The organism is Halomonas terrestris (assembly GCF_049166755.1).
Lineage (GTDB): Bacteria > Pseudomonadota > Gammaproteobacteria > Pseudomonadales > Halomonadaceae > Halomonas.
The window spans coordinates 278740-335326 of the sequence record NZ_JBMHFZ010000001.1 but is presented as its reverse complement, the minus strand read 5'-3'; the positions used below and the strand labels follow the sequence as shown (position 1 = coordinate 335326).

At 69.3% G+C, this 56587-nt stretch carries 48 protein-coding genes (2 of these 48 running past the window's edge); 6 read left to right on the top strand and 42 right to left on the bottom strand.

The window, feature by feature from the left end:
* The 5 genes from ACOMD9_RS01585 to phnD all read right to left on the bottom strand — a co-directional run.
* Nucleotides 1–2463, bottom strand: the 5' portion of a protein-coding gene (locus ACOMD9_RS01585) for a bifunctional diguanylate cyclase/phosphodiesterase (protein WP_421411794.1). It extends 291 nt beyond the left edge of the window; only the first 2463 of its 2754 coding nucleotides appear in the window; the start codon lies at nucleotides 2461–2463; its stop codon lies off the left edge, out of view.
* Nucleotides 2464–2687: 224 nt separating this feature from the next.
* A complete protein-coding gene (phnE, locus tag ACOMD9_RS01580) occupies nucleotides 2688–3497 on the bottom strand; it encodes a phosphonate ABC transporter, permease protein PhnE (protein ID WP_421411793.1) in 810 nt (269 codons plus the stop codon).
* A complete protein-coding gene (phnE, locus tag ACOMD9_RS01575; protein WP_421411792.1) occupies nucleotides 3491–4309 on the bottom strand; it encodes a phosphonate ABC transporter, permease protein PhnE in 819 nt (272 codons plus the stop codon). The genes phnE (ACOMD9_RS01580) and phnE (ACOMD9_RS01575) overlap by 7 nt, the downstream gene beginning before the upstream one ends.
* The gene (gene phnC, locus ACOMD9_RS01570) at nucleotides 4296–5117 is read right to left on the bottom strand and encodes a phosphonate ABC transporter ATP-binding protein (RefSeq protein WP_421411791.1); all 822 of its coding nucleotides are present in this window, start codon (nucleotides 5115–5117) and stop codon (nucleotides 4296–4298) included. The genes phnE (ACOMD9_RS01575) and phnC overlap by 14 nt, the downstream gene beginning before the upstream one ends.
* A 60-nt stretch (nucleotides 5118–5177) precedes the next feature.
* Nucleotides 5178–6188: a phosphate/phosphite/phosphonate ABC transporter substrate-binding protein gene (gene phnD / locus ACOMD9_RS01565; RefSeq protein ID WP_421411790.1), complete on the bottom strand. Its 1011-nt coding sequence runs from the start codon at nucleotides 6186–6188 to the stop codon at nucleotides 5178–5180.
* Nucleotides 6189–6314: 126 nt separating this feature from the next.
* Here phnD and ACOMD9_RS01560 point away from each other — a divergent pair, with 126 nt between their 5' ends.
* From ACOMD9_RS01560 to ACOMD9_RS01550, 3 genes are all read left to right on the top strand, one after another.
* Nucleotides 6315–6908 (top strand): histidine phosphatase family protein, encoded by a 594-nt coding sequence (locus tag ACOMD9_RS01560; protein ID WP_421411789.1) that lies wholly within the window; start codon nucleotides 6315–6317, stop codon nucleotides 6906–6908.
* Between the two features lie 43 nt (nucleotides 6909–6951).
* The gene (locus ACOMD9_RS01555) at nucleotides 6952–8418 is read left to right on the top strand and encodes a sensor domain-containing diguanylate cyclase (RefSeq protein ID WP_421411788.1); all 1467 of its coding nucleotides are present in this window, start codon (nucleotides 6952–6954) and stop codon (nucleotides 8416–8418) included.
* A gap of 89 nt (nucleotides 8419–8507) precedes the next feature.
* Nucleotides 8508–8873 (top strand): DUF6164 family protein, encoded by a 366-nt coding sequence (locus tag ACOMD9_RS01550; protein ID WP_421411787.1) that lies wholly within the window; start codon nucleotides 8508–8510, stop codon nucleotides 8871–8873.
* Nucleotides 8874–8881: 8 nt separating this feature from the next.
* Here the strand turns inward: ACOMD9_RS01550 and ACOMD9_RS01545 are convergent, their stop codons facing one another.
* From ACOMD9_RS01545 to ACOMD9_RS01535, 3 genes are read right to left on the bottom strand one after another with little or no spacing between them, the layout of a single operon-like run.
* Entirely contained in the window at nucleotides 8882–9658 is a 777-nt protein-coding gene (locus tag ACOMD9_RS01545; RefSeq protein WP_421411786.1) for an EAL domain-containing protein, read from the bottom strand.
* A 14-nt stretch (nucleotides 9659–9672) separates the two neighbouring features.
* The gene (locus tag ACOMD9_RS01540; RefSeq protein WP_421411785.1) at nucleotides 9673–10368 is read right to left on the bottom strand and encodes an OmpA/MotB family protein; all 696 of its coding nucleotides are present in this window, start codon (nucleotides 10366–10368) and stop codon (nucleotides 9673–9675) included.
* A complete protein-coding gene (locus tag ACOMD9_RS01535; RefSeq protein ID WP_421411784.1) occupies nucleotides 10361–11176 on the bottom strand; it encodes a motility protein A in 816 nt (271 codons plus the stop codon). Before ACOMD9_RS01535 ends, ACOMD9_RS01540 begins: the two co-directional genes overlap by 8 nt.
* 192 nt (nucleotides 11177–11368) lie before the next feature.
* Between ACOMD9_RS01535 and ACOMD9_RS01530 the strand changes: the two genes are divergently transcribed.
* The gene (locus tag ACOMD9_RS01530; RefSeq protein ID WP_421411783.1) at nucleotides 11369–12562 is read left to right on the top strand and encodes an EAL and HDOD domain-containing protein; all 1194 of its coding nucleotides are present in this window, start codon (nucleotides 11369–11371) and stop codon (nucleotides 12560–12562) included.
* Nucleotides 12563–12582: 20 nt separating this feature from the next.
* Here the strand turns inward: ACOMD9_RS01530 and ACOMD9_RS01525 are convergent, their stop codons facing one another.
* From ACOMD9_RS01525 to ACOMD9_RS01400, 26 genes are all read right to left on the bottom strand, one after another.
* Entirely contained in the window at nucleotides 12583–13281 is a 699-nt protein-coding gene (locus tag ACOMD9_RS01525; protein WP_421411782.1) for an RNA polymerase sigma factor FliA, read from the bottom strand.
* A 41-nt stretch (nucleotides 13282–13322) separates the two neighbouring features.
* On the bottom strand, nucleotides 13323–13730 hold the full coding sequence (locus ACOMD9_RS01520; protein ID WP_421411781.1) for a flagellar protein FlhE: 408 nt from the start codon (nucleotides 13728–13730) through the stop codon (nucleotides 13323–13325).
* Nucleotides 13727–14260: a hypothetical protein gene (locus tag ACOMD9_RS01515; protein WP_421411780.1), complete on the bottom strand. Its 534-nt coding sequence runs from the start codon at nucleotides 14258–14260 to the stop codon at nucleotides 13727–13729. Before ACOMD9_RS01515 ends, ACOMD9_RS01520 begins: the two co-directional genes overlap by 4 nt.
* Nucleotides 14260–16434 carry a flagellar biosynthesis protein FlhF gene (flhF, locus tag ACOMD9_RS01510; RefSeq protein ID WP_421411779.1) on the bottom strand — a complete coding sequence of 725 codons (2175 nt, stop codon included), beginning with the start codon at nucleotides 16432–16434 and terminating at the stop codon, nucleotides 14260–14262. Before flhF ends, ACOMD9_RS01515 begins: the two co-directional genes overlap by 1 nt.
* 4 nt (nucleotides 16435–16438) lie before the next feature.
* Entirely contained in the window at nucleotides 16439–18520 is a 2082-nt protein-coding gene (flhA, locus tag ACOMD9_RS01505) for a flagellar biosynthesis protein FlhA (RefSeq protein ID WP_421411778.1), read from the bottom strand.
* The gene (gene flhB / locus ACOMD9_RS01500; protein ID WP_421411777.1) at nucleotides 18517–19674 is read right to left on the bottom strand and encodes a flagellar biosynthesis protein FlhB; all 1158 of its coding nucleotides are present in this window, start codon (nucleotides 19672–19674) and stop codon (nucleotides 18517–18519) included. Before flhB ends, flhA begins: the two co-directional genes overlap by 4 nt.
* Before the next feature lie 158 nt (nucleotides 19675–19832).
* Entirely contained in the window at nucleotides 19833–20522 is a 690-nt protein-coding gene (gene cheZ, locus ACOMD9_RS01495; RefSeq protein WP_421411776.1) for a protein phosphatase CheZ, read from the bottom strand.
* Nucleotides 20523–20562: 40 nt separating this feature from the next.
* Complete coding sequence (gene cheY / locus ACOMD9_RS01490) at nucleotides 20563–20952, bottom strand: chemotaxis response regulator CheY (protein ID WP_421411775.1); 390 nt, start codon at nucleotides 20950–20952, stop codon at nucleotides 20563–20565.
* A gap of 76 nt (nucleotides 20953–21028) precedes the next feature.
* Nucleotides 21029–22732 (bottom strand): methyl-accepting chemotaxis protein, encoded by a 1704-nt coding sequence (locus ACOMD9_RS01485; protein ID WP_421411774.1) that lies wholly within the window; start codon nucleotides 22730–22732, stop codon nucleotides 21029–21031.
* A gap of 60 nt (nucleotides 22733–22792) precedes the next feature.
* Complete coding sequence (locus ACOMD9_RS01480) at nucleotides 22793–23854, bottom strand: protein-glutamate methylesterase/protein-glutamine glutaminase (RefSeq protein WP_421411773.1); 1062 nt, start codon at nucleotides 23852–23854, stop codon at nucleotides 22793–22795.
* A gap of 98 nt (nucleotides 23855–23952) precedes the next feature.
* Nucleotides 23953–24762 carry a CheR family methyltransferase gene (locus tag ACOMD9_RS01475; RefSeq protein ID WP_421411936.1) on the bottom strand — a complete coding sequence of 270 codons (810 nt, stop codon included), beginning with the start codon at nucleotides 24760–24762 and terminating at the stop codon, nucleotides 23953–23955.
* Nucleotides 24763–24818: 56 nt separating this feature from the next.
* Entirely contained in the window at nucleotides 24819–26999 is a 2181-nt protein-coding gene (locus ACOMD9_RS01470) for a methyl-accepting chemotaxis protein (RefSeq protein ID WP_421411772.1), read from the bottom strand.
* 78 nt (nucleotides 27000–27077) lie between these two features.
* A complete protein-coding gene (locus tag ACOMD9_RS01465) occupies nucleotides 27078–28406 on the bottom strand; it encodes a methyl-accepting chemotaxis protein (protein WP_421411771.1) in 1329 nt (442 codons plus the stop codon).
* A gap of 124 nt (nucleotides 28407–28530) precedes the next feature.
* Complete coding sequence (locus ACOMD9_RS01460; protein ID WP_421411770.1) at nucleotides 28531–30156, bottom strand: methyl-accepting chemotaxis protein; 1626 nt, start codon at nucleotides 30154–30156, stop codon at nucleotides 28531–28533.
* Nucleotides 30157–30303: 147 nt separating this feature from the next.
* The gene (gene cheW, locus ACOMD9_RS01455; RefSeq protein ID WP_421411769.1) at nucleotides 30304–30801 is read right to left on the bottom strand and encodes a chemotaxis protein CheW; all 498 of its coding nucleotides are present in this window, start codon (nucleotides 30799–30801) and stop codon (nucleotides 30304–30306) included.
* Complete coding sequence (gene cheA / locus ACOMD9_RS01450) at nucleotides 30798–32876, bottom strand: chemotaxis protein CheA (RefSeq protein ID WP_421411768.1); 2079 nt, start codon at nucleotides 32874–32876, stop codon at nucleotides 30798–30800. The genes cheW and cheA overlap by 4 nt, the downstream gene beginning before the upstream one ends.
* Before the next feature lie 32 nt (nucleotides 32877–32908).
* A complete protein-coding gene (motB, locus tag ACOMD9_RS01445; RefSeq protein ID WP_421411767.1) occupies nucleotides 32909–33868 on the bottom strand; it encodes a flagellar motor protein MotB in 960 nt (319 codons plus the stop codon).
* The gene (gene motA, locus ACOMD9_RS01440; RefSeq protein WP_421411766.1) at nucleotides 33865–34737 is read right to left on the bottom strand and encodes a flagellar motor stator protein MotA; all 873 of its coding nucleotides are present in this window, start codon (nucleotides 34735–34737) and stop codon (nucleotides 33865–33867) included. The genes motB and motA overlap by 4 nt, the downstream gene beginning before the upstream one ends.
* A 217-nt stretch (nucleotides 34738–34954) precedes the next feature.
* Complete coding sequence (gene flhC, locus ACOMD9_RS01435; protein ID WP_421411765.1) at nucleotides 34955–35524, bottom strand: flagellar transcriptional regulator FlhC; 570 nt, start codon at nucleotides 35522–35524, stop codon at nucleotides 34955–34957.
* A 3-nt stretch (nucleotides 35525–35527) separates the two neighbouring features.
* Nucleotides 35528–35851: a flagellar transcriptional regulator FlhD gene (gene flhD / locus ACOMD9_RS01430; RefSeq protein ID WP_421411764.1), complete on the bottom strand. Its 324-nt coding sequence runs from the start codon at nucleotides 35849–35851 to the stop codon at nucleotides 35528–35530.
* Nucleotides 35852–36175: 324 nt separating this feature from the next.
* On the bottom strand, nucleotides 36176–36463 hold the full coding sequence (locus tag ACOMD9_RS01425; protein ID WP_421411763.1) for an EscU/YscU/HrcU family type III secretion system export apparatus switch protein: 288 nt from the start codon (nucleotides 36461–36463) through the stop codon (nucleotides 36176–36178).
* A complete protein-coding gene (gene fliK, locus ACOMD9_RS01420) occupies nucleotides 36460–37710 on the bottom strand; it encodes a flagellar hook-length control protein FliK (RefSeq protein ID WP_421411762.1) in 1251 nt (416 codons plus the stop codon). Before fliK ends, ACOMD9_RS01425 begins: the two co-directional genes overlap by 4 nt.
* A complete protein-coding gene (locus ACOMD9_RS01415; protein ID WP_421411761.1) occupies nucleotides 37707–38120 on the bottom strand; it encodes a flagellar protein FliT in 414 nt (137 codons plus the stop codon). The genes fliK and ACOMD9_RS01415 overlap by 4 nt, the downstream gene beginning before the upstream one ends.
* On the bottom strand, nucleotides 38117–38548 hold the full coding sequence (gene fliS / locus ACOMD9_RS01410) for a flagellar export chaperone FliS (protein ID WP_421411760.1): 432 nt from the start codon (nucleotides 38546–38548) through the stop codon (nucleotides 38117–38119). The genes ACOMD9_RS01415 and fliS overlap by 4 nt, the downstream gene beginning before the upstream one ends.
* A 67-nt stretch (nucleotides 38549–38615) precedes the next feature.
* On the bottom strand, nucleotides 38616–39983 hold the full coding sequence (gene fliD / locus ACOMD9_RS01405; RefSeq protein ID WP_421411759.1) for a flagellar filament capping protein FliD: 1368 nt from the start codon (nucleotides 39981–39983) through the stop codon (nucleotides 38616–38618).
* Nucleotides 39984–40113: 130 nt separating this feature from the next.
* Nucleotides 40114–41796 carry an HD domain-containing phosphohydrolase gene (locus ACOMD9_RS01400; protein WP_421411758.1) on the bottom strand — a complete coding sequence of 561 codons (1683 nt, stop codon included), beginning with the start codon at nucleotides 41794–41796 and terminating at the stop codon, nucleotides 40114–40116.
* Nucleotides 41797–41979: 183 nt separating this feature from the next.
* On the opposite strand from ACOMD9_RS01400, the gene ACOMD9_RS01395 reads away from it, so the two are divergent.
* Nucleotides 41980–43722, top strand: a complete 1743-nt coding sequence (locus tag ACOMD9_RS01395; protein WP_421411757.1) for a methyl-accepting chemotaxis protein — start codon at nucleotides 41980–41982, stop codon at nucleotides 43720–43722.
* A 38-nt stretch (nucleotides 43723–43760) separates the two neighbouring features.
* On the opposite strand, the gene ACOMD9_RS01390 is transcribed toward ACOMD9_RS01395, so the two are convergent.
* The 3 genes from ACOMD9_RS01390 to ACOMD9_RS01380 all read right to left on the bottom strand — a co-directional run bounded on the left by ACOMD9_RS01390 (nucleotide 43761) and on the right by ACOMD9_RS01380 (nucleotide 49086).
* Nucleotides 43761–47750, bottom strand: coding sequence for an EAL domain-containing protein (locus ACOMD9_RS01390; protein WP_421411756.1), 3990 nt, complete (start codon nucleotides 47748–47750; stop codon nucleotides 43761–43763).
* A gap of 149 nt (nucleotides 47751–47899) precedes the next feature.
* The gene (locus ACOMD9_RS01385; protein ID WP_421411755.1) at nucleotides 47900–48121 is read right to left on the bottom strand and encodes a DUF2835 domain-containing protein; all 222 of its coding nucleotides are present in this window, start codon (nucleotides 48119–48121) and stop codon (nucleotides 47900–47902) included.
* Nucleotides 48121–49086 carry a Bug family tripartite tricarboxylate transporter substrate binding protein gene (locus ACOMD9_RS01380; protein ID WP_421411754.1) on the bottom strand — a complete coding sequence of 322 codons (966 nt, stop codon included), beginning with the start codon at nucleotides 49084–49086 and terminating at the stop codon, nucleotides 48121–48123. Before ACOMD9_RS01380 ends, ACOMD9_RS01385 begins: the two co-directional genes overlap by 1 nt.
* A gap of 343 nt (nucleotides 49087–49429) precedes the next feature.
* Here ACOMD9_RS01380 and ACOMD9_RS01375 point away from each other — a divergent pair, with 343 nt between their 5' ends.
* On the top strand, nucleotides 49430–49930 hold the full coding sequence (locus ACOMD9_RS01375; protein WP_421411753.1) for a hypothetical protein: 501 nt from the start codon (nucleotides 49430–49432) through the stop codon (nucleotides 49928–49930).
* Here ACOMD9_RS01375 and ACOMD9_RS01370 read toward each other — a convergent pair.
* From ACOMD9_RS01370 to ACOMD9_RS01350, 5 genes are all read right to left on the bottom strand, one after another.
* Complete coding sequence (locus ACOMD9_RS01370) at nucleotides 49908–50162, bottom strand: hypothetical protein (RefSeq protein WP_421411752.1); 255 nt, start codon at nucleotides 50160–50162, stop codon at nucleotides 49908–49910. The genes ACOMD9_RS01375 and ACOMD9_RS01370 overlap by 23 nt on opposite strands.
* Nucleotides 50155–50520: a hypothetical protein gene (locus ACOMD9_RS01365; protein ID WP_421411751.1), complete on the bottom strand. Its 366-nt coding sequence runs from the start codon at nucleotides 50518–50520 to the stop codon at nucleotides 50155–50157. The genes ACOMD9_RS01370 and ACOMD9_RS01365 overlap by 8 nt, the downstream gene beginning before the upstream one ends.
* A 96-nt stretch (nucleotides 50521–50616) precedes the next feature.
* On the bottom strand, nucleotides 50617–52224 hold the full coding sequence (locus tag ACOMD9_RS01360; RefSeq protein ID WP_421411750.1) for a flagellin N-terminal helical domain-containing protein: 1608 nt from the start codon (nucleotides 52222–52224) through the stop codon (nucleotides 50617–50619).
* Nucleotides 52225–52395: 171 nt separating this feature from the next.
* Nucleotides 52396–54909: an EAL domain-containing protein gene (locus ACOMD9_RS01355; RefSeq protein ID WP_421411749.1), complete on the bottom strand. Its 2514-nt coding sequence runs from the start codon at nucleotides 54907–54909 to the stop codon at nucleotides 52396–52398.
* A 179-nt stretch (nucleotides 54910–55088) separates the two neighbouring features.
* Nucleotides 55089–56587, bottom strand: the 3' portion of a protein-coding gene (locus ACOMD9_RS01350; protein WP_421411748.1) for a putative bifunctional diguanylate cyclase/phosphodiesterase. 241 nt of this gene lie beyond the right edge of the window; only the last 1499 of its 1740 coding nucleotides appear in the window; its start codon lies beyond the right edge, outside the window — the gene reads right to left on this strand; its stop codon occupies nucleotides 55089–55091.

The following is a 56587-nucleotide window of genomic DNA, read 5'->3' as shown; positions in this document are numbered from 1 at the left end:
GTCCAGGGCGAAACCGATGCCCAGCGCCTTGAGTCGCTGCATCTTGTCCCGGGCATCCTCGCTGTCCTGGAGGAAGAGGGTCTCGGTCAGCTCCAGCTTGAGCCGTTCGGGGCGCGCCCCCGTGGTCGCCAGGATCTGCTCGAGCCGTTCGACGAAATCTACCGCCCGGAACTGGTCGAGGCTGACGTTCACCGCGATGGACAGGTGCCCGGTGCCCGGCGTCGTCGCCCAGTCGGCGAGCTGCCGGCAGGCGGTTTCCAGTACCCAGTGCCCGATGGGCACGATCAGGCCGTTCTCCTCGGCGACGGGAATGAACACCCCGGGGGAGATAAGCCCCCGCTCGGGGTGCTCCCAGCGCAGTAGCGCCTCGACGCCGGTGACGCCCCCATCGCCGTCGACCTGGACCTGGTAGAAGAGCCGCAGCTGGTCCTCGGCCAGGGCCTGGCGCAGATCGGCCTCGAGGCTCGCCCGATCCATCACCCGGGCCTGCATGGCCGGGTCGAAGAAGCAGAGGCCGTGGCGCCCTGCCGCCTTGGCCTGGTACATGGCCAGGTCGGCCTGCTGCAGGATGTCATTCACCGTGACGTGGTCGTCGGCGAACAGGGTGATACCGATGCTGCCGCTCACCTGGCAGCGCATCTCCCCCAGCATGCAGGCCTCCGCCAGGCTCGCCAGCAGCTTCTCGCCCACTCGCTCGGCCACCATGGCGGCGTCGTCGGCCTCCCGGCCCAGGTCGTGCAGCATCACCACGAACTCGTCGCCGCCCAGGCGGGCGATGGTGTCGGTCTCGCGGGTGATGCCGGTGAGACGCTCGGCGATGATCAGCAGCAGCTCGTCGCCACGGTGATGCCCCAGGCTGTCGTTGATGGTCTTGAAGTTGTCCAGGTCGATGAACATCAGCGCCCCGTACTGGCCGCTGCGCCGGCTCTCCTTCAGCGCCGACTCGAGCCGGTCGACCAGCAGCCGCCGGTTGGGGAGCCGGGTCAGGGGATCGTAGAAGGCCAGCTGGTGGATCTCCTCCTCGGCGGCCTTGCGCTCGGTGATGTCGCTGAGGGTGGCCACGTAGTTGGTGACATCTCCCTCGTCGTCCTGCACCGCACTGATGGTCAACCACTGGGGATAGATCTCGCCGCTGCGGCGACGGTTCCAGATCTCCCCCTGCCAGCTGCCCTTCTCGGCGATGGTGCACCACATGCGGCGGTAGAATGTCTCGTCATGACGCCCGGAACTGAGGACGCGGGGGTTCTCGCCGATGATCTCCTCGGGGGGGTATCCGGTGATTCGGCAGAAGGTCTCGTTGGTCTGCAGGATGCGCCCCCGGGCATCGGTGATGAACATGCCCAGGTGAGTCTCGAAGGCCATGGCGGCGATGCGCAGCTGGGCCTCCTGGGCCTGGCTGTGAACCATGTCGCGCTGCAGCTCGTCATTGGCCTGCTGCAGGGCGAGGCGGCTGTGGCGCAGGGCCTGCTCGGTGCGCGACAGCCGCAGGTAGTGCCGCAGCCCCAGCAACCCCATGACCGCCAGGACCACCCAGCCGAGCAGCAGCAGCTTGAGCTTCAGCCACCAGCCGGCCAGCACCCGGGAGCGCGCCTCGCCGACCACCACCAGGAAGGGCAGGCCCTCGAGCCGCTGTGCGGCGAAGATCCGCTCCACCCCGTCGAGGGGCGAGGCCATGGCCAGGCGGGTGGCGTGCTCGCCGCTGTCGATGAAGGCCTCGAGGTCGGGCCAGGCAACCCGGGCGCCGAGCGGCGCCCCGCCCTCTCTCAGGACGGGATGGCGCGCCAGCAGCGTCATCCGCTCGTCGAGGATGGCCAGGCTCTCGCCCGAGGCCAGATGCAGCCTGTCCAGGGACGCGCTGAAGAAGGTCGGGTCGAGCCGGGCCAGCGCCAGCCCGGAGAATCGCCCCTCGGCGGACTCCAGGCGCAGGCCATGCAGGAGACGGTTGCCGCCGGCCATGTCCGACCAGAACAGCGGCGAGACGAGGGTCTCGCGCTGCGGCTCCCGCAGGAAGGCCTGGAAGAGCGGCAGCCCCGTCACCCGGTGGCCCCGGGCATGCTCGTCACCGCTCGCGTAGACCAGCCGCCCGCCGGCATCCACCACCCCCAGCTGGTCGATGAAGGCCAGGGTGTCGCGGCGGTGGGCGAGAAAGGCCTCCAGCGCCGCGGTGCCATCCGGCTGCTGCAGGAGCTGGGCCTGGATCGGCGAATCGAGCAGCTGGGCGATGCCGCGCAGGGTGTGTTCCGAGGCGTCGAAGGCGCCTGCGATCCACTCGCCGACCAGGTCGGCGGTGGCCTGGGCCCGCGCCTCGGCGGTCGCAAGCTCCCGCTGCCGCTGGTCCACCAGCGTCCAGAGGATGACCGCCATCACCATCATCAGCCCGAAAAGATAGAAGGCGATGGCCTGACAGCGGGACCAGCGCCGCCTGGCACCCGGTGCCGATACCCCCGTATCCTGCTCGCTCATTGACTGTTCTGCTCCCGCCACGTGATCGCCGCATGCCGACGACCACGTCATATCGGCCCCGTGGCCAGTGACTTGAGCCTCCATGCTTGATCCGGCCGCTCCCTGGCGGTCGCCTAGTATGCCAGCATCTGCCTCGATTCCGGACATCCGGCTACGCGCAGAAGGGCCGGCCAGCGTCCTGGCGCGGGAGCTCCAGGGGGGATGGGGGGCCAGGTCCGTTCGGCCTAGATCACCTTGCGCCTCAGCAGGCCGGTGATCGCCTCACCGATCAGCACCAGCACGATGATGGCGATGAGGATGGTGGCCACGGTGGGCCAGGCGAAGGTGTCGATCGCTCCCTGCAGGATCACGCCGATGCCCCCGGCACCCACCAGCCCCAGCACCGTGGACTCGCGGATGTTGATGTCCCAGCGCAGGATGACGATGGCGAAGAAGGCCGGCATCACCTGGGGCACGACGGCATAGGCGATCACCTTGAGCTTGGAGGCACCGGTGGCCTCCATGGCCTCCACCGGACGCCGGTCGATCTCCTCGATCGCCTCGCCCATCAGCTTGCCGATGAAGCCGATGGAGCGGAACATGATCGCCAGTATCCCCGCCAGCACCCCGGGGCCGAAGATCGCCACGAACAGCAACGCCCAGATGATGGTGTTCACCGAACGGCTGGAGACCAGGATGAAACGGCCCAGCCACAGGCAGGCGCGGTTGGGGGTGGTGTTCTGGGCGGCGATGTAGGAGACCGGCAGGGCGATGAAGATCGTCAGCATGGTCGCGAGGGTGGCGATATGTACCGTCTCGACCAGGGCATTGACGATACTGCCCAGGCCGCGGGGATCCGGGGGCCACATGCGCGCCCCCAGGCTGGAGATCTGGTTGGGCGCGTCCCACACCCAGGGCCAGAAGATGTCGATGTCGCGTACCGCCCAGTAGACCACCATCAGGGTGACCAGCAGGACGGCGTAGCGGATCAGTCGCTCCCTGGGGTCATGGCGCCGCCAGACGCGATCCGCCAGGGCGCCGGCACGATCTACCATATCTTCTTCCTCACCCAGCCGCTGATGCCCTCGCTGACCAGGATCACCGCGATGATGATCAGCAGGATGGCGAACGCGAAGTCGTAGTCATAGCGCCCGAAGGCGTTCATCAGGGTCCCCCCGATGCCCCCGGCGCCGACGATCCCCACCACGGCGGAGGCACGCAGGTTGCTGTCGAGCTGGTACATCGACAACCCCACCTGGCGCGGCAGGATCTGCGGGAAGACGGCGTAGAACAGCGTCGCCAGGTAGCCGGCGCCGGTGGCCCGCATGGCCTCCACCTGGCCCCAGTCGATCTCCTCGATCTCCTCGGCGAGCAGCTTGCCGACGAAGCCGATGGAGTAGAGGGTCAGGGTCAGGATGCCCGCCAGGGGGCCGAAGCCCACCGCGGCGACGAAGAGGATGGCGACGATCACCGGATGGAAGCTGCGCGAGACGATGATCACCGAGCGGCCGAACAGGTAGACAGGCCTGGGCACGACGTTCTTCGCCGCCATCACCGCGAAGGGGATCGACAGCGCGACACCGAGCAGGGTCGCCAGGATGGCGATCTGGAAGCTCTCCTTGAAGCCGGTGAGGAGCAGGTCGGCACGCTCGAAGCTCGGCGGGAAACCGCCGCCGAAGATGCGCCCCGCCCGCGGCAGGCCTTCGGCGATGCGCTCCCAGTTGAACGGCAGGGTGGCGAAGGCCCACGCCAGGTAGAGCACCACCGCCAGCCACAGGCCGTAGCGCAGCCAGGGGCTGGCGATGAAGGGCGGCTTGCGCCAGGTCCGGGACACCGGGGCGCGGCCGTCGGCATCAGAGCGGGTCATGGGTCACACCTCGCTCTCCCTGCGGCTTCGGCGCGGCACCGGGCGCCTCGGTGAGCTCCTCCTCCGGCGCCTCGATGCCCCCATAGATGGCATCCAGGGCGTCCTTGGTGAAGTCGCCGGGCGTCCCGTCGAAGATCATCTTGCCGTGACGCAGGCCGACGATACGCTCGGTGTAGGTCTTGGCCTGGGCCACATTGTGGATATTGATCAGGACCGGCAGCGACAGCTCGCTGGCCAGGCTCTGCAGCAGCATCATGATCTGCTCGGAGGTACGGGGATCCAGCGAGGCGGTGGGCTCGTCGGCGAGCAGGATCTCCGGCTCCTGCATCAGCGCCCGCACCACCCCGACCCGCTGACGCTCGCCGCCGGAGAGGGCGTCGGCCCGCTTGTTGGCGTAGTGGGCGATGCCCACCCGCTCCATCAGGGTGAAGGCGCGCTCGATGTCCTCCCGCGGATAACGCCGGGAGATCGCCTGGTAGAGGTTGACGTAGCCGAGCCGGCCGGCCAGCACGTTCTCCATCACCGTCAGACGGTCGATCAGGTTGAAGCCCTGGAAGACCATGCCGATCTTGCGCCTCGCCCGGCGCAGCGCCGCCCCCCTGAGCTTGACCAGTTCGTTGCCGTTGAGCCGGATCGAGCCCGAGGTGGGCTCCACCAGGCGGTTGATGCAGCGCAACATGGTGCTCTTGCCGGCACCCGAGGCCCCCACGATGGAGACCACGCTGCTGCCCTCCACCACCAGGTCCAGTTCCTTCAGGACCGGCTCGTCATGGCCGTAGCGCTTGACCAGCTTCGAGATTTCCAGCATTCAGCCCACCTCACCGGTATGGTCCGTCACCACGCCCCGGCCGAGGGCCGGGGCCATGGCTCACTCCTGCTCCAGGTCCTCGCGGGTGTAGCTCACGTCGTTGGCGGCCTGGATGGTGCGGATGACCTGCCAGTGCTCCTGGTAGTTGATCGGGATGAACTTCTCGACCCCCTCGAACTCGTCGCCCAGTTCGGTGCCGACGAAGTCGAAGCTGAAGAAGGCCTCCTTGATCTTCTCGACCAGGTCGGGATGCAGGTTGTGGGCGTAGTTGTAGGAGGTCGTCGGGAAGCGGTCGGACTCGTAGATGATCTTGACGTCGTCCTCGTCGTAGAGACCGCGGGCGGCCATGCGCTCGACCACTTCGGAGGCCACCGGCGCGGCGTCGTAGTCCCGCGCCACCACCCCGAGCATCGACTGGTCGTGGCTGCCGGAGTAGACCACCTCGTAGTCCTCGTCGGGGACGATGCCCTCCTCGGGGAACAGGGCGCGGGGCGCCTGGTTGCCCGAGTTGGAGGTCGGCGAGGTGTGCGCCACCCGCTTGCCCTTGAGGTCCTCCATGCTGTCGATACCGGAATCGACATGGGTGTAGAGCTGCAGGGTGTAGCCGAACTGGCCATCGTCGGACCCCATCAGGGCGAAGGGAACGGCCCCGGCCAGGTTCACCGCAAAGGGGGTCGGGCCGGTGGAGAAGCCGGCGATGTGCAGGCGGCCGCTGCGCATCGCCTCGACCTGGGCCGAATTCGACTGCACGGCGAAGAAGCGTACGTCACGCTCGGTCACCTCCTCGAGGTGCTCGATGAACGGCTGCCAGATGTCGGAGTAGATGGCCGGGTCTTCCACCGGTGTATAGGCGAAGATCAGGGTGTCGGGGTCCACCCACTGCGACTCGTCTGCCGGCAGGTCGGCGACCATGTCGCCATCCTCGTCGCAATAGATCGTGTCGAGATCGCCCCGCGGGCAGTCGGCGAAGGCCGGGGAGGAGAAGGCCAGCACGGCCAATGAAGCGGTGGCCAGGGTCATGGCCAGGGACTTGCCGGAGTCGGGTTTACCGATCGCTGGTAGCATATTCATGGCGCGTCTCGCTCTGACTTGTATTTATTATGGAAATTGAGAACTATTGATCGAAAACGAACAAAAACCAATCCATGTGATCGTTTCCGAACATCACAATCTCAATCTAGGAGTGTTGACGATAGCATGTCAAACGATTTCCTCAACGTCCCGGGGCCCCGGCGCAACCGCTACCTGCTGATGCGCCACGCCCACAGCCAGGCCAACGAGCGGGGACTGATCATCAGCGACCCGCGCCATGGCCTGGGTGACTATGGCCTCTCCGCCGAGGGGGAGGCACAGCTCGCGCGGCTGGTCGCCGAGTGGTCCTGGCCCGCCCCCACCCGCATCCACCACTCGGACTTCCTGCGCACCACCCAGACCGCCGCCCGCGTGGCCGAGCATTTCGGGCTCTCGCCGATCCCGGAGCCTCGCCTGCGCGAGCGTCACTTCGGTGCCTGCGAGGGGCGCTCCTCCGACCTCTACCCGAGTGTCTGGACGCTGGACGAGCGGGACCCGGCCCACCGGGCCCGGGGTGTCGAGCCGGTGGTCGCGGTGGCCGCGCGGATGCAGGCGGTGATGGAGGAACTGGACGGGGCGTTCACCGGCGAGACGATCCTGCTGGTGAGCCACGGCGATCCCCTGCAGATCCTGCTCACCGCCCTCGAGGGGCGACCGTTGAGTCAGCATCGGAAGCGCAGCGCCCTGATGCCCGCAAGCGTCACCCCTGTCGGCGACTAGGCTGGTAGACTCGAGTCATTCCCGTTCGATGGACACGACGCCCATGACATCCCCGACGCCTCTCCGGGCCGAACGACTGCTCGCGGCGCTGGCTGCCGGCAGCCGGGCCCTGATGAGTGCCGAGCACTGGTCCGAGGGGGTCGACCGACTGCTGGCCGAGATCGGCTGTGCCACCGGCGCCAGCCGGGTCTGGGTCTTCCAGTTGCTCGAGCTGCAGCCCGAGGCCGTGATCCAGGACTATGTCTTCGAATGGGCCGACGACGAGCGACACCGCCAGCTCACCCAGCGCCGCTTCCGTTTCTTCGCCTCCTCGCTGAAGGACCCCGTCTATCGCCGACTGGTGGAGGAGCGCCAGCGCGGCGGGCACCATGACATCCGCCCCCACCTGATGGCCCCCGGCCCGCTGCGCGAGCACCTGGAGAGCCAGTCGATCCGCTCGATGGCCACGGTGCCGATCCATGTGCATGGCCAATGGTGGGGCACCCTCGGCATCGACGACTGCGAGCGCGCCATCTCCTGGGAGGGCCCGGGCCTCGACCTGCTGGCGGCGGCCAGCGAGCTGATCGCCGCCGCCATCTACCGCCACCAGCTGACCAGCCGCTCCCGGCAGATCGAACTGTTCCACAAGGTGGCGGACTGCGGTGTCTGGGAGGTCACCCTGCGCAACGGCAGCGTCTGGTGCTCCCAGGCCCTGCGCGTCGCCCTGGGCTATCCGGCCACCTACCCGAGGGTTCCCCTGCGACGCCTGCTGGCGCGCATCGCCCCGGAGGATCGACAGCGGCTCTGGTCGACCCTGCGCGACTGCCTGGACCGGGGGGCCCGACAGTGGCGCCTCGATGTCCGCCTGCGGGCCACCGGCGACCGCCTGCAGTGGCACGAGATCGTCGCCGAGATCAACCACGACGACCAGGGGCGTGCCCGGGGCATCGCCGGCCTGGTGATCGACATCAGCCGACGCAAGCAGCACGAGGAGCGCGCCCTGGCCGCCTCGGAGATCGACGAGCTCACCGGCACCCTCAACCGACGCGGCATGGCGCGCCATCTCGGCCAGTCGCTGGAGGGCGAGGCCGCCGGCACCACCCTGCCGCATCACCTGCTGCTGATCGACATCGATCACTTCAAGCAGATCAACGACCGCTACGGCCACCCGGCCGGTGACGCCCTGCTGAAGCTGCTGGCCAGGCGCCTGCGCCACGAGCTCCGGCCGGATGACGGCCTGGCGCGCCTCGGCGGCGAGGAGTTCGCCATCCTGGTGCGCGGCCTCGGCGACCGTCAGGCCATCGACCTGGCGGACCGGGTTCGCCGGCGCATCGCCGAGTCCCCCTTCCGGATTCGACCCCACGAGGGTGCCGAGCCGATCAGCGTGAGCGTGTCGATCAGCGTCGGCCTCGCCGAGGTGCCGGGCGAGGGCGGTGACCCGGCCCAGCGCCAGGCCCTCGCCGACCAGGCGCTCTACGCCGCCAAGCACGCCGGGCGCAACCGCACCCGGGTCCATCGCGAGCCCGCCTGAGCCGACGGGGGTGTCCGTGGCATACTGGCCGTGTCGGGCTCGTCGAGGGGCCTGGCGATTGCCGGAGAGGAAACGACGGGGAGAGCGCGGTGCCGGTACTGCTGTTTCGGCTGAACAACGTGCCCGACGAGGAGGCCGAGGAGGTGCGCCGGCTGCTCGACGAGCACGGCTTCGACACCTACGAGACCCGCGTCGGCTTCTGGGGACTGGGAGTCGCGGCGATCTGGCTGCGCGACGATGCCCAGCACGCGGCGGCCCGCGAGGTGATCGACCGCTACCAGCAGGCACTCGGCGAACGGGTTCGGCAGGAGCGACACGAGCTCGACGCCCTGGGCCAGGCCCCCACCCTGTGGCGCCGCCTGATGCGCCATCCCTTCCGGGTGCTGCTGCTCACCGCCGCGGCGCTGGCGATCCTGGCCATTTCCGTGCTGCCCTTCCTGGGCCTGATCGACTGACCCGGCCCTCAGAGCGCGTTCCCGAGCTCCTCCAGGGCGGCCTCGAGGCCGGTCGCCAGGCCTCCCGTCACCGGCCGGGCGTAGTAGAACCCCTGCTGGCGGGTGATCCCCTGGCGGCCCAGCCACAGGGCCTCTTCGCGGCACTCGACGCCTTCGGCGATGAGCTGGATGCCGAGTTCGTCGGCGAGCAGGCAGACGGCCCGCAGCAGGGCCTGGCGGCGTGGGTCCTGGTGGCAGCCCATGACCAGCTCGCGGTCGATCTTGAGCCGGTCGGGATGCAGGTCGGTGAGCAGGTCCAGGTTGGCGTAGCCGTTGCCGAAGTCGTCCAGCGCCGTGGCGAACCCCATGGACCGGTAGCCGTCGATGATGCGCTTGAGGTGGTTCCGGTCGCTGACCCGCTCGCTCTCGGTGATCTCGAAGACGATGCGTTCCGTGGGCCAACCCACGCGCCGTGACACCTCGAGGGTCGCCTGGATGCACGCCTCGGGCTCGTAGACCGCATTGGGCAGGAAGTTGATCGAGAGCGCCTCGCGCATGCCGAGCCGGCTGGCCATCTCGATGGCGCGGACCCGGCAGGCCTGGTCGAAGCGATAGAGCAGGTCGTCGGTGACCTGGGAGAGGACGCTCCAGGCCGACTCCCCCCCGGGGCCGCGCACCAGCGCCTCGTGGCTGGTGACCCGCGCCTCGGCCAGGTCGACGATGGGCTGGAAGGCCATGGAGAAATCGAAGGGCAGCTCGCCCTCGCAGCGGCCGCAATGTCCCGCGACCCGCGCGCACTGGCTCATGGTGACTCCTTGTCTCAGGTCTCGCGGGTGAGCAGCAGCTCGACCCGTCGGTTGGCGGCACGGCCCTCGGCATGCTCGTTGCTCTCGAGAGGCCGGGTATCGGCATAGCCGATGGCCCGCAGCCGGTCCTTCGCCACCCCCTGTTCGGCAAGATAGCGCAACACGGCGATGGCCCGCCCGGTGGAGAGCTCCCAGTTCGACGGGAAGCGTGCCGTGGCGATGGGGACGGCATCGGTGTGGCCCTCCACCGAGACCTGGCCATCGAACTCGACCAGGGTGGCGACCAGGCCGCGCAGGACCTCCCGACCGCCGGCGGTGAGCTCCGCCCGACCGCTGGAGAACAGCAGGTTGTCGTCGATGCGCAGGGTGATGCCCTGGTTGCCCTCGGCGACGCTGACACCCTCGATCTCGAGCCCCCGGAAACGCGGCTGCAGGCCATCGTGACGCGGCTGCACGCCGGCAGCCGCGGGGCCGAGCCCGCCGGCCACCGCGATGGCGGCCGACTGGGCGCCAGGCGACACCTGGCGCGTCGCCTCCCCGCCATGTTCGCTGCCCGTGACGGCCAGGCCATTGCCGGCCAGTGACAGCAGCAGCACGAACAGGGTGATCAGCAGGGTGAGAACATCCAGATAGCTCATCAGCCAGCCCTCGCCATCGCCGTCGCCCTGGGGCCCCGGCAGCAGGGATTCCCGGGTGTGGCGATCAAGCATGCTGGCCGGCCTCCCCGGTCCCGGGCCGGTCCTTGCCGGACTCGCGGATCTCGTCGTGGTAGTTGGCCACGAAGGAGTTGAGCGTCTCCTCGATGAAGGAGGGCAGGCGCCGCTTGGTGATCAGCGAAATGCCCTCGAGGACCATGTTCATGGCGATCAGCCGCTCCTCGGTGCGCCGCTCGAGCTTCACCGCGATGGGCTTGAACACCAGGTTGGCCAGCAGGATACCGTAGAAGGTGGTCAGCAACGCCACCGCCATGCGCGGGCCGATCACGTGCAGGTCGCCCGCCTCCATCACCTCGAGCATGTTCACCAGCCCCACCAGGGTACCGATCATGCCGAAGGCCGGGGCATAGGTGGCCATGGTGCGGAATATCTGGGATTCGGCATGCTCCCGGGCCTTGAGCCGGGCGATGCGCCAGCGCAACAGGTCGAAGATCTCCTGCTCCTTGGTGTTGGCAATCACCAGCTGGATGCCGGTGCGCAGGAAGGGGTTGCGGGTATGCTCCAGGGCCTCCTCCACCGCCCGCACGTCGCCCTTGAACCACAGCCGCGACATGTCCACCAGCTCCTTGATGTCATCGCGGGTATAGGTGTTCTCGCGGCGAAACACCAGCCCGACCAGCCGCACCACCCGCACCACCTCCTTGAGGGGATAGCTGATGAAGGTGGCGGCCATGGTGCCGGCCAGCACGATGGCCAGGCCGGGGAGATTGATGAAGCTCTGGGGCGACTCGGCGGTGAAGAGCAGGACACTGGCCAGCAGCACGCAACTGGCGAAGATACCGATGAGCGTCGACGGGTTCATGCACGGCTCCTTGCCGGAAAGGGAGGGCTTTGTCGGAACATCGGCCGCAACGGGCCGAGCTTTAACGCGGACGCGGACAAGCGGGCGACCGGGGTGATACTCTTCGTTACATCGCAAGCCGGCCACCGGGCCCGTCCCGTCATGACCACCAGAACAGAACCCGGCCGGTACCACGTCGCAGGGAGTCACACCATGCCAGGACAGCGGGAACACGACGCCTTCGCCATCGCGCTGCAACCCATCCATGACGCCGATCACCGCCATGTCGCCGACCGCCTGCTCTACCGCCACCACGGCGAGGGCGTCGACGACCCGGTCGCCGCCACCGCCCGGGCCCTGGCCACCGCCATCTACGAGCTCGACGAGGGCAGGCGACTGGGCACCCGGGAGCTGATCATCGACCTGCCCACGGAGTGGCTGGAGCGCAGCGACCTGCTGCCCTCACCGGCACGCCAGATGATCATCGGCCTGGCCCGCGACCTGCCCCTCACGCCCGAGCTGATGACCACCCTCGAACAGCTGCGCGAGCGGGGCTACCGGCTGCTGGTGCCCGCGCCCGAGCTCAGGGGAAGCGGCAGCCGGCTCGCCCCGCTGGCCGACCTGGTCCGGTTGCGCCACCCCGACGAGCTCGACGCCGACCAGCTGCGCGCCCTTCGCCAGGGGAGGACGCGACTGCTGGCGGAGGACATCCGCGACCCCGACCGGCTCGAGCGCTTCCGCGCCCTCGACTGCCACTACTTCGACGGCCGCTACCTGGCCGAGCCGACCTTCTACGACGCCCGGCCCCGCGGCCGCCACGGCAACCGCGCCGCCCAGCTGCGGCTGATCAACGAGCTCTACCGCGAGGATGCCGACCTGCAGCGCCTGTTCGAGCTGCTGATCCAGATGCCCCACCTCCACGTGGCGATCCTGCGCCGGGCCAACTCCAGCCTGTTCGGCCAGCGCGACCAGCAGGCCGACCTCAAGCGGGCCATGCAGGTCATCGGCCTCAACGAACTGCGTCGGCTGGTGATGACGCTGTCGCTGGCCAGTGACATGCCGTCGTCGCGGCTCAAGGTGCGCATGGCGCTGGTCCGCGCCTTCATGTGCCGCAACCTGGCCGCACCCTTCAGCAACATCGATCCCGAGGACGCCTTCACCACCGGGCTCTTCTCGATGATGGGCCCGCTGCTCGACGAGGCCCAGGCCACCCTGCTCGCCGAACTGCCGCTGAACGCTCCCGTGGCGCGGGCCCTGAACAGCCGGGAAGGCCACCTGGGTGCCCTGCTGACCCTCTGCGAGGAGCACGAGCGCCAGGTCGCCGATGACGACCTCGCCCCGGATCGGCTCCAGCAGTGCTACCTGGATGCCCTGGACGCGACCGATGCGCTGATGAGCCGACTGTAAGGGACCGGCCCCGCAAGCCCTCAGTCGTCGCGCAGCCGGGCCCGCAGCCGGCTCACCGCCTGGCCATGGAGCTGGCAGACCCGTGACTCGGTCACCCCCAGCACGGCCCCGATCTCCTTGAGGTTGAGCTCCTCCTGGTAGTAGAGCGCCATCAGCAGCTTCTCGCGCTCGGGCAGCGCCTCGATCGCCGCCACCAGGCGACCGCGCTGCTCGCCGTCGACCAGCGCGGCGAAGGGGGACGCCGCGGGGTCGAGGTCGCCCGGTTCCGTCCCCTCGGCCACCAGCTCGTCGAAGGGCAGCAGCTGGCCGCTGTTGGTATCGCTGAGCAGCTGGCGGTAGTCGGCCAGGTCCATTTCCAGCTCGAGAGCGATCTCGTGCTCCTCGGCGGCACGCCCCAGGCGCTGCTCCAGTCGCCGCACCGCCTCGTCCACCGCCCGGGCGTTACGCCGCACGCTGCGCGGCAGCCAGTCGCGGCTGCGCAGCTCGTCGATCATGGCACCGCGGATGCGCTGGCTGGCGAAGGTGGCGAAGCTCGCCCCCTGGCCGGCATCGAAGCGCCCCATGGCCTCCAGCAGGCCCATGGTGCCGGCCTGGATCAGGTCGTCCAGCTCGATGCTCGCCGGCAGCCTGACCTGCAGCGCCAGCGCCTGGCGCCGCACCTGCGGCAGGTACTGCGTCAGCAGCTCGTGCTGGTCGATCTTGCCTTTTGCTGTATACATCCCGTTCGACTGCCCCCGTCAGGCCCTTCCTTCCGCGATAGCTAGCGATAGTTGACGATCACCTGCAGTCCCTGCACCGCCACCGCGCGCCGCTGGCCCGGCTCGAGGGCAAAGCGGAAGTGCAGCGGCGTGTCCGCCGGCAGCCCGGCCAGGGCGCGGCTGCTGCCCCGCCCCGCCCCCAGGGGGATGCAGCCCCCGGGGTGACAGAGCCGGGCCCGCACCGAGGTGCCCGGCGGCAGCCGGAACTGCCAGGCCACGGTATCGACCCGCCCGTCCGGGACCGGCCCGGGCGAGGTCAGCGACGACGACACCACCTCGCGCTCGGCCAGGGCCACCCTCACGCCGGGCACCGAGGCCACCCAGCTGCCGGCGGCCAGTGCCGCCGCCGGCAGCAGGGCCAGCACCACGGCGGCGGCCATGGCGCGGCATCGCCTGCCGACGGCGCTCATGCCAGCACCACCAGCTCGATGCCCAGGTAGGCCGCGGCGGCCTGCCGCAGGTTGTCGAGCAGGCCATGGCGAGAGATGCCGGGCGGGTGCACGGCCAGCAGGCGCCGCGGCCCGGGGGCCTCCCCGAGCCGGATCAGCACGCGCCAGGCACGGCGGAAGGCCTCGGCATCGCTGTCCACCCACAGCGCCCAGCGCGACTGCTGCGACACCAGCAGCGGGAGGTGGGGACTGGACGCCTCGACCGGCACCACCCTCCAGGCGGCGGGGTCGCCCACCCAGCGCCGTCCCAGGCCGGCCCAGTAGCCCAGGGTGTCATTGACCCGGCCGGCCTGGCGCGCCGGCAGCCCCACCACCATCAGGGTGACCGCCGCTGCCGGTGACCGGCCGCCCGTGGCCGGCAGCGGCCCCGGCGAGGGGTTGGCCCGGGCCAGCTCGCGCAGCGTCTCGACCACATGCCGGGGGCAGGCGTCCCCGCCCGCCTGCGTCGTGGAGGCCCACTGGCGCAGGCCGGCGGCCTGATCGATACCCATCAGCCCAGCCCCTCCAGTCCCGCCGCGCCCAGCTGGCGGATGGCGTCACGCGCCACGCCGAGGTGGAGCAGCGCCTCCAGCAGCGTCTCGGCACTGCGTCGCCGCCTGCCTCCGAGCAGGCCCAGCAGCGCGGCACGCAGGTCCATGGCCCACTCCGCCTCGCTGCGCTCCAGCTGACCGGCCACCGCGGCCAGGCCCGCGGCGATGGTGAGCCGCAGCTCCGGTACCATGGCCGGATGGGCCGCGGCGAGCCGTTCGAACGCCCGGCGGGTCAGCCGTGGCAGGGCCTCGGCATCGAGCTGGCCGAGCAGCAGGGTCACCGCCTCGTCGCCCAGCCGTTCGGGGGCCAGCCAGCAGCGGCGCCCGAGGCGACGACCACTCTCGGCCTCCTCCAGCTCGGCAAACCAGGCCCGCAGCGGCAGGGGCGTCGCCTCGTCGGTGAGCGAGAGGCGCGACAGCCCGACCCGCACCTCGCGTCCCTTCAGGCGGCGGGTCGGCTCGGCGAGGGGCGCGGCCAGGTCGGCCAGGCGCCCGAGGGCACGGCGCTCGCCCTCATGGGTGACCCGCTGGGGCGCCCTGGCCTGGGCCACCCAGGCCAGGTCACGGGTCGCCAGCCACGCCCGGGCCTCGCCGTCGGGCAGGGCCGGCAGCAGGTGGAGCCTGGCCCCATGGACCCGCCCCGCCCAGTCGAGCCGTGTCGCCAGGCCGGCCGGCTGCCGATGCTGCAACAGCGGCAGGGCCGACCAGCCCCCCGCGGCGTCGAGCAGCAGGTCCGGGGGCGACCAGTCGCCGCCCCGCACCCGGCTGCGCGGGGTCCAGAGCAGCCCGGCGCCATCGCCACGCCGTTGCTCGTGCAGGGCATCGAGCCGCTCGCCCTGCACACTCGGCGGCAGCTCCGCGAGCGCCCAGGCCGATTCCAGGGCCGCGAAGCCCGTGATGCGTTCACGCAGGCCGGCGAGCACGGACGCCACCCGCCGTCCCTGGCCGAGCAGCCCGAGGCCATGGCCCGGCGCGACCCGCGGCTCGGGGGGCGGGGCGGCGCTGCGGGTCGCCAGGGCCTGGCGCACCAGCCCCCCGGCGTCGGCGACGGCGAGATCCTCGGGCACCCGCTGGCCGTGGGCCACGAACAGCAGTCGCAGGCCATGGCGCATCAGGGCGTCGAGCAGCGGCCCGGTGCGCCCCGCCTCGTCCTGCTTGCTGATCACGCAGTCGTCCAGCGCCACCCCGGCGGCACGGGCCGCCTGGCGGTAGTTGGTGATCACTTCCTCCAGGGTCTCCGGCTGGCTGGCGGCGTTGAGCAGCAGCACCAGGCGCACCGCCGCCGGCCCGCCCCGCAGCCGCGCCACCTGGTCGATGATGCGCTGGTCGCGCTGGCTCATGCCCACGGTATCGATGATCACGAAGCGCTTGTCGTCGAGCTGCGCCAGCAGCTCGTCCAGTGGCTGTTCGGCATCCAGGGGATACATGGGAATGTCGAGCAGGCCGGCATAGATGCGCAGCTGCTCATGGGCACCGATACGGAAGCCGTCGGTGGTGACCAGCGCCACCTCCCCGGGGCCGTGGCGCATCACGTAGCGGGCCGCCAGCTTGGCGGTGGTGGTGGTCTTGCCCACCCCGGTGGGGCCCACCAGGGCCAGGATACCGCCCTGCTCGAGCAGCGCGGCCTCGTCGTCGATCACCGCCAGGCGCGCCCCCAGCTGGCGGCACAGCCAGGCCTCCAGGCGTTCCTCGTCGGCGTCCCGCAGCTCCTCCGGCAGCCCGCCGAGCAGTTCCTCGGCGATGGCCGGGCCGAAACCGGCCTCACGCAGCCAGCGAGACAGCCGCACGCGACTGTCCGACTCCGGGGCCTGCTCGGTCCGGGTGCGCGACAGCAGGGCGCGCATGTCCTGCATCTCCCTGAGCAGCTGGGCACTCATGGCCTGGAAGGCGTCGGCGTCGGAGGCGGAGGCATCCCCGGCGGGCTCGGCCGGCGCACGGGGCAGCGTGGCCGCCGCCGGCGCGGCGGGGGTCGGGTCGCCGGCCATGGCCTCGGCCGCCTGGTCGGCCAGGGCGAGGATCTCCACCCCCTGGTCGGTGCGACGGTTGGCCAGGATCAGGGCGTCCTCGCCCAGGGCGGCGCGTACCTGGCGCATCGCCTCGCGGCTGTTGGTGCCGGTGAATCGCATCACGCTCATCTAGTCACTGTCCTCCCACCAGTTGGGTGACCCGCAGTGTCCGGTCATCGGGTATCTCGGCCTGGGACAGCACCACCAGGTGGCGCAGGCGCCGGCGCAGGAAGCGCGCCAGCACCGGGCGCAGCATGTGCTGCACCACCAGTACCGGCGGCTCGCCGCTGGCCTCCTGGCGTTCCAGGGCGCGTTCGGCCTGGGTCATCAGGGTCTCGGCCAGGCCCGGCTCCAGGGCCCCGCTGCCGTTCATGGCCTGCATCAGCACCTGCTCGAGCTGGGCCTCCAGGCCGAGCACCCTGAGTTCGCCCTCCCCCGGGAACCACTGCTGGACGATGCTGCGGCCCAGGGCGATGCGCACCAGGGCGGTCAGCTCGCCGGGATCCTGCTGCTGGCCGGCGTGCTCGGCCAGGGTGTCGAGGATGGAGCGCAGGTCGCGGATCGAGACCTCCTCGTCGAGCAGGTTCTGCAGGATGCGCTGGAACACCGTCAGCGAGATCGCCTTGGGCACCACCTCCTCGACCAGGGGCTTGCTCTCGTCGCCGAGCTTGTCGAGCAGCTTCTGCACCTCGGCACGCCCCAGCATCTCGGCGGCATGATGGTGCAGCAGGTGGTTGAGGTGGGTGGCCACCACGGTGCTGGCATCGACCACCGTGTAGCCGTAGACCTGGGCATGCTCGCGCTGGTCGCTGTCGATCCACACCGCCGACAGGCCGAAGGCCGGGTCCCGGGTCGGGGTGCCCTGGAGCTGGCCGGAGACCTGGCCCGGATCGATGGCCAGCCACTTGCCCGGGAAGGCCTCGGCGCGGCCGACCTCGGCGCCCTTGAGGGTGATCAGGTAGGTGTTGGGCCCCAGTTCCAGGTTGTCGCGGATATGCACCACCGGCGGCAGGAAGCCCACCTCCTGGGCGAACTTCTTGCGCACGCTCTTGATGCGGCCGAGCAGCTCGCCCTCCTGGCGCTGGTCCACCAGCGGGATCAGGCGATGTCCCACCTCCAGGCCCAGGGTGTCGACCAGCTGGACGTCGTCCCAGCTCGCCTCGGGGGCCTCCGGCACCGGGAGCGGTTCGGCACCCAGCTCCTCCTGTACCTGGCGCTGCTCCTTCTGGCGGATCAGCCACCAGGCCAGCCCCCCGAGCAGCACGGTGAAGAACAGGAACACGAAGTTGGGCATGCCGGGCACCAGGCCCAGCAGGCCCATGACCGCCGCCGCCAGGATCATCACCTGGGGATTGACGAACAGCTGGCTGATCATCTGCTGGCCGACGTCCTGGTCGGTGTTGACCCGGGAGACGGTGACACCGGCGGCGGTGGAGATCACCAGCGCGGGGATCTGCGCCACCAGGCCGTCGCCGATGGTCATCAGGGTGTAGGTCCGTGCGGCGCTGCCGAAATCCATGCCGTGCTGCAGCATGCCGATCAGCAGGCCGCCGATGATGTTGACCACCATGATCACCAGGCCGGCCATGGCGTCGCCGCGCACGAACTTGCTGGCGCCATCCATGGAACCGTAGAAGTCGGCCTCCTGGGCCACCTCGGCGCGGCGCTGCCGGGCGTCGTCCTCGCCGATCAGGCCGGCGTTGAGGTCGGCATCGATGGCCATCTGCTTGCCGGGCATGGCGTCGAGCATGAAGCGCGCCCCCACCTCGGCGATGCGCCCCGCCCCCTTGGTGATGACCATGAAGTTGATGACGATCAGGATCAGGAACACCACCAGGCCCACGGCGAAGTTGCCGCCCACCAGGAACTGGCCGAAGGCCTCGATCACCTTGCCGGCGGCGTCGCCGCCCTGGTGGCCCTCCATCAGGATGACCCGGGTGGAGGCGACGTTGAGCGACAGGCGCAGCAGGGTGGTGAACAGCAGCACCGCCGGGAAGGCCGCGAAGTCCAGCGGCTTCTGGGTGAACATGCTGACCAGCAGCACCATCACCGCCAGCGCGATGTTGAAGGTGAAGAACATGTCCAGCGCGATGGGCGGCAGCGGCAGGATCAGCATCGACATGACCAGCAGGATCAGCAGCGGCCCGGCCAGCAGCTTCATCCGCACGTCGCCCATCCAGTCGCGGCGCCCCAGGTAGTCGCTCCAGGCCTTCATGAACCGGCCTCGCTGTGGCGGCCCGGAACCTCCAGGGATTCCGGCACCGGCAGGTCATCGGGTGTCGGTGGCACCTCGCCCCCCTCCTGTGACACCCGCCGCAGCCGGAAGGCCCAGGCCAGGACCTCCGCCACGGCGGTGTAGAGTGTTTCGGGGATCTCGGCGTCGAGATCCACGTGGTGATAGAGCGCCCGGGCCAGCGGCGGCGCCTCGAGCCGCGGCACCTCGTGCTCCTCGCCCAGTTCGCGGATGCGCAGGGCCACGGCGTCGGCCCCCTTGGCCACCACCCGCGGCGCGGCCATGCCCGACTCCTCGTACTTCAGTGCCACGGCGTAGTGGGTGGGGTTGGTGATGATCACGTCCGCCTTGGGCACCTCGCTCATCATGCGTCCCCGCGCCATGGCCTGCTGCTGCTGGCGGATCCGCGCCTTGACGTGGGGATCGCCCTCCGACTCCTTGTGCTCGCGCTTGACCTCCTCCTTGCTCATGCGCAGCTTCTTGGCATGGCTCCACAGCTGGTAGGGCACGTCGATCAGGATCACCACCAGCAGGGTCAGCACGATCAGTCCGCAGGCCAGGGCCGCCAGCTCCAGGGCACTGGCCAGGGCCTGCTGGATCGGCTGGTCCATCAGGCTCAGATAGGTGCCGCGGTTGCTCCACAGGAAGGTCACCGCCACGCTGCCCACCAGCAGCGACTTGGCGATCGCCTTGGCCAGCTCCACCAGCGCCTGGACCCCGAAGATGCGCTTGAGCCCCTTCAGCGGGTTGAGCTTGGAGAGCTGCGGCTTGAGCGACTTGGCCGAGATCAGCCAGCCGCCGAGCAGGGCCGGCGCCACCAGCGCCACCAGCGCCAGCAACAGGAAGAGCGGCAGCATCGCCAGCAGGGTCCGCTCGCCCAGGTTCAGGGCGTGGCTGAGCATCGGCGTGGTTTCCAGCGCATGGCGCCGCTCGAACAGGAAGGCCTGCTCCATCACCAGGCCCAGCTGGTCGTAGAGCATCGCGCCCATGGCCCAGAGCCCGCCCACGCCTCCGAGCAGCAGCATGAAGGTGGTCAACTCGCGGGAACGGGCGACCTGCCCCTCCTCGCGGGCCTTCTCCAGGCGGCGTGGCGTGGCCTCTTCGGTCTTTTCCTGATCGCTGCTCTCGTCGGCCATGGCCTGTCATCGGGACACTCGTGTGGACCCTGGCCATTGTGGGGACGGGGGGGAAGGGGCGATACGTCAAAAAGCGCCGATAATCGTGTCCTGTTCACGACTATCGACGACAGGGAAGGCGTCCCCGGGGGCCTGGCAACCTCCGCGAGAGGTGTCGGTCAGAACCCCAGCTGGTCGAGCAGGTCGTCGACCTGGTCCTGGCTGCTCACCACGTCGGCGCCCTCGGGCTTGATCTGGGGGCCGTTGAGCAGGCTCTCCTCGCGCTTGCGGGCTTCCGACTGGCGCTGGTCATCGGCACGGCGCTGCATGTCGTTGCGCGCCTCGCCCTCCGGCACGCTGTCGATCAGCACCTGGACCAGCTGGCTCTCGATCTCGCGGATGACATCCATCATCTTCTTGATCACCTGGCCGGTCAGGTCCTGGAAGTCCTGGGCCATCATGATCTCGAGAAGCTCCCTGCTGGTGGCCTGGGTCTTCTCCGGTACCTCGGCGAGATAGGTGCGGGTCTCGGTGACCAGCTCGCGCGCCTCGTCCAGCGCCTTGGGCTCGGCGAACCACTCGGCCCAGCGCCGGTCCAGGGCCTCGGCCCGGCTGCCGAGGTCATCCTGCAGCGGCTGGGCGCGGTCGATGGCATTGAGCGCCCGCTCCGCCGCCTGCTCGGTCATGGTCGCCACATAGCTCAGCCGGTCGCGGGCATCGGGGATGGCCTCGGCGGCCCGCTCGATCTCCTTGTCGAGCCCCAGCTCGCGCATGCTCTCGCGCAGCATCCGCGTCAGGTGCCCGATACGCTGCACCAGGTCGTCGCTGGCCGCCGCCTTGGCGAGATCGGGCTGCTCGTTCGTGCTCATTGTTCGGTCTCCGTCGCTCTGAAAGGTGTGCCGCAAGGGGTCACATGCCCAGTTTCTCGAAGATCTTGTTGAGCTTCTCTTCCAGGGTGGCGGCGGTGAAGGGCTTGACCACATAGCCGCTGGCACCGGCCTGGGCGGCGGCGATGATGTTCTCCTTCTTGGCCTCGGCGGTCACCATCAGCACCGGCAGGTGCTTGAGGGCGTCGTCGGCGCGGATCTGCTTGAGCATCTCCAGGCCATCGAGGTTGGGCATGTTCCAGTCGGAGACCACGAACTCGAAGCCACCGGCCTTGAGCTTGTTGAGGGCGTCCTGGCCATCCTCGGCCTCCTCCACGTTGGTGAAGCCGAGCTCCTTGAGCAGGCTGCGCACGATGCGCCGCATGGTCGGGAAGTCATCCACCACCAGGATGCTCATGTTCTTGTCTGCCATCGGGATTCCTCTATCGATTCATGGCATTCGGGAAAGCCGGCGACCGGGTCGCCGGCCGGTATCACAGGGCGTCGTCTCAGAACTCTTCCCACTCGTCCTCGGTGACCGCCTCGCGGCGCGGCGGGCGACGGCCGGCGGCCGGTGGCGCGGGCGTCGAGGCGGCGGAGGAGGGCAGGGCCACCGGCCGCGACTCCGCCGTCGACGGCGCGGGGGCATGCGTTCCGCCGGCCAGCCGGAACACCGCCACGGCCTGCTCCAGGCGACCCGCCTGCTCCTCGAGGGAGGCCGCGGCGGCCGACGCCTGCTGCACCAGGGCGGCATTCTGCTGGGTCACCTGGTCCATCTGCCCCACGGCCTGGCTGACCTGTTCGATGCCGTCGCTCTGCTCCTGGGAGGCGGCCGAGATCTCGTCCATGATGTCGGTGACCCGGCGCACCGCGGCGACCACCTCCGCCATGGTCTCGCCGGCCTGCTCCACCAGGGTCGAGCCCTCCTGCACCTGGGCGACCGAGCCCTCGATCAGCCCCTTGATCTCCTTGGCGGCGGAAGCCGAACGGCTGGCGAGGTTGCGCACCTCGCCGGCCACCACGGCGAAGCCGCGGCCCTGTTCACCGGCCCGGGCCGCCTCCACCGAGGCATTGAGCGCCAGGATGTTGGTCTGGAAGGCGATGGAGTCGATCACCCCGGTGATGTCGGCGATCTTCTGCGAGCTGCCGGAGATGCCGTGCATGGTCCTGACCACGCGATCCACCACCTCGCCGCCGCGCTCGGCGGTCGAGGAAGCGTCCAGCGCCAGGCCGCTGGCCTGGCGGGCGTTGTCGGCGTTCTGCTTCACCGTGGCGGTGATCTGTTCCATGCTCGCCGCGGTCTCCTCGAGCGAGGCGGCCTGCTGCTCGGTGCGCGACGAGAGGTCGGCGTTGCCGCTGGCGATCTCGCGGCTGCCGACATGGATGGAGCCGCTGCCGTCGCGCACCTCGCCGACGATCCGCGTCAGGCTCTGCTGCATGTCGCGCATGGCGGCGAACAGCTTGCCGATCTCGTTGCGGCCCAGCACCTTGACCTCCCGCGAGAGATCCGCCCTGGCGATGGCCTCGAGGGTCTCCACCGCCGTATCCAGCGGGCGGATGACGATGATGCGCAGCCCGGTGTAGATCAGCACCACCAGCAGGCCGATCAGCGCCAGCACCCCCAGCCCGATCCATTCGAAGCGCTGGGCCTGGTCGCGGAAGTCGTCGACCAGGGCCTCGGCGCTGGAGAAACCGAACCTGACGAATGCCGTCATGCTGTCCGCCATCGACGCGGCGGGCGCCTCGAGAGACTCGCGCAGCCGGTTGAAGCCGGGGGTATCGAGCTGGTCGAGTGTCGCGTGCTGCTGGCGCACCAGCCCGAGGACCGCCTGGAAGTCATCGCCGAGGGGGCCGGCCAGGGCCTCGGCCCGTTCGGACTTGGGTGCCCGGGCGAAGCTGTCGAAGCGCCGCTCGGCACGCCCCATCAGATCCTCGGCCGTCGCGATCCGCTCGTTGGCCTCGCCCATGCGGCCGATCATGATCAGGTTGGAGGCGATCTCGAGATTGACCCGGGCCTGGTTGAGCAGGGCGTCGGCACGGTTGATCTCGTTGAGCTGCTCGGCACTGACCTGGTTCAGGGTGCGCAGGGTCCGGTCGGCATTGCGCTCCGCCATCACCCCCATGGTGGCGATCACCGCGATGAACACCACGAAGGAGGCCAGGACGGCGACCATCGCGGCATGGATGCTGATACTGCGCAGTACTCGTGTCATGCCGGCCTTTCCTCGTCATCGATATCCAGTGACCGCCCCGGGGGGGGCCGTCGAACGCTCCTACACGCGCTGGGCCCGCCCGGAGGCCGCCACCAGCGCCATCAGCCGCGGCGCGATCTCGTCGAGCGACACCACCTCGCTGGCCCCGCCCAGGGCGATGGCCTCCCGCGGCATGCCGAACACCACGCAGCTGGCCTCGTCCTGGGCGATGGTCGGCGCCCCGGCCTGGCGCATCTCGACCAGCCCCGCCGCGCCGTCCTTGCCCATGCCGGTGAGCAGCACGCCGATGGCGTTGCGCCCGGCCTGGCTGGCGGCGGAGTGGAAGAGCACGTCCACCGACGGCCGGTGCCGGTTGACCGGCGGCCCGTCGTCCAGCCGCGCCACGTAGTTGGCGCCACTGCGCGCCAGCTTGAGGTGGGCATCGCCCGGGGCGATATAGGCGTGGCCCGGCAGCACCCGCTCGCCATCCTCGGCCTCCTTGACGCTGATCCGGCACAGCCGGTCGAGCCGCTCGGCGAAGGAGCGGGTGAAGCCCCCGGGCATGTGCTGGGTGATCAGGATCGCCGGGCTGTTGGCCGGCAGCGGCTCCAGCACCCGGCGGATGGCCTCGGTACCGCCGGTGGAGGCCCCGATGATGAGCAGCTTCTCGCTGGAGACCAGCGGCGCCTCGAGCCGCGCCGGCGGCGGGGCATCGCGCCGGGTCGCCTGGCGCGGCCGCGAGCGGGAGGCGGCACGGATCTTCTCGGCGATCTCCTCGGCGTACTCCAGCATGCCGCTGCGGATGCCCAGCGAGGGCTTGGCGACGAAGTCCAGGGCCCCCAGCTCCAGCGCCCTGAGGGTCACCTCGGAGCCGGCCTGGGTCAGCGAGGAGACCATCAGCACGGGCATGGGGCGCAGCCGCATGAGGCGCTCGAGGAAGTCGAGCCCGTCCATGCGCGGCATCTCCACGTCCAGGGTCAGCACGTCGGGATTGTGCCGCTTGATCAGGTCCCGGGCGGCGATGGGATCCGGCGCCACGGCCACCACTTCCATGTCGGGCTGGCTGTTGATGATCTCGCTGAGCAGGTCCCGGATCAGCGCCGAGTCGTCGACGCACAGCACCCTTATCCTGGCTGCACTCAAGGCAGGCCTCCTCTCCCTTCGGCGTGATGGCGCTGGATGGCACCCTCGGTTCTTGTTCCTTCTATCGGCAGCCGGCCGCAGGACTTTAGCCTCCCGCTTCACGCCAGGGTGTAGACCGTCTGCCCCCTCAGCCGGAACGCCTGGCTGATGTAGGAGAAGTTCTCCGAGTGGCCGGCGAACAGCAGCCCATCGGGCTTGAGCAGCGGCGCGAAGCGCTCCAGTATCCGCGCCTGGGTCTCCTTGTCGAAATAGATCATCACGTTGCGGCAGAAGATGGCGTCGAAGGGCCCTTGCAGGGACCAGCGGGGGGCCAGCAGGTTGAGCGCCTCGAGTTCCACCATGGCGCGGATGTCGGGTCGCACCCGCGCCAGTCCCGCCTGGCGCCCCGTGCCCTTCTGGAAGAAGCGCTTGACCCGCGCCTCCTCGAGCTTGTGCACCTGCTCCAGCGGATAGATGCCGGCCCGGGCCCTCTCCAGAGCCTCGGTGTCGATATCGGTGCCGATCACCCGGGCCTGCTGGGCGCTCGGCCCCAGGCACTCGGCGAGGGTCATGGCGATGGAGTAGGGCTCCTCGCCGGTGGAGGCCGCCGCGCTCCAGACCCGGACCGGCCCCGCCCGGCCACGCAGATGCTCCGCCAGCAGCGGGAAGTGGTGCGCCTCGCGGAAGAAGGCCGTGAGGTTGGTGGTCAGGGCATTGGTGAAGGCCTCCCACTCCTTCGCCTCGGGCTGGCGCTCGAGTCGCGCCAGGTAGTCACCGAAGCGGGTCAGGCCGTGGTGGCGCAGGCGCTTGGCGAGACGGCTGTAGACCATCTCGCGCTTGTGCTCGGCGAGCACGATGCCGGCCCGCCGGTAGATCAGCTCGCGAATCCGTGCGAAGTCGGCATCGGTCAGCTCCAGGTCCCGCTCCATGCCCCCGGAGCCGGACCAGCCACCGGCGGTGAAGGCCGGTGATTCCCTGGGCTCGATCAAAACTCCTCCCACTCCTCGACGTCGGCGGCCTGACGGCGCACCGGCTGGCGGGCGTCACCCTCGCCGGAGGACGGCAGGGCCCGCGGCGCCTTGTCCGTCGAGGCATCGCTCGACAGGGCGCGGCGCTCCTGCAGGCTCGGCGCCTGTTCCATGCCGGCGCCCCGCAGGCGGAAGGCCGACACGGCGATCGACAGCAGCTCGGCCTGACGCTCCAGCTCGGCGGCGGCACGGGCACTGGACTGGACCCGAGCGGCGTTCTGCTGGGTGACCTGGTCCATCTCGGCGATGGCCTGGTTGATCTGGCCGATGCCGCCGCTCTGCTCCTCCGAGGCGGCGGTGATCTCGCCCATGATGTCGTTGACCCGGGTGGTCGCCGACACCACCTCCTCGATGGCGCCCTCGGCCTTCTTCACCACCTGGGCGCCGGAGCCGATCTCCCGGGAGGAGCCATCGATGAGCGTGCGGATCTCCTTGGCGGCATCGGCGCTGCGCCCGGCCAGGTTGCGCACCTCGCCGGCCACCACGGCGAAGCCGCGCCCCTGCTCGCCGGCCCGGGCGGCCTCCACCGAGGCATTGAGCGCCAGGATGTTGGTCTGGAAGGCGATGGAGTCGATGACGTCGATGATCTCGGTCATCTTGCGCGAGCTCTCGGTGATGCGCCCCATGGTGGCCACCACCTCGTGCATCAGCTCGCCGGTCTCGCGGACCCGGCTGGCATTCTCGGTGGCCAGGCCGCTGGCCTGGCGGGCGTTGTCGGTGTTCTGCTGCACGGTGGTGGTCATCTCCTCCATGCTCGAGGCGGTCTGCTGCAGCGACGCCGCCTGCTGTTCGGTGCGCGAGGAGAGGTCGTCGTTGCCGACGGCAATGTCGCGGGCCGCCGGCGTCACCACGCGGATCCCGCCATGGACGTCGCCGACGATGCTGCCCAGGCTCTTGCGCATGATGTCCAGGGCACCCAGCAGCCTGCCGACCTCGTCGCGACGACGGGCCGGCACCCGGGCCGCCAGGTTGCCGGCGGCGATCTGCAGGGTGAAGGCCATGGCATCGTGCAGCGGCCGGGTCACCGCCCGCAGCGTCATGACGCCCATCAGGGCCAGCAGCAGCAGGCCCGCGGCCAGCACCGCGAGCTGGGCCACCAGCATCTGCTGCTGGCCGGCCTCGGCCTCGGCCGCCATCACCTCGGCCGCCTGGCGCTTGCGCTCGATCAGGGCATTCACCGAGGCGGTGAGCTCGTTGGATGTCTCCAGCAGCGGCGCCAGGTCATTGTTCAGCGCCATCAGCGCATCGAAGGGTTCGCCGGCGAGCGCCGCCCCCATCGGCAGCAGCCCCTCCTGCATGTAGGCCTCCAGGGCCTCGCCGAAGGCGCGGGACTCCGGCTCGTGATTGACCTCGCGGTCCATGAACTCGGCCCAGGTCGTCTCCAGGCGCGTCACGGCGAGCGCCAGGCCCTCGGCGCGCTCCTCGCGCACGTCCATCACCTCCATGCGCTCCTGGCCCGAGAGGCTCTGGGGCGCCTCGGTCACCAGCTGACCGATCTGCTGGAGGCGCACCACGTCCTCGAGGCCGTCGCGATTGAGCTCCGCCAGGCGCTCGCCGGAGGCCTGGAGGGCGAAGAGCCCCATGCCGCCGCTGGCCATCAGCAGCAGCGCCGCCACGCCGACCATCATGGCGATGCGTGCCCGCATGGTGGAAAGGTTGATGCGCGCCAGGGCCCCGCGCAGCCCGCGCCGACGCAGGCGGCCACGGTCGAGGCGCAGGTGCTTGCCCTGGCCGGCCCGGATGCGGGCATAGGCCTCCTCGGCCCGGTCGATCGCCTCGCGGGCGGCCTTGACCCGCACCGAGGCGTAGCCCACCACCTCGCCCTCCTCGACGATGGGGGTGACGCTGGCGTCGACCCAGTAGTGGTCGCCGTCCTTGCGCCGGTTCTTGACCAGCCCGCGCCAGCTCTCCCCGGCGGCCAGGGTCTCCCAGAGGTTGGCGAAGGCCGCCGGCGGCATGTCCGGATGGCGCACCAGGTTGTGGGGCGCCCCGATCAGCTCATCGTGGCTGAAGCCGCTGACCTCGACGAAGGCCGGGTTGGCGTAGGTGATCCGCCCCTTGAGGTCGGTACGGGAGATCAGGAAGTGATCGTCCTGGAGCTGGTACTCCTGCCGGGTGACCGGTTGATTGTCGCGCATCGTCATTTCCCCTGCTGGCGACTCTCGGCGCCGCTCTTGTCGATGGGTTGTGGTTGGGGTGGCGAGCCAGGCCGCCGCCTACTGGAAGGATTCCCACTCTTCGTCGTGGCCGGGCTGCCGGGCGGGCGTCCCGCTGCCATCGGCCCGTTTCGGCGCCGGCATCAGGGCCGGCATCCAGCGGGCCAGGTCGCTGTCGTCAACGGCCGCGCCGTCCGGCAGGCGGAAGCCGGCCACGGCGCTCCTCAGGCGTTCCGCCTCGGCCTCCACCTGGTTGGCCGTGGCGGCGGCCTGCTGCACCAGCTCGGCGTTCTGCTGGGTCACCTGGTCCATCTGCGCCACCGCCAGGTTGACCTGGTCGATACCGTGGCTCTGCTCCTGGGAGGCGGAGGCGATCTCGTCCATGATGTCGCTCACCTTCTGCACGGCGGCGACGATCTCGTCCATGGTATGGCCGGCCTTGTCGGCCCGTGCGGTGCCGGCGTCGACCCGGGCCACCGAGGCCTCGATCAGGCCGCGAATCTCGCGAGCGGCATCGGCGCTGCGCCCGGCCAGGTTGCGCACCTCGCCGGCCACCACGGCGAAGCCGCGCCCCTGCTCGCCGGCCCGGGCGGCCTCCACCGAGGCGTTCAGCGCCAGGATGTTGGTCTGGAAGGCGATCGAGTCGATCACCTTGATGATCTCGGTGATCTGGTGCGAACTCCGGCTGATCTCGTGCATGGTGGTGACCACCTCGCCCACCACCTCACCGCCGTCGCCCGCGGTGCGAGAGGCCTCCACGGCGAGCTGGCTGGCATGGCGGGCGTTGTCGGCGTTCTGCTTCACCGTGGAAGAGAGCTCCTCCATGCTCGAGGCGGTCTCCTCCAGGGAGGCGGCCTGCTGTTCGGTGCGCGAGGAGAGGTCGTTGTTGCCATGGGCGATCTGCTGCGAGCCGCGATAGATGCCGTCGCTGCTCCCGCGCACCGTGCCCACGGTGCGCGACAGGCTCTGCTGCATCTTCTCCACCGAGGCGTAGAGCCGGCCGATCTCGTTGTCGCCGAGATGCTCGATGGGTACCGACAGGTCGCCGCCGGCCATGGTGTCGAAGTGTGTCACCACCCGCGAGAGCGGCCGGATCACGTTGACGGTGACGCCCCAGACCACCACCGCCGTGGTCAGCACCGCCAACAGCAGCACGGCGACGATGGCCAGGCGCATGGTGCCTGCCGCCTCGGCGAAGGCCTGCTGGCCGAGGGCGCCGGCCTCGCCGGCATGGGCGGCCATCTCGTCCACCGCCTGGCGCCCCTGCTCCAGCACGTAGAGCCCCAGCCCGCTCAGCACCAGGATCAGGACGAAGAAGGTTCCCAGCACCAGGAACCAGCTCAGCCGCACCGTCATGTTGTCGAGGACTCGCTTCACCAATTGCTTCACGCTGTCACCCTGTATCGTTGTGGTCAGGTGTCTGCCGCGGCCGAACCCCGGCCGCCCTTCGAATGCCGGGTGAGGCCGGCTTCTGCCGTCCGGCTCTCACCCCTGGCGCCAGGGGGTGACGCCTTCAGGCCTCGGCCAGTGCCGCCGGCGCCCGCCTGTCCGGCTCGGGTGCCGCCAGGGCAGGCCGGGGCGGGGCGTCGGTCCGGCCGGCATCGACGCGGAAGCGTGCGACGTGCTCGCGCAGCCGCCGCCCCTGGTCGGCCAGGCGCTGGGAGGCGACAGTGTGCTCCTCCACCAGGCCGGCGTTCTGCTGGGTCATGCGATCCATCTGGGACACCGCCTCGTTGACCTGCTCGATGCCATGGCTCTGCTCCCGGGAGGCGGCGGAGATCTCGTCGATCAGGGTGCTGAGCTGGGTGATCTCCTCGGCGATGCCGGCGATGATGCCGCCGGTCTCCTTCACCTGCCGGGTCCCCTCGGCGACCTGCCCGTCCGAGGTCTCGATCAGTCCCTTGATCTCCTGGGCCGCTTCGGCGCTGCGGCTGGCCAGCTTGCGCACCTCCTCCGCGACCACGGCGAAGCCGCGCCCGTGCTCGCCGGCCCGGGCGGCCTCCACCGAGGCATTGAGCGCCAGGATGTTGGTCTGGAAGGCGATGGCATCGATGGTCTCGACGATGGTGGTCATCTGGCCGGCGCTCTCGTTGATCGCCGACATGGAGTCGATCACGCTGGTCATCGCCTGGCGGCCGCGCTCGGCGCTCTGCGCCGTGCTGCCGGCCAGGTCACGGGCCTGTTCGCCGTGCTCGGCGTTCTGCCTCACGGTGGCGGTCAGCTGCTCCATGCTCGAGGCGGTCTCGGCCAGCGACGCGGCCTGCTGCTCGGTACGGGTGGCCAGCTCGTCGTTGCCCGCGCCGAGCTCCTCCACGGCACGGTTGAGCTCGTCGGCGCTGACGTGGATCTCGCCGATGGTCGAGGCCAGCGAGGCACGCATCCGGTCGAGATCGTAGAGCAGGCTCTCCCGGTCGCTGGCGGACAGGCGAACGTCCCGGGTGAGATCGCCGTCGGCGATGTGGCTCACCACCTCGGCGGCATAGCGCGGGTCGCCGCCGAGGCGACGGGAGATGTCGCGGATCGCCAGCCCCATCAGCCCCGTCAGCGGCAGCCCCACCGCCAGCAACGAGAGCAGGTTGCTGGCCAGGGAGGCGAGGAAGGCGGCATCGATGTCGTCGATGTAGACCCCGGTACCCACGACCCAGCCCCAGGGCGCGTAGTAGGCGTGGAAGGAGGACTTCTCGGCCAGGCTGTCCTGCTCCTCGTGGGCCCAGAGGTAGTCGACGAAGCCGTCGTCGTGGTGCACGGACTCGACGAACTCGCGGAACAGGTAGCGCCCCTCCTCGTTCTGGAAGTCGCCCACGGAGGTGCCCACGGGCAGGCGCGGGTGGGCCAGCAGCTCGTAGGCCTCATTGAAGATGTAGATGTAGCCGCGGCCCTCGTCATAGGTCATGTCGCGGACCACGGCCGCCGCCAGGCGCCTGGCCTCGGCCTCGTCGAGCTCGCCATTCGCGACGCGCTCGGCCTGGCCGGCGATGGCGTTCATCGCCATGTCGATGGTGTCGCCTAGCGCGGTCCTGCGCTCCTCGAGCATGGTCTGGCGGTTCTCCCAGGCGCCCCAGCCCACCAGCAGCAGCATGGCCAGCCAGATGATGCCCAGCAGTCCCCAGAGCTTCTTCGTCGTCGACAGTCCCCGCATGGCGTCCTCGGTCGTACTCGTTTGGCGTTGTGGCGGCCCCGGCGCGGCCTGGCGCTCGCCTCGACGGCAGCGACGCGGCCTCGCGCCGGGTTCCTGTTACCGTTATCGGCCTCTCCCGCCGGCGCTTTAGGCCGGGGGAGGCGCCGTTCACTCGCTGACGTGCTCGACCAGCGCCATCTCGTCGCTGGTCAGCAGCTTGTCGATGTCCACCAGCACCAGCATGCGGTCATCGAGGCTGCCCAGTCCGCTCAGGAAGTCGGAGGAGAGCGTGACCCCGAACTCGGGGGCCGGCTTGATCTGCTCCGGGGTCAGGGTCATGACGTCGGAGACGCCATCCACCACGATGCCGACGATGCGCTCGGCCACGTTGACCACGATGACCACGGTCTGGCCGCCGTACTCCACCCGGTCGAGGTGGAACTTGATGCGCAGGTCGACGATCGGCACGATCACGCCGCGCAGGTTGGTCACGCCCTTGATGAAGTCGGGGGCATTGGCGATGCGGGTGACGTTCTCGTAGCCACGGATCTCCTGCACCTTGAGGATATCGACGGCGTACTCCTCGTCGCCCAGGGAGAACACCAGGAACTCCCGGTTCTGGGCTTCGGCGGCCGCCAGGGCGGCCTCTGCGTTGTGGCTGGTCATGGCGTCTCTACCTCCTTGCGGGAAAGCGGGGATTCGTCGGCGAGCGCGTGTTGCGGACGGCGCGCCTCCTTCTTGGCACGGCTCAGTCGATGCAGGCCGGCGATGTCGAGGATCAGGGCCACGCTGCCGTCGCCGAGGATGGTCGCCGCCGACACGCCGGGCACCTTGCGGTAGTTGGTCTCCAGGTTCTTCACCACCACCTGCTGCTGGCCGACCAGGTCGTCCACCAGCAGGGCATAGCGGCGCCCCTCGCCCTGCACGATCACGGCGATGGTCTCGGTGAGCTCGGTCCGGGCGCCCGCCACGTCGAACGCCTCGTGCACCGCCACCACCGGCAGGTACTCGTCGCGCACCTTGAGCACCACGTCGTCGCCGGCCATGGCGTAGAGGTCCTCCCTGGCCGGCTGCAGCGACTCCAGCACCGTCGAGAGCGGCAGGATGAACATCTCCTCGCCGACCTTGATCGACATGCCATCGAGGATCGCCAGGGTCAGCGGCAGGACGATGCGGATCGTCGTCCCCTCGCCGGGGGTCGACATGATCTGCACCTGCCCGCCCATGCCCTGGATGTTGCGCTTGACCACGTCCATGCCGACACCACGCCCGGAGACGTCGGTCACCTCCTTGGCGGTGGAGAAGCCGGGGGCGAAGATCAGCTGCCACACCTCGTCATCGCTCATGGCGTCGGAGACGTTCAGGCCGTTCTCGCGGGCCTTGGCCAGCAGCCTGTCGCGGTCGAGGCCGGCCCCGTCGTCGATGACCTCGATGAGGATGTTGCCGCCCTGGTGCCGGGCCGAGAGCGTGAGCCGGCCGGTGCGCGGCTTGCCCGCGGCCTCGCGCTGCTCCGGCGGCTCGATGCCATGGTCGAGGCTGTTGCGCACCAGGTGGGTGAGGGGGTCGATGATGCGTTCGGTGAGGCTCTTGTCGAGCTCGGTGGACTCGCCCTCGGTGACCAGCTCGATCTCCTTGCCCAGCTTGCTCGAGGTCTCGCGCACCACGCGCGGAAAGCGGCTGAAGACGAAGTCCATGGGGATCATGCGGATCGACATCACCGCTTCCTGCAGGTCCCGGGCGTTGCGCTGCAGCAGGTTCATGCCGTTGACCAGCGAGCCGTTGGTCACGCCGTCCAGCTCGCTGGCGGTCTGGTCGAGCATCGACTGGGTGATGATCAGCTCGCCCACCAGGTTGATGATCTGGTCGACCTTGTCCACCGAGACGCGGATCGAGGTCGACTCTGTCGCCCCCTTGGCCGCGGGCTTGGGCTTCGGCTTGGCCGGGGGCGCCTTCTTCGGGGCCGGCTCGGCGGCGGCCGGCGGCTCGGCAGGGGCAGCGGCCGCTGCCGGGGGCGCCTCGCCGGTGACGGCCGCCGCCCGCACCTCGATCTGCTCCGGTTCGATGATGAAGCACATCACCGCCTCGATATCGTCGGCGCCGGCGGTGGTCTCGAGCTCCACCTCGTAGCGCGCCGCGTCGCCGGACTGCGTGATCACCTCCCCCAGCTGGCCGAGCTCCTCCACCAGCAGCTGGCGGTTCTCGTCACCCACCCCCAGCAGGGCCACGATCAGGCGGCCGCCATCGGCGGCGCCGCCTGACGCGGGTGACGATTCCTCCGGGTCCGCAGCGGGGGGCGTCACCGCCGCCTCGACGGGTGCCGGTGCCGGGGCGCCTCCGCCCTCGAGATCCTGGCCGATCTCCTCCAGCGCCAGCTGCTGCAGGATCCTGCAGATGCGCTCGAAGGCCTCCTGGTCCGGCTCGCTGCCGTTGCGATAGGCATCCAGCTGGTCGTGAAGCATGTCCTTGGTTTCCAGAAAGGTATCGACGATGTCACGGCGCAGGGGGAGTTCCCCGCGCCGGGTATGGTCGAGCAGGTTCTCGAACAGGTGGGTCGTCTTCTGCAGCACGTCGAAGCCGAAGGTCCCGGCGCCGCCCTTGATCGAATGTGCGGCACGGAAGATCGCGTTGAGCTGTTCGGCGTCCGGGTCCTCGACATCCAGCTCGAGGAGATAGCGCTCCATGTCGGCGAGCAGCTCCTCGGCTTCCTCGAAGAAGGTGTCGTAGAAATCGGTGATATCCATCCGCGTTTTCCACCCTGGGTTGTTGTCGGGCCTCAGCGGCCCTGTTCGCCATCGAGGGCCCGGCGCAGGCTCTCGGTGAACCGTTCCACCGGCGCCGTGTCGATGGGACTGGTATCTCGCCGCCCCAGCGGTGACGGCATGCCGGGGCCATCCAGCAGGCTCGGCGAACGGATCCGCTCGCTCACCTGCGGGAAGAGCACCAGCAGTTCGATGCGTCGATTGATCGGGTCGGCCGGGGCGGTGTCCGGCATCGTGACCCGGTCACCGAGCCCCGAGACCCGCAGCAGCTTGTCCGGCTCCAGCCCCCCGGCCACCAGCTCGCGGCGCGAGGCGTTGGCCCGATCGGTGGAGAGCTCCCAGTTGCTGTAGCCGCGGTAGCCACCGAGAAAGGCCAGGCTGTCGGTGTGGCCGCTGAGGCTCAGGTCATTGGGCAGCTCGTTGAGCAGCGGGGCGATGGTGCGCAGCAGGTCACGCATGTAGGGCGCCACCCGGTCGCTGCCGAGATCGAACATCGGCCGCTGCTCGGTATCCAGCAGCTGGATCCGCAGCCCCTCCTGGGTCAGGTCGAAGCGCAGCTGCGAGCTCAGCTGGCGCAGTTCGGGGTCGGCCTCGATCACCGACTCGATGCGCCGCTGCAGGTCCATGAAGAAGCGCCGCTGCTCGTCGCTGGGGCGGGTCTGGGTGCGCATGTCGATGCGCGCCCGCTCGCCATCGGTGTGCGCCGGGTCCGGCCCTCCCCCGGGAATCGGGCGGGTGCTGCCGGTGACCCGCTCGCCGCCGGTGATGGCGCCCACCAGGGGCGTGCTGAAGTACTCGGCCACGCCCTCGCGCTGTTCCGGCGTCGCCGCGGCGAGGATCCACATCACCAGGAACAGCGCCATCAGCGCTGTCATGAAGTCGGCCAGGGCGATCTTCCAGCTGCCGCCGTGGTGCTGATGGACCACCTTCTTGCGGCGGATGATGATCGGCCGCCTCTCCCCCGCCGTACTCATGCGCTACCCGCACCCGACCTGGCATTGCGCACGTACTCCTCCAGTTCGCTGAAGCCGGGGCGCTCGGCGGTGTGCAGGGCCTTGCGACCGAACTCCACCGCCAGCTGCGGGGCATAGCCGTGCAGGCTCGCCAGCAGGGTGACGCGGATGCACTGGAGCATCTTCTCCGCCTCCTTGATCTGGCGCTCGACGCGGCTGGCCACCGGATTGATGAACCCGTAGCCCAGCAGGATCCCCAGGAAGGTGCCGACCAGGGCGTGGGCGATCATCACCCCCATCTCGTCGGGCCCGGCATCGGCGGTACTCAGTGCCCGCACCACCCCCATCACCGCCGCCACGATGCCGAAGGCCGGCATGGCGTCGCCGACCTTGGCGATGGCATCGGCGGGGATATGCGCCTCCTGCTCGAAGGCCTCGATCTCGTGGAGCATCAGTTCGTCGATCTCCATGGGATCCATGCTGCCGCTCACCATCAGGCGCAGGTAGTCGGTGAGGAAGTTCATGATCATGGGGTCGGCGAGCACCTGGGGGTGCTCGTTGAACAGCGCGCTCTCCCGGGGATTGTCGATGTCCCGCTCGATGCCCAGCATCCCCTCGCGACGCACCTTCGACAGCAGCTTGAACTGCAGCGCCATGAGTTCCATGTAGAGCGCCTTGTCGTACTTGTTGGAGCGCCGCAGCCGGGGAAAGATACGAAAGGTGGCCTTGATCGCCTTGCCGTTGTTGGCGGCGATGAAGGCCCCGATGCCGGCCCCGCCGATCATCAGGAACTCGGTGGGCTGGTAGAGGGGGCCCAGGCTGCCGCCGGCCAGCACGAAGCCACCGAACACGCAGAGGATGACGACGATATATCCAAGGGGTATCAGCACTACCGGTGTCCTTTGCTCTCAACGATTCTCGGCCCGACTGGCGTCACGCCATCGTCCTCCCGCGGCGCGATGCAGGCGCGACATCACCGGGAGCGTCTTTACCGTTATCGGCAGGGCAAGGGGGGACTTGAGGCAGGCGAGGGGAAAAAATCGACGGCGCGCGGAGGGAGCCGATGGCCGGCACCCCGGGAGGGGCGCCGGGCGACATCGCGGCGCGTCAGGCCTGGCGGCGAGCGGCCTGGCCCTGGCCGCCGCCGGCTGCTGCCTTCTGGCGCTTGCGGGTCTTGCCGGCCCGGGAAGGAGGCTGGCAGATGCCGCACACGTAGTCGTGGTCGGGGCTGTGGGCGTGGGCGACGAAGTGGCCCCCGCAGCGGGTGCACCCGGAGAGCTGGAGCAGGTCGCTCTCGAAGAAGCGCACCAGGGTCCAGGCCCGGGTCAGGCCCAGCACCGCCTCGACACCGTCGATCTGGACCTGCTCACGGTAGAGCCGGAAGGCCCGCACGAAGGCCTCCATGCGATCGCAGCCGTGATCCTCCCGCAGCCGCAGGTAGATGTTGTAGAACAGCGACGAGTGGATGTTGGGCAGCCAGGTGATGAACCAGTCGGTGGAGAACGGCAGCATCCCCTTGGGCGGCGACATGCCACGCACTTCCTTGTAGAGCTTGATCAGCCGGGCACGGCTGATGTCGGTCTCGGTCTCCAGCACCTGCAGCCGCGCGCCGAGCTCGATCAGCTCGATGGCCAGCTGCACCTGCTGCATCTCGGTGACCAGGCTTTTCTGTGACATGGTTCAGGCCCCCACTGCCAGCTCGCCCGAGCGGGAGGCCATCAGCAGGGAGGCGTGGAAACGGGACAGGCCCTGCTCGCGCTGGTTGTGGGTGACCTGGCGCAGCTGCTCGGCACTCTCGTGGCCGAAGTGGCAGAGCAGCTGGTTGGTCCGCGCCAGCTGGGCGAGCTGGCGGGCGCTGAGCGAGAGCAGCAGGTCGGCCATCTCGTCGTCGATCTTGAGACGGAACATCGCCGAGGTGCGGTCGTCGTGCAGCATGCGCTGCGCGAGAAGGAGATAGGCGAGGTTGATTTCCTCGATCTCGTCCAGAAGATGGGTATTGTTCATTGTTCCCTGCACCAAGGTAGGCCTCTGCGTGCGCAGGCGACGCACGAGGGCACTCTTCTTCTTTCCCGCTCCGGCCATGCTCTGGCGTCATGATCATCGGTGCGGACGTCAGTTCCGCTCACCGATTGTGAACATTTATTGCCGCCGTGCAATCCGTTGAAACTCCACCGACGAGGGGCGAAAAGATTGACCGAGATCAAGTAAGAAAAAAAGATGAGAAAAATCATACCGGTGGCGCAGGAGCATCGTTCCTGTGTCTAAAATGACACAAAGTATGCTTTGGTTTTTTTCAAAACCATATCATTTTTTTACAAAAAATAACGGTTAGTTGGCCTCCCCTCCCGCGCCGTCGGCGATCTCGCGCACCCATACCAGCAGCTCGGCGATGACCCGATAGAGATTCGGCGGAATCCGCTCGTCGAGGTCGAGCCGCATCAGCAGCGCCACCAGCTCCGGTGCGTCATGCACATGGATTCCCTGTCGCCCGGCCTCGGCCATGATGCGCTCGGCGAGTTCGCCATAGCCCTTGGCCACCACCCGCGGGGCATCGTCGCCGTCGCGGTAGGCCAGCGCCACGGCGCGCCGGCGCTGATCCCGGGACCTGTCGCTCATGCCTCCTCCCCCGGGCCCGGCAACCCGACCCGTACCCGCACATCCGTCAGGCCGCAGACCTCGAGACGGGGCGTCAGCCTGCCGACACCCCGCTCCAGCTCACGCCGCACGCCGGCCTCGCGGGCACTGAGGTCGAGATCCAGCCGCTCGCCCCGCAACCAGAGATCGACCCCCACCTCCCCCAGGCCGGCCACCTGCAGGGTGATCCCGGAGCGCCAGCCCTGCGACTCCCGCTCCTCCCGGCCCTCCTCCTCGCCGGCCGCCTCCTGCCCCTCACGCTCGCCGGGGGGCAGCTGCATCACCAGCACCATGAAGATACCCGTCCAGACATCGCCCTCCCAGCGCAGCACCGGCATGGCCAGCATCTCCAGCTGGTGGCGCACGATACCCTGCAGGCTCTCGTGCAGCGGCTCCCGCGCCACCCGGACCTGGCGATCCGCGGCCTCGGCCGGCAGCGACTGGCCGGCACCGGGCGCGGCGGGCTCGCGCGACTCGGGGCTCGCGGTGGCCGACCGGGACAGGGCCGTTCCTGCGGGCGACGCGGCAGGGGCAGGGGCAGCGACCCCACCGCCCGCCGCCGGGGGCGTGGAGGCCGGCGGGGCGGCCCCGCGCTCGGCAGCGGGAGGTGCCGCCTCGCCTCCCCGCACCCGCCCCGCGCCCTGGAGGGGGACATTGGCCTGCCAGGGTGCCAGCACCTCCCGGGCAGCGGCCGGTGACACCGGGGTGAAGTGCCGGGTGCGCCACATCTGCGGCTCGCGCTGCAGCTGCTCGCGGGGCAGCTCGCCACGAAACCAGCGTGCCAGGTGCGATTCGTAGAAGAGCCCGCTGTCCCGCACGCTGCCCTGCAGGCGCTCCGCCAGCCGGGCCGGCGAGGCGGGCTCATCGATGGCGATCAGCGGCAGGGGCGGGCGGACCACCGAGGGCGGCGCGGGGAAGCGAACCAGCAGGTCGGCAATGGAGCGTGCCGACGGGCTGAAGTGGATACGGGTCGAGGAGGGCGGGGACTCGCCGCCCGGGCGGGCGGCGGGCGGCGTCTCCGCGCCCTGCCGTGCGCTGCGGACGGTTTCCGTCAGCGGGGAAGCTGGCGCGCGGGCATCGAGCCGGGAGTCGCTGTGCAGGGCCCGGGGCGCCTCGGAGGGCGACACCGGCTTGACCGGTTCGTTGAGCTCCCGCGGCGGCGGGGTATCGACCCGCTTGCCCAGTACCTGGTGCAGCAGGGTATCGATCAGCAGGTTGATCCCGCTCACGACGGCTTCTTGGTGAAGCGCGGCTCGGCATCGATCGTCCGTGAAGCGCCCTGCTGCGGACCATAGGCCCGGGACAGGGCCATCTGCTGCCGGCCGCTGCCGATCAGCCGGCCGAGCTCGTCGCGCCGCTCGACGAGGCGCCGGCGGATCTCCAGGTCCTGCTCGAGGATCCGCTCCAGCAGTTCGGCCTTGCGCTCACCGCGGGGGTCGTCGAGCGGCAGCTCGGTTTCCCGGTGACGGAGGCGCTCGACCTCGACCAGGTAGCGGCTCTCCTGGTCGATGAGCGCCTCCCAGTCGGCGGACCGGGCCGAGTCGAGCATCTCCGAGGAGCGTTCGAGCAGCGCCTCGTAGGCGGCGATCACGGTTTCCTGGGCCGCCGGCCCCCTCGCCGGCGCGTGGTGGTGTCTCATCCTCGCTCCCCGGCGGCCTGACCACCGATCTCGCGCCAGGCGGAAGCCACGTCGTCGAGCAGTCGCTCGGCCTGGGTCAGGCTCTGTTCGTCGTCGTGCAGGTTGGCCGCCAGCAGCAGGCGGGCCACGTAGTCGTACAGCGAGGCCAGCCGCTCGGCGACCTCGCCGCCGCGCTCGGCGTCCAGCGCCGCCATCAGGCCGTTGTTGACGATATCCAGGGCCTTGGAGATCGCCTTGCCCTTCTCCGCGGTATTCCCGGCCTGCATATGGATGCGCGCGGCACGAATCGAGGCCTGGGCCCCGTCGAAGAGCATCACGATCAGCTGGTGGGGGCTGGCCGACATGACCCCGCTCTCGACCCCGACCCGGGCATAGGCACTGGCCCCGGCACCCCGGCCGTAGGCAGCCGCTCCTCGCATGGCACTCATGGTCATCTCGCTCCTCTCGTCTCGCTCGGGCCGGGCATCATCGGCGTTGCCCCCGGCCGGGTGGCGTTCATTTCGTGCGCCCGAGCTGGGCGTTCATCATGTCGAACTGCTCGGTCAGGTAGGAACTGGTCTGGTTCATGCTGGCGATCATGGCATCCAGCTGGCCGAACTGCTGGCGATAGCGCTCGATGGTGCGCTCGATGGAGCGCTCCATGCGCTCGAAGCGCGTGTCCAGGCTGTCCATGCGGCTCTCGAGGCCGCGCTTGGCATTGCCCAGCAGGCCGCGGTCATCGAGCATCTGCCCGAGGCTCTGGTCGAGCTTCCCCGCCAGGCCGCCGGCCTTGTCCTGGCCGGCGAAGAAGTCGGTCAGTGCCTGGCGGTCATTGACGATGACCTCGTCGAGACGCGCCTCGTCGAGCTCGAGGGTGCCGTCGCGCTGCAGGCGGATGCCGATATCGGAGAGCATGCGGAACTCGCCTTCGCCGACCCCGCCGCCGAGCACGCTGCGCAGTCGCGACTCGACGCTGCGCAGCGTGCCGTCGCCGAGCAGCTCGCCGGCGACGCCCGACTCGGCATCGAAGCGGGTCAGCTCGCCCGTGGTGCCCTTGAGGTCGTTGTAGGCCTTGACGAAACCGGTGACCGCCTCGCGCAGCTCCCGGTTGTTGAGCTCCACCGTCACGGTGGACTCGCCGAGCTCGGCGAGGTCCAGGGTCACGCCCTGGATGGCGCCCTCGACCCGATTGGCCTGGCTGGTGATCTCGATCCCGTTGACGGTGAGGCTGGCATCCCGGGCGGCCACCACCTCGCTGAACCCGTCGGCGGCGCCGTCATTGAAGGTCAAGCGCCCATCGCCGCCGTCGAACTGGATCGACTGGATCGCGGCCTCGGTGCCGGTCTCGCCGGTGGAGAGCACCAGGCGGTAGGGGGTGTCGGCATCCCCGTCATTGACGATGGAGGCCGAGATCCCGCCGTCTGCGGCATTGATCCTGTCGCGGATCGCCTCGAGGGTATCGTCCTGGGCCACCTCGATGGCGAGCGGATCGCCGCTGGCCGTGCTGATGGTCAGGGTCCCGGCGTCGAAGCTGGCCCCCTCGGCGAAACCGCCGGTGGCGATGCTCTGGGCCCGCGCCAGCTGGGTCACGTCGACGTCATAGCGTCCCGGCACCGCCTCGGCGGTGGCCGCCGCCTCGACGCTGCTGCCGCTCACGCCGCTCGACACGCTCTGGTAGAGGCTCGCCTCGTTGAGCCTGGCCGCCGCGGACTGGAAGGTCGAGAGGGCGCTGCTGAGCTTGCCATAGGCGGAGATCTTCGCCTGGTGCGATGCCTGCTGCTGCTTGAGCGGCGCGAGCTTGCCGCGCTCGGCATCCCGCAGCTGGTCGAGCAGGCCGTTGAGATCGAGCCCCGAGCCGATGCCCAGTGAGGAGATAGTGGCCATGAGGTGTCCTTTTCAATCCTGAGGAGTGTGACAGGCTCGGCGCCGAACGTTGCGGCGAAAAGCCCGCTCCCGTGGGGTTATTTCCGTCTATCGGCGAAGTCGCCGGCGACTTTAGCGTTCGATGCCCGGCTCAGCAGGAGACCGCCACCTCCTCCACCGCGGCCCCCAGCTTCGCCAGTGCCGCCCCGTGCAGCACCTCGCCGAGCGACTCGCCCGGGGGGACGGCCTCCTCGGCGAGCTGGACCCGGGCCGGCCGGCCGCGTTCGTCCAGCCCCTGCACCCAGCCCAGCTCTCCCCCCTCGAAGCGCACCAGGGAGCCGATCGGCAGCAGGCCGAAGTGCCGGATGTAGCGCTTCACCCAGCGCTGGTCGAACTGTTCGGGGCGACTCAGCAGGTGGCGATAGACCTCCGCCACCCTCCAGGCGGGGCGATCAGGCCGGTCGCGACGCATGGCCTCCACCACATCGACCACCATGGCCAGGCGCGTCAGCTCATGGAGCCGTTCGCCCCGGAGGCCGTCGGGATAGCCGCTGCCGTCGAGGCGCTCGTTGATCCGCTCCACCACGGCCTCCACCACGCTGGAGGCGAGCCAGTGACAGTGCCCGAGCCGCGGCCTGAGCAGCGCCACATGGGTGTGCAGCTCGGCCCGCTGCGCCGTCTCGAGGGCGGGTGCCTCGAGCAGCGCCCGGGGCAGCAGCGCCTTGCCCAGGTCATGCACCATGGCGCTGGCCACCATGGCCTTGCGCGCATCGCGGGGCATGCTGCCGGTCGCCGCCAGGTCGAGCAGGTGCACCGCCACCGCCAGGCCGTGACGCACCAGCATCGGCTCGCGTCGCATGCAGCGGGTGGCGAACAGCAGGCCCTCGCGATCCTCGTCGTGGAGGAGCAGCAGGCGATCGGCATGGCGCGACAGCAGCACCGGGTCGAGGGGGCCCTGCCGCTGCAGCTCGAGGAGCTGGGCATCCAGGTAGCCGGCCACCCTGGCGAGCCGCTTGGCCATGGGCGTGGCGTAGGCCTGGACATTGCGCCGCCCCACCGGGGTCGAGGTGGCGGCCTCGCCCTGGAACAGCGACGAGGCCGGCGACGAGATATCGGTCTCGTTCGACTGTCGCGCCGACTCTCGCTCGATCTCCCGCACGAAGAACCACAGCTGGCGTTCCTGCGCCCCGCTGGGGGCGATGAACCGGAAGCCGGCCCGCACCACCTGGCGCTCGGTATCGACCACGTGGTGGCGCGGGTCCGCCTGGATCACGAAGCGGCTGCCGTTGGGAAAGCAGAACTCGAGCTCCAGCGGCTGGGACGACGCCAGGCGGCTCGCCGTGCCGAGGGGCAGCTCCAGCTGGCACCCCTCCAGCGACAGGTCCTTGAGATCGCCCTGGAACGGCGCCTCCTCCCCGCCATCCCGCACGATGACACCCACCTCCATGCCCAGCCGCAGCCGGGCACGGAAGGAGTCCCGCCGCTGCAGCACCTCGAGGGTCGATGGGTAGGCGCAGGTGCAGTGCAGGCGCTCCCCCGCCTCATGGCACTCGCTCATGGCCAGCGGCGGGGTGCGCAGCATCTTGCCCCGGGCCTGGCCCAGCAGGCGGAAGGGCGCACCGCGCCCGAGCTCGCCGGCGATCTCGCGGATGGCGCTGATGTCGAGCAGCAGGTGCCCGCCCGGCTGCTGTTCCGCCACCAGCACCGGCAGCGGCTTGCCGCCCCCCGACTCGAGCTGCAGGGAGGCCCCGCCCGGCTCGCTCAACGCCTCCAGCAGCGCCTCGATCTCGGTCGGGCTCTCCACCCGTGTGTAGCCATCCTGGGGTCGCGTCATCCCTGCCTCGTGTCTGTCCGGTCGTGCGCATCCCCGCCGAAAGGAATGCCGGTCACTCGCACTATCGACCGGACAGCGGCGAACTTGAGCCATGCCACGGGGAAGCGCCGCAGGGCTCAAGTTCTCGCCGCGGCTGCCGATGATGGAAGGCGTTTCCATTCACTGACCCATGAGGTCCCGACGATGCAAGAGCCCCTGGCCGCCTCCCGATTCTCCCTCAGCCTGCAGGCCCGGATACTGGCACTGGTGCTGGTTCCCCTGCTGCTGACCACCGTTGTCCTGGCGGTTCTCGATACCCACAACCGCATCCAGGACAGCCGCGACACCCTGGCCCAGCAGCGCCAGCTGCTCATCGAGACGCGCCAGGCCGGCGTGCGTGACGTGGTGGAAGCCGCCCGCTCCGCCATCGCCCCGGTGCTGGCCAACGACCGGCTGAGCGACGCGGCGGCCCGGCGCCAGGCCGCCGAGATCCTGCGCGCCATCCGCTTCGAGGGCGAGAACTACATCTTCGCCTACCAGTTCGACGGCACCAACGTGGTGCTGCCCTACGGCCGTGACCGCGAGGGCACCGACCTGAGCGGCCTGCGTGCGCCGGACGGCGCCTACATCATCCGCGACATGATCGGTATCGCCGAGCAGGGCGGCGGCTACTACGAGTACCCCTGGGAGTACCCGGGCACCGACGACGTCGAGCCCAAGTACTCCTACGTGGAGGCCATCCCCGAACTCGACTGGATGCTCGGCGCCGGGGTCTACGTCACCGACATCGACGCCGCCATGGCCGGCGCCGAGGCCCGGGCCGCCGGCGAGCTGCGCCGCTCGATCCTCGCCTCGCTGCTGGTCGGCGCACTGCTCCTCGTCGGCGTGGCCGCCGCCACCACCTGGCTGGTGCGCCGCACCATCCGCCCCATCCGGCGCACCGCCGAGGCCATGCGCGACATCGCCCGCGGCCAGGGCGACCTGACGCGCCGCCTGGCGGTGGAGAGACGCGACGAGGTCGGGGAACTGGCGCAGCAGTTCAATGCCTTCGTCTCGCGCATGCAGGAGACCCTGCGCGAGGTGCGCAGCAGCACCCACAGCGTCCACCGGGCCGCCGAGGAGATCGCCCAGGGCAGCGACGAGCTCGCCACGCGCACCGAACAGGCCGCCGCCAACCTCCAGGAGACCTCGGCCTCCATGGAGGAGATCACCGCCACCGTGAACCACAGCACCGAGTCTGCCGAGCAGGCCAACCAGCTGGTGCAAGCCACCGCCTCGGTGGCCCGGGAGGGCGAATCCGCCATGCAGGGAGTCGAGCGCACCATGACCGACATCGACACCTCCGCCGGGCGCATCAGCGAGATCATCACCCTGATCGACGGCATCGCCTTCCAGACCAACATCCTGGCGCTGAACGCCTCGGTGGAGGCGGCCCGGGCCGGCGAGCACGGCCGCGGCTTCGCCGTGGTCGCCCAGGAGGTACGCACCCTGGCCAGCCGCTCCGGCGATGCCGCCCGGGAGATCCGCGAGCTGATCGACGCCTCCGTCGCCCACACCCGTGAGGGCAGCGAGATCGTCCAGCGCGCCGGGGCCACCATGCAGGAGATCGTCACCAGCGTCGCCCGCGTCACCGACGTGATCGCCGAGATCAGCGCCGGCGCCCGGGAACAGAACAGCGGCATCGGCCAGATCAACACGGCCGTGGCGGAGATGGACACCATGACCCAGCAGAATGCCGCCATGGTCCAGCAGTCCTCCACCGCCGCCAGCGACATGCGCCGCCATGCCGAGCGCCTCAACGGCCTGATCGGCACCTTCGTGCTCGGCGAGGAGGCCGAGGCGGATGCACCGACCCGGCTGCCGGCCCCGGCACCGAGCCGCGAACGGCAGCCGGTGGCCACCCGGCGCCGGGACGCCGCGGCCGTGGAGGAGTGGGAAGCCTTCTGACGGCGATCGGCGGGCGACCCCATCGGGCCGCCCGCCGCTCAGGCGGGCTGGCGCTCGGCGAGGAAGGCCTCGAGCCTGTCGAGCGGCATCGGGCGGGCCAGCAGGAAGCCCTGGAAGATATCGCAGCCGTAGTCGTCGAGCTGGCGGTGCTGGGCTATCGTCTCGATGCCCTCGGCCACCACCGCCAGCCCCAGGTGGTGGGCCATGGAGATGATCCCCTGGACGATGGCGGCGTCATGGCCGCTGCTGGTCACCTCCCTGACGAAGCTGCGGTCGATCTTGACCTTGCCGATGGGCAGGTGCTTCAGGTAACTCAGGCTCGAGAAGCCGGTGCCGAAGTCGTCGATGGAGACCCCGATCCGCATGCTCCTCAGGGCATGCAGGATATCGATCGCCGCTTCGGTATCGTCCATCAGGATGCCCTCGGTGAGCTCCAGCTCGAGCTGTTCCGCGGGCAGGCCGGTGTGCTGCAGGGTCTGGCGCAGGGTGGCGAGGAAGCTGGCGCGATGGAACTGCAGCGGCGAGAGATTGACCGCCACCCGCACGGCCCCCATCCCCCGGTCGGCGAGCCCCCGCATGTCACGGCAGGCGCGCTCCAGCACCCACTCGCTGATCGGCATGATCTGGCCGGTCGCCTCGGCCAGCGGGATGAACCGCGCCGGCGAGACGTAGCCCCTTTCCGGGTGCCTCCAGCGCAGCAGCGCCTCGACCCCCGCCAGCGTGCCGTCCCGGCCGATCAGCGGCTGGTAGTGCAATTCGAACTGGTTCCGGTCGATGGCCTCCTGCAAGTCGTTGCGCAGCGCCACGCGTTCGTTGACCTTCTCGGTGATCTCCCGGGTGAACCACTGGTAGGCGTTGCGCCCCTGCTGCTTGGCCTTGTACATGGCCATGTCGGCCTGCTGGATCAGCGCCCGGGGCTGCTCCGTGTCCTCCTGGCTGACGGCGATCCCCACGCTGCCCGTCAGGTAGAGCTCGTGGCCGTCGATGCGGTAGGGGCGGGCGATCCTCGGCAGCAGCCGCTCGGCCATCCGCATGGCCTGCTCCTCGTCCTGCAGGTCGGGCAGCAGCAGCACGAACTCGTCGCCGCCCAGCCGCGCCAGGGTATCCCCGGGACGCACCGCGGCGGCCAGCCGGCGCGCCACCTCCACCAGCACGTGGTCGCCCACGGCATGGCCCAGGCTGTCGTTGATCGGCTTGAAGTCATCCAGGTCGATGAACAGTACCGCCAGCTTCCGGCCCTGCCGCCGGGTCAGGGCGAAGTCGTGGGCCAGGCGATCCTCGAACAGGGCCCGGTTGGCCAGGCCCGTCAGGGCATCGTGGCTGGCATGGTAGGCCAGGCGCGCCTCGTAGGCCTTGTGCTCGGAAATGTCGTGCTGCACGCCGACGAAGTGGGTCACCCGGCCCTCGGCATCGCGTACCGGCGAGATGTAGATCTCGTTCCAGAAGGCCGTGCCGTCCTTGCGGTAGTTGCACAGGGTGACATGCACCTCGCGCTGGCGGGCGAGATCGCTGCGGATCTGCGCCACCACCTCGCGGTCGGTCTCCTCGCCCTGCAGGAAGCGACAGTTGCGCCCCAGGACTTCCGCCTCCGCGTAGCCGGTCATGCGCATGAAGGTGGCATTGGCGTAGACGATCGGCAGGTCCGGCTGCCGGGCATCGGCGATCACCACGCCGTTGACGCTGGCCTCCACGCTGCGCTGCAGGATGCGCAGCCGCGTCTCCTGCCGGCGGCGTTCGGTGATGTCGGTGGCGATGCCGTAGACACCGCGAACCCCTCCATCGACCATGATCGGCAGGTTGAGCAGCGCCAGCGTCCTGCGCTGTCCCTCGCGCTTGACGATCTCCAGCTCGTAGTGGCGGCTCTCGCCCTGGCTGGCCGCCGCGAAGTGCGCCTGGATGCGCGGCAGGTCGTCGGGCACCACGAAGGCGGCGAAGTGCGTCCCGAGCATCTCCTCGACGGTGTAGCCGGTGATCTCGCTGCAGGTGGCATTGGCGCTGACGAAGTGGCCGTCGAGATCCAGCGAGAAGACGGCATCCGGGTGGTAGGCGAAGAGCGAGCGGTAGCGCTGCTCGCTCTCCCGCAGGGAGTGCCGGACCCGGTGGCGTTCCACCGCCAGCGCCACCAGCCCGACCGCCTTGCCGATCAGCGCCACCTCCTGGTCGGTGGGCGCGCCGGGCTCGCGATGGTAGGTGGCGAAGGTGCCCAGGGTGATGCCGTCGCCGGCCACCACCGGGTACGACCAGCAGGCCCGCAGCCCGTGGCGCGCGGTGATCTCGTGGAACCCCCGCCAGCGCGGGTCGTGGGCGAGGTCCGCGCAGATCACCGGCGCCTGCAGGTGGGCGGCGCTGCCGCAGGCCCCGGCCGCCGGCCCGATGCGGACCTCGCGCACGGCTTCGCGAAACTCCCCGGGCAGGCTGTCGCCGGACACCAGCCGCAACCGTTCGCCCCCGGCATCGCCGAGCATGATCGAGCAGAGCGCGCCCGGGCACTGCCGCTCGAGCATCCGGCACACGGCGGCCAGGGTGTCGTCCAGCGGCTGCTCGCGGGCGATCATCGCCTGGATCTCCTGCTGGTCCTCGAGCTGGTGGCGGGTTTCGGCCAGGGCGCGGGAGCGTGCCATCACCAGGCTCACCAGCCCCAGGCTGAAGGCCAGCAGCCAGCTCAGGGTGAGGCCGCCCGCCGCCACGGCCGTGGGCACCAGGCTGGCCAGGTGCCAGTGGCCCTGCTCGCCGGCATAGGTCTCCAGCGTCAGCATGGGGCCACCGGGGAGGCCGATGTGCCGCCTGGCCAGATGCCGCCTCTCGGCAGGCGCCTCCGTGGCCGACACCCCCGGGGGGCGCAGCTCGAGGAGCTGCCGTCCGCGGCGCTGGATGGCGGCATGGAAGGGGCCCAGCTGCATCCTCAGCCCGCTGTCGAGCAGGATGGCCAGGTCCAGCCCCGTGATCAGCTGCCGGCCGCTGCGCGGCACCTCGATCGCCATCAGCGCCATGCCGGGGCGGGCGGCATCCGGCATCATCAGCCGCGGCTGGGCGAAGGGCATGGCCAGCCAGTCGCGCACCGCGGCCTCCTCGAGCCGCGCCCCCATCCATTGCCACGCCTCGCTGTCCCGGGCCCGGCCCCACAGCCAGCCGTGGTAGTCGTCCAGCAGGCCGATCACCTGCAGGCTCGCCGCATCCCTCAGGTAGTTCCCCACGTCGCGTTCGAGCACCCCCGTCTCGAGCCCGGCTTGCGCCGCGTCCAGGCGCTCGGCCATGCGGCCCATCAGCGTCAGGTGCGAGGCCATCAGCTGTTCGGCGTTGAGCTGGATGTTGTCGAGCAGGTAGTCGGCCTGCCGGTTCAGCGCCGACTCCTGCTGCAGGGCGAGCAGGCTACCGCCGAGGCTGCTGACGCCCACCCCCGCCAGGGCGGCCACCACCGCCAGCCGCCCCAGGTGGAGGCCACGCCGCTCGACACGGAAGCTGGCCGCCGCCATGGCGGCCCCGAAGAGCAACACGAACAGCAGCACCGCGAGCGGCGAGGCGGTGAGCAGGCCGGTGGGCGACCCCGGCCGCGCCAGCACCCAGGCCAGGGAGAGCCCCCCGGCCAGCCCCAGCAGCACGCCGGTGCCGCGCCACAGCCACCTGAACGCGGGGCGCGACAGCCCCAGCAGCAGGCAGGTGGCCACCATCAGCTGCCCCCCGGCGGCCAGTGCCGCGAGGCCCGGGGCGCTCCCGGCCCAGAAGGCACCGCCGCCCCCGGCCAGGCCGGCAGGCAGGATGCCAGGCGGGACCAGGGTGTAGAGCGCCAGGGCCCCCAGCAGGCCGCCGGCCAGGCGCCTGAGCCGCGACCAGTCCTGCAGCACCGCCAGCAGGGCGATACCGCCGATCAGCACCGAGCCGGCCACCCCGGGGAGCAGCAGCAGGTACAGGGAGTACTGCATCACTTCCAGCCAGCCGGCCAACAGCGCGACCAGCCCCATGAGCATGCAGGTGGCCGCCACCATCAGCAGCAGCGTATCCAGGGCGAGATCCCGGGCCTTGATCGGCATGAGCGACTTGGTCTCCCTGTGGGACGATTCGGTACGAACGCGCCGGGCGGCGTTCGCCCGTCCTGTGACGATGTTGCGGGCTCGAGCCGCGCGATGCCAGCCCTCCATTGGGCTATCGGCACCGGAAGGGGGCACTTGAACGGGGGGCGTCAGGCAAGCGGCCGGATGGACTCGAAGCGCCCCTCCTCGGAGAAGGTCAGGCGGAAGGTGCCGTGCACCCCGTCGCGGGTCACCACCCGGCGCAACGCCTCGGCGGGAAAGACCACACGCCGGCCATCCAGGCTGCGGGTGTGCACCTGCGCCACTCGCCCCTCGTAGTGGGCCAGGCAGGCGTCGTGGGAGAGCTCGATGATCACGTCGATGGCAGGCATCAGTCGGCGAACGGCATCTCGTCGGCGAGCACGGCGAGTTCCGCATGACGCTCGGCCAGGTAGTCGGCATAGGCGCCGAGGGGCCGGAAGCTGACCAGGGAGCCGAACTCGCGCTCGATACGCTCCGTCAGCGCCCGGTTCGCCAGCGCCGCCTCGAAGGCCTGCGCCAGGCGCCGCAGGTGCTCCGGGGGCGTCTCCAGGGGCGCGAAGAGCCCGCGGTCGGTGGAGTTGACCAGGTCGATCCCCTGTTCGCGCAGGGTGGGCACCTCGGGGAGCGCCTCTAGCCGCCGCTCGTGGGCCACGCCCAGCGGCCTGAGCACCCCCGCCCGGAACAGCTCGCCTCCCGAGGGCAGGTTGAGCATGGCGAAGTCGATCTCGCCGGCCAGCAGCGCCGCCACCTGGGAGCCCGTGTCGGGATAGCGCACCAGCCGCACCTGTTCCGGCGCGATGCCCGTCTCGCGGAAGAACTGCAGCCAGAAGAAGTGATCGGTGGAACTCGCGATCATGCCGAAGCGCAGCTCGCCGGGCCGCTGTTGCACCCGATCGGCGACCTCATCGGCCGACTGCACCACATGACCGCTGCGGGCGGCGGGAATGTTGACGGTACGCGTCAGCAGGGCGATGGGCGCGAAGGCCTCATGGGAATAGGGCGCCACGCCGGCCAGGAAGGAGAGATCCAGGGTCTGGTGGCTGCCCAGCAGGGTATAGCCGTCCGGCTCGGCCTCCCGCACCGCCTGGGAGCCGCGGGTGGCCCCGGCCCCGGGCAGGTTGACCGTCTCGATGGCGACCCCCAGCAGGGGCTGTGCCTCCCGCGCGATCGTGCGCATCAGCACATCGGTGGCCCCGCCGGGGCCGAAGGGAATCACCAGGCGGATATCGCGTTCGGGGTAGGCGTCACTCGCCCACGCCTGGCCGGCGGACAGCAAGATCACCAGCAACAGGGCTCTGGGCAGGCAGCACGACATGTCCGGCATCCATCAGGGCAACGAGGTCGGCTGGGCAGATGGCGCGCCGGTGCCACTCCGGCCCGTCGCGCCGTGGCGTTGTCATTCCCCAGCAACGTCAGAGTATAGGCCCGCGGGTCCATTAACGCCCGTGCATATGCCTGTTCGCCGGAAAAGGCGCCAGTTTCATTGCACGTGCTGCCATCGTCGCGCCCTGCGCGGGAATCCTCCGGGCCTTTCCCCGATTGCGTGGAAACAGCGCAGGCTACCCCATGACAGTAGCGACTTCTCATGTAGGCTCGCTCGGCATAGGCTCTCGAGTGCACCGAGCAATCACCCTTGCTCTCAAACGCAGGAAACTTCCATGAAAAGAACCAAAGAAAACACCTTGCAGGTCGCACGACTCGGGCTCATGGCCCTTTGCCTGCTCACCGTGACGTCCACCGCCCTTGCCCAGGAGCCGGACTGGACCACCGAGCCCAGCTATGGCAGCCATCACCTGAGCGCCGGCTTCACGCCCGACCCCTGGGTACAGAGCCTGCAGGCGGGGGGCGCCACCGAAGTGAACGGCAAGCTGGGGCCGGGTTGCACCGGTTACATCATGGCCAGCGCACCGGATATCGACCTTCACTACGATGCAGGCAGCATGCCGCTGTATATCACCGTCGAATCGAGTGCCGACACCACCCTGGTGATCAACGCGCCGGATGGCCGCTGGTACTGCAACGATGACTTCGTTGGCCTGGACCCGCTGGTGCTGTTTCAGAACCCGGCGAGCGGCATGTACAACATCTGGGTCGGCGTGCACGGCAACGATCAGCTGCAGCCGGCCACGCTCAAGATCACCGAGCTGAACCCGATGTAGCGAGTCGCCCTGGAGACGCTGGACCTGGGCGCACCACGCCCAGGTCCAGCATCTCCAGCGTATGTTGCCGCTGCTGGCGATTGGCGCGATCCAGCACCTCGAACAGCTGGTGGTAATCCTCCGCCAGCGCCTCCTGCATACCCGCTGCCTCGAGGCGCTCGATGGTCTCCTGCGTTTCCACGATGACGTCCTGAAGCGCGTCGATCACGCGCCGGTGCTCTTCCTCAGTCATAGCCATTCCAGCCCGAGTGCGTCTGCAGCTCACGAGAGCGCGTATAGAGACGACGAATACTCTCGATGGCAACGGCCTCGTGGTCGTCCAGTGCCAGCATGGTATCGCCCTCTTCCGCATCGGCAGCAGCGACCAGCCGATCCGAGTAACGCCTGAGCAGGTGCTCCAGGTTCATGCGGATCATGGTGAGCTCCAGCTGGAACTCCGTCCTGAGATTCTGCAGCCGCAGCTTCTCCCTGGGGTCGAGGCAGCAATTGATCCTGACGGTGAGCGTATCGTGAAGGAAGGTCTCGGTGGACTTGAGCTTGGGCACAAGGTCATCCAGCAGCTCCCTTGACGATAGGCTCGCTTGGCTCATTGACATCATCTTTCCTCGGCAAAACAGGCGCCACGAGGGCGCCTGTCGGGTCTTGAAGGGCGGGGCAGGACCTGCCCCACCGGATCAAGTGCCAGATCAGCCCAGCAGGGACAGCACATTCTGCGGCACCTGGTTGGCCTGGGCCAGAACGGAAGTACCGGCCTGCTGCAGAATCTGCGCGCGGGTCATGTTGGCCACTTCCACCGCGTAGTCGGCATCTTCGATGCGCGAGCGGGCGGCAGCGAGGTTGGTCTCGTTGGTGTTGAGGTTGGTGATGGCATCCTCGAAACGGTTCTGCACGGCACCCAGCTCGGAGCGCAGGCTATCGACCTGGTTCAGGGCGGCGTCCAAAGAAGCCAGAGGATCTGCATTCAGTTGAATGTTTTCACCAGAGTCATCTTGCTTAATACTCACAACCCCAGTCTCGTTATTGACTTCTGCCTCAAAGTAAACGGTCTGCCCCTCTACTTCTCCTTTGATCACATAGCCGCTTCCATCCTTGAAAGCATAAACTTCAGGACTATCTCCAACCACTTCAGAATCGAGCCCGGACACATTAATGCTTACAGCGTCCTCGGGGCTGCTCACTACCGCCCCAGATACTTCAGTCATTGAGAAATCTGAGGTATCTACGGCAGCAGTCATGTCATATGTCACTTGACCGTAGTTCTCATCATCCGGGTCAGTGATCATGTCGGTCACAAGGTAATCTGCGCCATCTACACGCACATAGTAGTCACCACCACCATCAGCTACACCCTCGCCAGCCTGATAAAGCACAGGAGTGGCAGAGTCAGCATCATTTCGGACATCGATATCGTCATATGTCATAACGACATCGTTACCATCTTCGTCTTTCCCAACGACCAATTCTTCGCCTGAAACAGCCTGAGTGTGAGCATCCGTAAATGCGGCAGCTGTAGTATCTGCAACATTCGGACCATCATCGGTATTCAGGTAAATCTCACCTGTTTCTTGGTCATAAGTTGCATTCCAACCTTCATCAGTTGCTGTATTAACAATTACAAGCTGAGTCGGGTCGGCATCATTTCTCCAGATCTCGAAGGAAGAACCCGGATCATTATCAGCATTATACTTAACTTCTTCGATATTAAGAGTTGAAGCGACTGCCTCTGTGGTGGGAGTCGCTTCAAGGGCACTTGTGTCAAGGGACTCGTTTCTTATATCAAAGTTGCTCAAAGAAAGCGTGGAAGAGGTTATTTCTTTAAGGTTCACAGAAATCTGCTCACCATCATTGGCGCCCACCTGAATCTTCAAGCCTTGATCGCTGGCCAGCACTTTAACGCCATTGAAGCTGGTCTCGGCAGAGATGCGATCGATTTCTTCCAGCCGCTGGTTGATCTCGTCCTGAATGGACTGAAGATCATCTGAGGAATTGGTTTCGTTCTGTGCCTGAACGCTCAGCTCACGGATACGCTGCAGGTTGTCGTTGACCTGGTTCAGCGAACCTTCGGCGGTCTGCGCCAGCGAGATGCCGTCGTTGGCGTTACGCTGGGCCTGGGCCAGACCGGTGATCTGGGCAGACATGCGGTTGGCGATGGCCTGACCGGCGGCATCATCCTTGGCGCTGTTGATGCGCAGGCCGGAGGAGAGGCGCTCCATGGAGGTCTGCAGGGCATTCTGGCTCTTCTGGAGATTGGCCTGGCCAATCATGGAAGTGATGTTGGTATTGATCACTGACATGGTGATTTCCTTCCTAACGTTGGGGGCTCCATTGGCGGGCCCGCTGCGTCTGCTACCCAAGGCCCAGCGGGCCTGCCACAACGGCGCCGTTGGCCGTTACCCTGTTTAACGGCACGCCGGGGAAGGACTTTAGGGCCGGAAGGAAAATTTTCTGGCGGCGCTTGACAAGGCTTATGCCGGGCCGGTCGCCACGGCCGGCAGCCACTGCCGTGCGAACTCGTCGGCGTCGACCGGGCGGCCGATGAGATAGCCCTGGATCAGGTCGACGCCGTAGCGACCCAGCGCCCGGTGCTGGGCCTCGGTCTCCACGCCCTCGGCGACCACGCTCAGGCCCAGCTCGCGGGCCATGCCGCTGACCGCGGCGACGATGGCGCCGCTGTGGCGCGTCGCCCCCAGCCCCTGGATGAAGCTGCGGTCGATCTTGAGGATGCTCACCGGCAGCTCGTGGAGGTAGCTCAGCGACGAGTAGCCGGTGCCGAAGTCGTCGATGGCCACATGGCAGGGAATGTCGCTCAGGCCCTGGAGGGTCTCCCGCGCCTGGTCGGGCCGCTCCACCAGGGTGCTCTCGGTGAGCTCGAAGCCGAGCAGGTGGCCCGGCAGGTCATGGGCCGCCAGCTGTGCCTGCACCCGCTCCACCAGGTCGGGCTGCACGAACTGCTGGGCGGCCAGGTTGATCGCCACCGGCGCCGGCGAGAACCCGGCCCGGCGCCACTCGGCCAGCTGGCGGCAGACCCGTGCCATGACCCACTCCCCCAGCGGCACGATGAGCCCCGAGCGCTCGGCCAGGGGAATGAACTCCCCGGGGGTCACGACGCCGAACTCGGGGTGGGTCCAGCGCAGCAGCGCCTCGGCGGAGTGCAGGCCGCCAGCGTCGTGGGTGACCAGCGGCTGGTAGTGCACCTCGAGCCCCTCGCCGCTCTCCACGGTATTGCGCAGGGCGGTTTCCAGGGCCAGCTGCTGGTGATGCTGCACGTGCATCCCGGCGTGATAGAGCCGGTAGGTGTTGCGCCCCTCCTGCTTGGCGCGGTACATGGCGGCATCGGCATTGCGCACCAGCGGCTCGGGGCTGTCGCCGTCGTCCGGGTAGAGGCTGATGCCGAGGCTGCAGCCGATGCGGAACTCGTGCCCCCCCAGGGTGAAGGGTTCGCTGATCCCCTCGACCAGCCGCCGTGCCACCCGGGTCACCTCGTCCGGCTCATCGAGCTCGGGCAGCATCACGATGAACTCGTCGCCCCCCAGCCGCGCCAGGGTATCGTCCTCGCGCAGGCGGTGAGCCAGCCGCTCCGCCACCTTGACCAGCAGTTCGTCGCCCACGGCATGGCCGAGGGTATCGTTGACCTGCTTGAAGTGGTCGAGGTCGATGAAGATGACCGCCAGGCGCTGTTCCTGGCGGTGGGCATGGCGGATCGCCAGCTCGAGGCGGTCCTCCAGCAGGCGGCGGTTGGGCAGGCCGGTGAGGGCGTCATAGTAGGCCAGGCGGCGCACCCGCTCCTCGTTCTCGCGGAGCTGGGTGATGTCGGTGAACAGCGCCGCGTAGTGGTTGGTGACGCCCTGGTCGTCGGTGATGGCAGTGATGGTCAGCTGCTCGAGGAACAGCTGGCCGCTCTTGCGCCGGTTCCAGATCTCGCCACGCCAGTAGCCGTGGGCCTGCAGCTCCTGCCACATGGCGTGATAGAAGTCGGCGTCATGGCGGCCGGAAGAGAGCAGCGCCGGGGTGCGGCCCACCACCTCCTCCAGGCTGTAGCCGGTGAGCCGGGTGAAGGCCGGGTTGACGAACTCGATGCGACTCCTGGCATCGGTGATGATGATGCCTTCCAGCGAGGCCTCGATCACCCGCTCGGCCAGCTGCAGGTGCTGCCGCGACTGGGAGAGGGCCCGGTCGCGCTGCTCCAGGGCCTCGCGCAGGTCCTCCAGGTAGAGGTTCTCGGCCCCGGCCAGCATGTCGCGAAAGCCGACCAGGCCCACCACCCGGCCGGCCTCGTCGAGCACCGCCAGATGGCGCATCTGGTTGTCGATCAGCCGGTCGCGGGCATGGATCAGCATCTCCTGCTCGCCCACGGTGAGCAGTGGCCGGCTGGCCAGGGCGCCGATCGGGGTATTGCCGGGGTGATCGGCGATGAAGCGCACCAGGTCGCGCTCGGTGACGATGCCGAGCTCTCCCGTGTCATCGCCGGCCACCACGGCGGCCTCGTCGCCGCTGCGACGCATGCGCCTCGCGGCCTCGGCCAGCAGCAGGCCGGCGGGCAGCACCAGCGGCCGTGCGCGCATGGCGCAGCGCACCTCGCGCAGCCGCAGGTAGGGCTCGATGCCCTGGTTCAGCGCCAGGTCGGTCTGGGTGATGATGCCCAGCACCTCGTCGGCATCGCCCACCACCAGGAAGTGGCGACGCCCCTCGGCGTGCAGCCGCGCCGCGGCCTCGGCCACCGGGGTGGTCCGATGCAGGCTGGCCACCGGGGTGCTCATCACCTCGCCGATGGGCACACGCACCGCCGCGGGGTCGGCGAAATCCACGCGGAAGACGTCGTGCTCGGTCCAGATGCCCAGGGCCCGCTCCCCCTGCATCACCAGGATCGAGCTGCAGCGTCGTGCGGCCATGCGTGCCGCCGCCTCGCACAGCGGGGTATCAGGGCCACAGCTGAGCAGGCCGGTCTGCATGATGCGTTCGATGGGAAGGTCGTGACTCATGGAAGACTCGTGCAGGAAAGCGGAACATCCCGGCGGAGAGAGGCGGCCGGGAGTGGGGAGTGTAACGCCTGGACCGGCCTTAGGCGACGCCACCACGGCCGCTCCCGCGGCACCGTATGGTCGAGCGCAGCCCGTTTTCCGGGTAGGCTCCGGATGAACAACCTACCGAGAGATCACACCTAGGCGCCGCGGGACAGCGCCTGCCAGTCGTGGCGACCCTGCCATGCCTCGAGCCAGTCCGGCAGCTCGCCGGCCGGCATGGGCCTGGCGATGCCGTAGCCCTGGGCCAGGGTGCAGCCCAGCGACAGGAGGGCCCGGGCATGGTCCAGGGTCTCCACCCCTTCGGCGAGCATGGGCCGCTTGAAGCGGTTGGCCATGTAGACGACGCTCTCGACGATGGCCATGTCATCCGGGTCGGTCAGCATGTCGCGCACGAAGCTCTGGTCGATCTTGATCAGGTCCACCGGCAGCTGGCGCAGGTAGGTCAGCGAGGAGAAGCCGGTACCGAAGTCATCGATGGCGAAGTCGATGCCCAGCACCTTGCAGCGCCGCATGGCCTCCAGCGCGGCCTGGATGTCGTGCATGGCGGCGGTCTCCAGCACCTCCAGCTTGAGCAGCCGCGAGGGCACCTCCGGGACACCGGCCAGCAGGTTGCCCAGGCGTTCGGGGAAGTTGCCGCTGAGCAGGTGGGCGGGGCTGATGTTGACGTGCACCGGCAGCGCGATGCCCGCATCCAGCCAGGCCTGCAGCTGCCTCAGCGCCGCCTCGATGACCCACTCGCCGAGCTCGACCTCCAGCGAGGTTCCCTCGGTCACCGGCAGGAAGGCGCCCGGCGCCAGCAGCCCCTCCTCGGGGTGCTGCCAGCGCACCAGGGCCTCGACCCCGATCACCCGGCCGCCCAGCATGTCGACCTGGGGCTGGTAGTGGAGCCGCAGCTCCTGGCCGGCCATGGCCGCGGCCAGGCGCTGGCGGCGCTCCTGACGCAGCCTCAGCTGGCGGTCGAGCCCCGGGTCGAAGACATGGTAGAGGTTGCGGCCACGCTGCTTGGCGCGGTACATGGCCTGGTTGGCATGGCGCAGCAGCACGTCCCCCTCGACCTCGTCGCTGGGGTAGACGGCGATGCCCAGGCTGGCCGAGACGCGCAGCGACTGTCCCTCGATGACGATGGGCTGGCGAATCGCCTCGAGCAGCTGCTCGAAGTCGCCATCGCCCTCGATATCATGCAGCAGCAGCACGAACTCGTCGCCGCCGGTGCGCGCCAGGACGTCGTCGCCGCTCAGCAGGTGGCTGACCCGATGAGCGAAGGTGGAGAGCAGCAGGTCGCCGACCTCCCGCCCCAGGCGGTCGTTGATGCGCTTGAAGTGGTCGATGTCCAGGGCGCAGACGGCCAGTTTCCCGCCCTGCTGGCGCACCTGCTGCATCGACTCGTGGATCAGCTGGGTGAGCAGGTGCAGGTTGGGCAGGCCGGTGAGGCCGTCGAAATAGACCTCCCGTCCGGCCTGGCGCCCCGCCGAGGTCAGCGACGCCAGGTCGGCCAGCACGATGACCTGGTGGGAGACCTCGCCCGCCGCGTCACGCACCCGGCGCACCGACAGCAGCGCCGGGTGGATCCTGCCCCGGCAGTCGCGGTAGGAGACCTCGGTCTTCACCCGGTCGTCGACCTGCAGCGCCTGCCACA

Bases quoted from the DNA above. Each gene is read 5' to 3' on its own strand.
- ACOMD9_RS01560 (WP_421411789.1), top strand. From the start codon at position 6,315: ATGTCAAACGATTTCCTCAACGTCCCGGGGCCCCGGCGCAACCGCTAC.
- phnE (WP_421411793.1), bottom strand. From the start codon at position 3,497: ATGGTAGATCGTGCCGGCGCCCTGGCGGATCGCGTCTGGCGGCGCCAT.
- flhB (WP_421411777.1), bottom strand. From the start codon at position 19,674: ATGGCCGACGAGAGCAGCGATCAGGAAAAGACCGAAGAGGCCACGCCA.
- ACOMD9_RS01390 (WP_421411756.1), bottom strand. From the start codon at position 47,750: ATGCCGATCAAGGCCCGGGATCTCGCCCTGGATACGCTGCTGCTGATG.
- phnE (WP_421411792.1), bottom strand. From the start codon at position 4,309: ATGACCCGCTCTGATGCCGACGGCCGCGCCCCGGTGTCCCGGACCTGG.
- ACOMD9_RS01415 (WP_421411761.1), bottom strand. From the start codon at position 38,120: ATGAGACACCACCACGCGCCGGCGAGGGGGCCGGCGGCCCAGGAAACC.
- ACOMD9_RS01470 (WP_421411772.1), bottom strand. From the start codon at position 26,999: ATGCGCGACAATCAACCGGTCACCCGGCAGGAGTACCAGCTCCAGGAC.
- ACOMD9_RS01545 (WP_421411786.1), bottom strand. From the start codon at position 9,658: ATGAGCCAGTGCGCGCGGGTCGCGGGACATTGCGGCCGCTGCGAGGGC.
- phnD (WP_421411790.1), bottom strand. From the start codon at position 6,188: ATGAATATGCTACCAGCGATCGGTAAACCCGACTCCGGCAAGTCCCTG.
- motB (WP_421411767.1), bottom strand. From the start codon at position 33,868: ATGAGTACGGCGGGGGAGAGGCGGCCGATCATCATCCGCCGCAAGAAG.
- ACOMD9_RS01475 (WP_421411936.1), bottom strand. From the start codon at position 24,762: ATGGAGCGGGACCTGGAGCTGACCGATGCCGACTTCGCACGGATTCGC.
- ACOMD9_RS01375 (WP_421411753.1), top strand. From the start codon at position 49,430: ATGAAAAGAACCAAAGAAAACACCTTGCAGGTCGCACGACTCGGGCTC.
- ACOMD9_RS01425 (WP_421411763.1), bottom strand. From the start codon at position 36,463: ATGAGCGACAGGTCCCGGGATCAGCGCCGGCGCGCCGTGGCGCTGGCC.
- ACOMD9_RS01530 (WP_421411783.1), top strand. From the start codon at position 11,369: ATGCCAGGACAGCGGGAACACGACGCCTTCGCCATCGCGCTGCAACCC.
- cheZ (WP_421411776.1), bottom strand. From the start codon at position 20,522: ATGAGCACGAACGAGCAGCCCGATCTCGCCAAGGCGGCGGCCAGCGAC.
- ACOMD9_RS01355 (WP_421411749.1), bottom strand. From the start codon at position 54,909: ATGAGTCACGACCTTCCCATCGAACGCATCATGCAGACCGGCCTGCTC.
- ACOMD9_RS01535 (WP_421411784.1), bottom strand. From the start codon at position 11,176: ATGAACCCGTCGACGCTCATCGGTATCTTCGCCAGTTGCGTGCTGCTG.
- ACOMD9_RS01370 (WP_421411752.1), bottom strand. From the start codon at position 50,162: ATGACTGAGGAAGAGCACCGGCGCGTGATCGACGCGCTTCAGGACGTC.
- ACOMD9_RS01520 (WP_421411781.1), bottom strand. From the start codon at position 13,730: ATGAGCGCCGTCGGCAGGCGATGCCGCGCCATGGCCGCCGCCGTGGTG.
- ACOMD9_RS01555 (WP_421411788.1), top strand. From the start codon at position 6,952: ATGACATCCCCGACGCCTCTCCGGGCCGAACGACTGCTCGCGGCGCTG.
- flhF (WP_421411779.1), bottom strand. From the start codon at position 16,434: ATGAGCGTGATGCGATTCACCGGCACCAACAGCCGCGAGGCGATGCGC.
- ACOMD9_RS01485 (WP_421411774.1), bottom strand. From the start codon at position 22,732: ATGACACGAGTACTGCGCAGTATCAGCATCCATGCCGCGATGGTCGCC.
- ACOMD9_RS01380 (WP_421411754.1), bottom strand. From the start codon at position 49,086: ATGTCGTGCTGCCTGCCCAGAGCCCTGTTGCTGGTGATCTTGCTGTCC.
- ACOMD9_RS01395 (WP_421411757.1), top strand. From the start codon at position 41,980: ATGCAAGAGCCCCTGGCCGCCTCCCGATTCTCCCTCAGCCTGCAGGCC.
- ACOMD9_RS01515 (WP_421411780.1), bottom strand. From the start codon at position 14,260: ATGGGTATCGATCAGGCCGCCGGCCTGCGCCAGTGGGCCTCCACGACG.
- ACOMD9_RS01460 (WP_421411770.1), bottom strand. From the start codon at position 30,156: ATGCGGGGACTGTCGACGACGAAGAAGCTCTGGGGACTGCTGGGCATC.
- cheY (WP_421411775.1), bottom strand. From the start codon at position 20,952: ATGGCAGACAAGAACATGAGCATCCTGGTGGTGGATGACTTCCCGACC.
- ACOMD9_RS01400 (WP_421411758.1), bottom strand. From the start codon at position 41,796: ATGACGCGACCCCAGGATGGCTACACACGGGTGGAGAGCCCGACCGAG.
- ACOMD9_RS01525 (WP_421411782.1), bottom strand. From the start codon at position 13,281: ATGTATACAGCAAAAGGCAAGATCGACCAGCACGAGCTGCTGACGCAG.
- flhC (WP_421411765.1), bottom strand. From the start codon at position 35,524: ATGTCACAGAAAAGCCTGGTCACCGAGATGCAGCAGGTGCAGCTGGCC.
- cheW (WP_421411769.1), bottom strand. From the start codon at position 30,801: ATGACCAGCCACAACGCAGAGGCCGCCCTGGCGGCCGCCGAAGCCCAG.
- ACOMD9_RS01540 (WP_421411785.1), bottom strand. From the start codon at position 10,368: ATGCTTGATCGCCACACCCGGGAATCCCTGCTGCCGGGGCCCCAGGGC.
- cheA (WP_421411768.1), bottom strand. From the start codon at position 32,876: ATGGATATCACCGATTTCTACGACACCTTCTTCGAGGAAGCCGAGGAG.
- fliD (WP_421411759.1), bottom strand. From the start codon at position 39,983: ATGGCCACTATCTCCTCACTGGGCATCGGCTCGGGGCTCGATCTCAAC.
- ACOMD9_RS01385 (WP_421411755.1), bottom strand. From the start codon at position 48,121: ATGCCTGCCATCGACGTGATCATCGAGCTCTCCCACGACGCCTGCCTG.
- phnC (WP_421411791.1), bottom strand. From the start codon at position 5,117: ATGCTGGAAATCTCGAAGCTGGTCAAGCGCTACGGCCATGACGAGCCG.
- flhA (WP_421411778.1), bottom strand. From the start codon at position 18,520: ATGAAGGCCTGGAGCGACTACCTGGGGCGCCGCGACTGGATGGGCGAC.
- fliS (WP_421411760.1), bottom strand. From the start codon at position 38,548: ATGAGTGCCATGCGAGGAGCGGCTGCCTACGGCCGGGGTGCCGGGGCC.
- flhD (WP_421411764.1), bottom strand. From the start codon at position 35,851: ATGAACAATACCCATCTTCTGGACGAGATCGAGGAAATCAACCTCGCC.
- ACOMD9_RS01360 (WP_421411750.1), bottom strand. From the start codon at position 52,224: ATGTCAGTGATCAATACCAACATCACTTCCATGATTGGCCAGGCCAAT.
- ACOMD9_RS01365 (WP_421411751.1), bottom strand. From the start codon at position 50,520: ATGAGCCAAGCGAGCCTATCGTCAAGGGAGCTGCTGGATGACCTTGTG.